Source organism: Aeromonas sp. R7-5 (genome assembly GCF_040908015.1).
Taxonomy (GTDB): domain Bacteria; phylum Pseudomonadota; class Gammaproteobacteria; order Enterobacterales; family Aeromonadaceae; genus Aeromonas; species Aeromonas caviae.
In genome coordinates this window covers 1-56217 of record NZ_JBFOCZ010000029.1, presented here as the reverse complement: position 1 = coordinate 56217, position 56217 = coordinate 1, and the positions used below count along the sequence as shown (strand labels likewise).

The 56217-nt window shown below is 61.5% G+C and carries 49 protein-coding genes and 1 pseudogene (1 of these 50 only partly in view); 25 read left to right on the top strand and 25 right to left on the bottom strand.

Going from position 1 to position 56217, the window contains the following annotated elements; genetic code table 11:
- Window positions 1–252, bottom strand: the 5' portion of a protein-coding gene (locus tag AB5Y53_RS12850) for a DUF2214 family protein (protein ID WP_039040139.1). Its footprint begins 189 nt before the window's first position; 252 of the gene's 441 nt are visible here — the first part of the coding sequence; its start codon is at window positions 250–252; the stop codon falls past the left edge of the window.
- A 110-nt stretch (window positions 253–362) separates the two neighbouring features.
- Between AB5Y53_RS12850 and AB5Y53_RS12845 the strand changes: the two genes are divergently transcribed.
- Entirely contained in the window at window positions 363–1967 is a 1605-nt protein-coding gene (locus AB5Y53_RS12845) for a diguanylate cyclase (protein ID WP_279982064.1), read from the top strand.
- A gap of 23 nt (window positions 1968–1990) precedes the next feature.
- On the opposite strand, the gene AB5Y53_RS12840 is transcribed toward AB5Y53_RS12845, so the two are convergent.
- From AB5Y53_RS12840 to AB5Y53_RS12815, 6 genes are all read right to left on the bottom strand, one after another.
- Complete coding sequence (locus AB5Y53_RS12840) at window positions 1991–2650, bottom strand: HAD family phosphatase (RefSeq protein WP_104452156.1); 660 nt, start codon at window positions 2648–2650, stop codon at window positions 1991–1993.
- Between the two features lie 65 nt (window positions 2651–2715).
- The gene (locus tag AB5Y53_RS12835) at window positions 2716–3723 is read right to left on the bottom strand and encodes an ABC transporter ATP-binding protein (RefSeq protein ID WP_368182221.1); all 1008 of its coding nucleotides are present in this window, start codon (window positions 3721–3723) and stop codon (window positions 2716–2718) included.
- A 6-nt stretch (window positions 3724–3729) separates the two neighbouring features.
- A complete protein-coding gene (locus AB5Y53_RS12830; protein WP_368182220.1) occupies window positions 3730–4506 on the bottom strand; it encodes an ABC transporter permease in 777 nt (258 codons plus the stop codon).
- Window positions 4499–5395, bottom strand: a complete 897-nt coding sequence (locus tag AB5Y53_RS12825) for an ABC transporter permease (protein ID WP_368182219.1) — start codon at window positions 5393–5395, stop codon at window positions 4499–4501. The genes AB5Y53_RS12830 and AB5Y53_RS12825 overlap by 8 nt, the downstream gene beginning before the upstream one ends.
- Window positions 5395–6228, bottom strand: a complete 834-nt coding sequence (locus AB5Y53_RS12820; protein WP_368182217.1) for an alkaline phosphatase family protein — start codon at window positions 6226–6228, stop codon at window positions 5395–5397. The genes AB5Y53_RS12825 and AB5Y53_RS12820 overlap by 1 nt, the downstream gene beginning before the upstream one ends.
- Window positions 6229–6238: 10 nt before the next feature.
- Window positions 6239–7285: an ABC transporter substrate-binding protein gene (locus AB5Y53_RS12815; protein WP_010675915.1), complete on the bottom strand. Its 1047-nt coding sequence runs from the start codon at window positions 7283–7285 to the stop codon at window positions 6239–6241.
- A 183-nt stretch (window positions 7286–7468) separates the two neighbouring features.
- Here AB5Y53_RS12815 and AB5Y53_RS12810 point away from each other — a divergent pair, with 183 nt between their 5' ends.
- A complete protein-coding gene (locus AB5Y53_RS12810) occupies window positions 7469–8281 on the top strand; it encodes a UTRA domain-containing protein (RefSeq protein WP_368182216.1) in 813 nt (270 codons plus the stop codon).
- A gap of 48 nt (window positions 8282–8329) precedes the next feature.
- On the opposite strand, the gene AB5Y53_RS12805 is transcribed toward AB5Y53_RS12810, so the two are convergent.
- The gene (locus AB5Y53_RS12805; protein ID WP_010675913.1) at window positions 8330–9094 is read right to left on the bottom strand and encodes a helix-turn-helix transcriptional regulator; all 765 of its coding nucleotides are present in this window, start codon (window positions 9092–9094) and stop codon (window positions 8330–8332) included.
- 443 nt (window positions 9095–9537) lie between these two features.
- Window positions 9538–10452, bottom strand: coding sequence for a LysR family transcriptional regulator (locus tag AB5Y53_RS12800; RefSeq protein WP_010675912.1), 915 nt, complete (start codon window positions 10450–10452; stop codon window positions 9538–9540).
- Window positions 10453–10709: 257 nt separating this feature from the next.
- Here AB5Y53_RS12800 and AB5Y53_RS12795 point away from each other — a divergent pair, with 257 nt between their 5' ends.
- From AB5Y53_RS12795 to AB5Y53_RS12760, 8 genes are all read left to right on the top strand, one after another.
- A complete protein-coding gene (locus AB5Y53_RS12795) occupies window positions 10710–11042 on the top strand; it encodes a hypothetical protein (protein ID WP_128272493.1) in 333 nt (110 codons plus the stop codon).
- A gap of 30 nt (window positions 11043–11072) precedes the next feature.
- Window positions 11073–11759: a pirin family protein gene (locus tag AB5Y53_RS12790; RefSeq protein WP_010675910.1), complete on the top strand. Its 687-nt coding sequence runs from the start codon at window positions 11073–11075 to the stop codon at window positions 11757–11759.
- Between the two features lie 83 nt (window positions 11760–11842).
- Window positions 11843–12235, top strand: a complete 393-nt coding sequence (locus AB5Y53_RS12785) for a DoxX family protein (RefSeq protein WP_010675909.1) — start codon at window positions 11843–11845, stop codon at window positions 12233–12235.
- 232 nt (window positions 12236–12467) lie between these two features.
- A complete protein-coding gene (gene recC, locus AB5Y53_RS12780) occupies window positions 12468–15824 on the top strand; it encodes an exodeoxyribonuclease V subunit gamma (RefSeq protein ID WP_368182215.1) in 3357 nt (1118 codons plus the stop codon).
- Window positions 15824–19438 carry an exodeoxyribonuclease V subunit beta gene (gene recB, locus AB5Y53_RS12775; protein ID WP_368182214.1) on the top strand — a complete coding sequence of 1205 codons (3615 nt, stop codon included), beginning with the start codon at window positions 15824–15826 and terminating at the stop codon, window positions 19436–19438. The genes recC and recB overlap by 1 nt, the downstream gene beginning before the upstream one ends.
- Window positions 19439–19446: 8 nt before the next feature.
- A complete protein-coding gene (gene recD / locus AB5Y53_RS12770) occupies window positions 19447–21498 on the top strand; it encodes an exodeoxyribonuclease V subunit alpha (protein WP_368182213.1) in 2052 nt (683 codons plus the stop codon).
- A gap of 36 nt (window positions 21499–21534) precedes the next feature.
- A complete protein-coding gene (gene dgt / locus AB5Y53_RS12765; RefSeq protein ID WP_368182212.1) occupies window positions 21535–23013 on the top strand; it encodes a dGTPase in 1479 nt (492 codons plus the stop codon).
- Window positions 23014–23183: 170 nt separating this feature from the next.
- A complete protein-coding gene (locus AB5Y53_RS12760) occupies window positions 23184–23639 on the top strand; it encodes a hypothetical protein (protein ID WP_134997310.1) in 456 nt (151 codons plus the stop codon).
- A 418-nt stretch (window positions 23640–24057) separates the two neighbouring features.
- Here the strand turns inward: AB5Y53_RS12760 and AB5Y53_RS12755 are convergent, their stop codons facing one another.
- Entirely contained in the window at window positions 24058–24456 is a 399-nt protein-coding gene (locus AB5Y53_RS12755) for a VOC family protein (protein ID WP_139736799.1), read from the bottom strand.
- 265 nt (window positions 24457–24721) lie between these two features.
- Window positions 24722–25687, bottom strand: a complete 966-nt coding sequence (locus tag AB5Y53_RS12750) for an alpha/beta fold hydrolase (RefSeq protein WP_368182211.1) — start codon at window positions 25685–25687, stop codon at window positions 24722–24724.
- A gap of 250 nt (window positions 25688–25937) precedes the next feature.
- On the opposite strand from AB5Y53_RS12750, the gene AB5Y53_RS12745 reads away from it, so the two are divergent.
- Window positions 25938–26507: a TetR/AcrR family transcriptional regulator gene (locus tag AB5Y53_RS12745; protein WP_368182209.1), complete on the top strand. Its 570-nt coding sequence runs from the start codon at window positions 25938–25940 to the stop codon at window positions 26505–26507.
- A gap of 29 nt (window positions 26508–26536) precedes the next feature.
- Entirely contained in the window at window positions 26537–27718 is a 1182-nt protein-coding gene (locus AB5Y53_RS12740) for an SGNH/GDSL hydrolase family protein (RefSeq protein ID WP_368182208.1), read from the top strand.
- Window positions 27719–27772: 54 nt separating this feature from the next.
- Here the strand turns inward: AB5Y53_RS12740 and AB5Y53_RS12735 are convergent.
- Window positions 27773–27859, bottom strand: a pseudogene (locus AB5Y53_RS12735) (VOC family protein); the annotation flags it as partial.
- A 75-nt stretch (window positions 27860–27934) separates the two neighbouring features.
- Here AB5Y53_RS12735 and AB5Y53_RS12730 point away from each other — a divergent pair.
- Window positions 27935–28849: an AraC family transcriptional regulator gene (locus tag AB5Y53_RS12730; RefSeq protein ID WP_368182206.1), complete on the top strand. Its 915-nt coding sequence runs from the start codon at window positions 27935–27937 to the stop codon at window positions 28847–28849.
- A 59-nt stretch (window positions 28850–28908) separates the two neighbouring features.
- Here the strand turns inward: AB5Y53_RS12730 and AB5Y53_RS12725 are convergent, their stop codons facing one another.
- Together AB5Y53_RS12725 and glnK are read right to left on the bottom strand one after the other, a co-directional pair.
- The gene (locus AB5Y53_RS12725; protein WP_042864817.1) at window positions 28909–30150 is read right to left on the bottom strand and encodes an ammonium transporter; all 1242 of its coding nucleotides are present in this window, start codon (window positions 30148–30150) and stop codon (window positions 28909–28911) included.
- Between the two features lie 25 nt (window positions 30151–30175).
- The gene (gene glnK / locus AB5Y53_RS12720; protein ID WP_039040122.1) at window positions 30176–30514 is read right to left on the bottom strand and encodes a P-II family nitrogen regulator; all 339 of its coding nucleotides are present in this window, start codon (window positions 30512–30514) and stop codon (window positions 30176–30178) included.
- A gap of 387 nt (window positions 30515–30901) precedes the next feature.
- Here glnK and AB5Y53_RS12715 point away from each other — a divergent pair, with 387 nt between their 5' ends.
- Window positions 30902–31903, top strand: coding sequence for a sensor domain-containing diguanylate cyclase (locus tag AB5Y53_RS12715; protein WP_048209682.1), 1002 nt, complete (start codon window positions 30902–30904; stop codon window positions 31901–31903).
- Between the two features lie 130 nt (window positions 31904–32033).
- Window positions 32034–32447 (top strand): hypothetical protein, encoded by a 414-nt coding sequence (locus tag AB5Y53_RS12710; protein ID WP_010675902.1) that lies wholly within the window; start codon window positions 32034–32036, stop codon window positions 32445–32447.
- A gap of 62 nt (window positions 32448–32509) precedes the next feature.
- Here AB5Y53_RS12710 and AB5Y53_RS12705 read toward each other — a convergent pair whose 3' ends face one another.
- Window positions 32510–34504, bottom strand: a complete 1995-nt coding sequence (locus tag AB5Y53_RS12705) for a methyl-accepting chemotaxis protein (protein ID WP_039040120.1) — start codon at window positions 34502–34504, stop codon at window positions 32510–32512.
- A 329-nt stretch (window positions 34505–34833) separates the two neighbouring features.
- The gene (locus AB5Y53_RS12700) at window positions 34834–35190 is read right to left on the bottom strand and encodes a hypothetical protein (RefSeq protein ID WP_010675900.1); all 357 of its coding nucleotides are present in this window, start codon (window positions 35188–35190) and stop codon (window positions 34834–34836) included.
- Between the two features lie 199 nt (window positions 35191–35389).
- On the opposite strand from AB5Y53_RS12700, the gene AB5Y53_RS12695 reads away from it, so the two are divergent.
- Both AB5Y53_RS12695 and AB5Y53_RS12690 read left to right on the top strand, forming a co-directional pair.
- Window positions 35390–36112, top strand: coding sequence for a response regulator (locus AB5Y53_RS12695; protein WP_113979195.1), 723 nt, complete (start codon window positions 35390–35392; stop codon window positions 36110–36112).
- Window positions 36113–36119: 7 nt separating this feature from the next.
- A complete protein-coding gene (locus AB5Y53_RS12690; RefSeq protein WP_052816044.1) occupies window positions 36120–37505 on the top strand; it encodes an ATP-binding protein in 1386 nt (461 codons plus the stop codon).
- A 177-nt stretch (window positions 37506–37682) separates the two neighbouring features.
- Here AB5Y53_RS12690 and AB5Y53_RS12685 read toward each other — a convergent pair whose 3' ends face one another.
- Both AB5Y53_RS12685 and yjbD read right to left on the bottom strand, forming a co-directional pair.
- Window positions 37683–37892 carry a cold shock domain-containing protein gene (locus AB5Y53_RS12685; protein WP_010675897.1) on the bottom strand — a complete coding sequence of 70 codons (210 nt, stop codon included), beginning with the start codon at window positions 37890–37892 and terminating at the stop codon, window positions 37683–37685.
- 392 nt (window positions 37893–38284) lie between these two features.
- On the bottom strand, window positions 38285–38569 hold the full coding sequence (yjbD, locus tag AB5Y53_RS12680; RefSeq protein WP_368182204.1) for a DUF3811 domain-containing protein: 285 nt from the start codon (window positions 38567–38569) through the stop codon (window positions 38285–38287).
- Window positions 38570–38865: 296 nt separating this feature from the next.
- Between yjbD and AB5Y53_RS12675 the strand changes: the two genes are divergently transcribed.
- Window positions 38866–38988, top strand: a complete 123-nt coding sequence (locus tag AB5Y53_RS12675; RefSeq protein ID WP_010675895.1) for a hypothetical protein — start codon at window positions 38866–38868, stop codon at window positions 38986–38988.
- Window positions 38989–39034: 46 nt separating this feature from the next.
- On the opposite strand, the gene AB5Y53_RS12670 is transcribed toward AB5Y53_RS12675, so the two are convergent.
- Both AB5Y53_RS12670 and AB5Y53_RS12665 read right to left on the bottom strand, forming a co-directional pair.
- Complete coding sequence (locus tag AB5Y53_RS12670) at window positions 39035–39805, bottom strand: ABC transporter substrate-binding protein (protein ID WP_041211877.1); 771 nt, start codon at window positions 39803–39805, stop codon at window positions 39035–39037.
- 161 nt (window positions 39806–39966) lie between these two features.
- The gene (locus AB5Y53_RS12665; protein WP_010674212.1) at window positions 39967–40536 is read right to left on the bottom strand and encodes a single-stranded DNA-binding protein; all 570 of its coding nucleotides are present in this window, start codon (window positions 40534–40536) and stop codon (window positions 39967–39969) included.
- A gap of 517 nt (window positions 40537–41053) precedes the next feature.
- On the opposite strand from AB5Y53_RS12665, the gene AB5Y53_RS12660 reads away from it, so the two are divergent.
- Together AB5Y53_RS12660 and uvrA are read left to right on the top strand one after the other, a co-directional pair.
- Window positions 41054–41692 (top strand): LuxR C-terminal-related transcriptional regulator, encoded by a 639-nt coding sequence (locus AB5Y53_RS12660; protein ID WP_010674213.1) that lies wholly within the window; start codon window positions 41054–41056, stop codon window positions 41690–41692.
- Window positions 41693–41784: 92 nt separating this feature from the next.
- Window positions 41785–44613, top strand: a complete 2829-nt coding sequence (gene uvrA / locus AB5Y53_RS12655; RefSeq protein ID WP_039040117.1) for an excinuclease ABC subunit UvrA — start codon at window positions 41785–41787, stop codon at window positions 44611–44613.
- 116 nt (window positions 44614–44729) lie between these two features.
- Here the strand turns inward: uvrA and AB5Y53_RS12650 are convergent, their stop codons facing one another.
- Complete coding sequence (locus AB5Y53_RS12650) at window positions 44730–44855, bottom strand: hypothetical protein (protein WP_010674215.1); 126 nt, start codon at window positions 44853–44855, stop codon at window positions 44730–44732.
- 325 nt (window positions 44856–45180) lie between these two features.
- Between AB5Y53_RS12650 and AB5Y53_RS12645 the strand changes: the two genes are divergently transcribed.
- The 3 genes from AB5Y53_RS12645 (at window position 45181) to AB5Y53_RS12635 (ending at window position 49440) form a co-directional block, all read left to right on the top strand.
- Window positions 45181–45792, top strand: coding sequence for an OmpW family outer membrane protein (locus AB5Y53_RS12645; protein WP_010674216.1), 612 nt, complete (start codon window positions 45181–45183; stop codon window positions 45790–45792).
- A 196-nt stretch (window positions 45793–45988) separates the two neighbouring features.
- Window positions 45989–47968, top strand: a complete 1980-nt coding sequence (locus AB5Y53_RS12640; RefSeq protein ID WP_039040116.1) for a methyl-accepting chemotaxis protein — start codon at window positions 45989–45991, stop codon at window positions 47966–47968.
- An 8-nt stretch (window positions 47969–47976) separates the two neighbouring features.
- The gene (locus AB5Y53_RS12635; RefSeq protein ID WP_368182203.1) at window positions 47977–49440 is read left to right on the top strand and encodes an extracellular solute-binding protein; all 1464 of its coding nucleotides are present in this window, start codon (window positions 47977–47979) and stop codon (window positions 49438–49440) included.
- A gap of 60 nt (window positions 49441–49500) precedes the next feature.
- On the opposite strand, the gene AB5Y53_RS12630 is transcribed toward AB5Y53_RS12635, so the two are convergent.
- Window positions 49501–50292 (bottom strand): GNAT family N-acetyltransferase, encoded by a 792-nt coding sequence (locus tag AB5Y53_RS12630; protein WP_069651523.1) that lies wholly within the window; start codon window positions 50290–50292, stop codon window positions 49501–49503.
- 327 nt (window positions 50293–50619) lie between these two features.
- Here AB5Y53_RS12630 and metF point away from each other — a divergent pair, with 327 nt between their 5' ends.
- Entirely contained in the window at window positions 50620–51516 is an 897-nt protein-coding gene (gene metF / locus AB5Y53_RS12625; RefSeq protein WP_010674220.1) for a methylenetetrahydrofolate reductase, read from the top strand.
- 63 nt (window positions 51517–51579) lie between these two features.
- On the opposite strand, the gene AB5Y53_RS12620 is transcribed toward metF, so the two are convergent.
- The gene (locus tag AB5Y53_RS12620; RefSeq protein ID WP_368182201.1) at window positions 51580–52644 is read right to left on the bottom strand and encodes a DUF3103 family protein; all 1065 of its coding nucleotides are present in this window, start codon (window positions 52642–52644) and stop codon (window positions 51580–51582) included.
- A gap of 147 nt (window positions 52645–52791) precedes the next feature.
- Complete coding sequence (locus AB5Y53_RS12615; RefSeq protein ID WP_048209697.1) at window positions 52792–53943, bottom strand: benzoate/H(+) symporter BenE family transporter; 1152 nt, start codon at window positions 53941–53943, stop codon at window positions 52792–52794.
- A gap of 113 nt (window positions 53944–54056) precedes the next feature.
- Here AB5Y53_RS12615 and AB5Y53_RS12610 point away from each other — a divergent pair, with 113 nt between their 5' ends.
- A complete protein-coding gene (locus AB5Y53_RS12610) occupies window positions 54057–54629 on the top strand; it encodes a helix-turn-helix domain-containing protein (RefSeq protein ID WP_010674223.1) in 573 nt (190 codons plus the stop codon).
- Here the strand turns inward: AB5Y53_RS12610 and AB5Y53_RS12605 are convergent, their stop codons facing one another.
- Window positions 54630–55826 (bottom strand): NnrS family protein, encoded by a 1197-nt coding sequence (locus AB5Y53_RS12605; RefSeq protein ID WP_368182200.1) that lies wholly within the window; start codon window positions 55824–55826, stop codon window positions 54630–54632.
- Window positions 55827–56217: the final 391 nt, after the last annotated feature.

The following is a 56217-nucleotide window of genomic DNA, read 5'->3' as shown; positions in this document are numbered from 1 at the left end:
CAGCAGCTTGGTGCGGTAACCCGGATTGGCAAGCAGGATGGCCGGTGGCTGGGGATGGGCGACCACCAGCAGCACGCCCGTGATGAAGATGAGCAGCAGGGCCAGGGCGGCCAGGCTGTCAGCCAGCAGCAGCTTGCGCACCTGCTCGATGGACATGCCGCGCCGGAACAGGAAATACTCCGAGGTGATGGCACCGGTCAGGGTGATCACGGCGCAGTAATGGAGGGCAGTCAGCAGTTCCGGTTTCAACATCCAGGCCAGTTCCTTCTCGTTGGCCACATGATGCGCTTCCCTTTGGACGCCATCAGGTGGGGCTGATATTCTGACACTACACGATGTCAGGGGATAGCATGGAGTCAGGGTTGGATAAGCGAGCAGTCTCCAAAAAGACCTGGTCCCTGGTGGCACGGATGCGCCTGGGCCTGCTTCTGCTCTTCATTCCCGTCCTGATGCTGGGCGCCATCTACTACCTGCACATGGAGCGCAGCCTGCAGCGAGAGCTGCAACAGCGCCTGCTCGCCACCAATCACCAGTTGCGCCACGTCTTCATCGAGCCCTACCTGAACGAGATGGAGCGTCAGTTCTCCCTCATCTACGACCAGGTCAAGGTGGAGGACATCAGCGGCCCCCGTCTGCGCAACACCGACTCCTATCTCAGGGAGTGGCGCCTCTACAAGGGGGTGATGGCGGATCTCATCTACATCTATGTGGGCACCGCCGAGCGCCAGATGCTGATCTACCCCGAATGGCAGGCGGATGCGGACTTCGATCCCAGGGTGCGCCCCTGGTATCAGCTGGCCAGCCAGCATGTGGGCAAGATGGTCTGGACCGAACCCTACTACGACTACACCAACGGCACGCTGGTGATCGCCCTGGCGCGGGCCATCACCGACAAGGAGGGCAAGGTGCGGGGGGTCTTCGCGGTGGATGCCATCCTGGCCCCCTTCTCCGCCCAGCTGAACCGGCAGTGGAACAGCGGCTACCAGATGATCGTCAACCAGTCGGGCAAGGTGCTGGCCCACCCCGATCCCTCACAACTGCTCAAGCCCATGACCCACCCGACCTGGCTCTCCCGCTTCAGCGGGGAGGACGGCATCTTCCTGGATCAGGCGTCTCGCCAGTTCGTGGCCTACAGCCGCCTGCCTGACCACAACTGGGTGCTGATCAGCGTGTTGCCGGCCTCCAGCATCCAGGCGGTGGTGGCGAGCGCCTCCCTCAACGTGCTCGGGATCATCGTGCTGGCCAGCGTGCTCTACATGGTGCTGGCACTGATCTGGTCCCGTTATTTCAGGCGGATGCTGGACGAGATCGCCACCGTGATCCGGGCCAGCCGGACCCAGCCTGACGAGGTGCACCAGGGAGGGATGCGGGAGCTCAGGCACGTCTATGCCGAGCTGGCGGAGGTGAGCAAGGATTATCACGAGGTGCGCCAGCAGGCGAACCTCGACAAGCTGACCGGCCTTTACAACCGGCGCTTCTTCGACGAGCGGTTGAATCGGCTGCTGCTCGATCAGGACCGCTTCTGCCTGGCCATGATCGATCTGGACGGTTTCAAGCGGATCAATGACACCTATGGTCACCAGACCGGGGATGTGGTGCTCAAGCGGGTGGCCAGCTTTGGCGCCAAGCTGCTGGGGGATCATGGCTGGGTATGCCGCTATGGCGGGGAAGAGCTGGTGGTGCTGTTCGCCAATCCCGATATCCACTTCTGCCAGATGCTGCTGGAGCAGTACAGGATTGGGGTGGCCTCCCTGCACTGGCGTGAACCCGGTCTTGGGATCACCTTCAGCGGCGGCCTGGTGGCGAGTGCCCCCGGGCTTGGGGCCAGGAGCCTGCTGACCATGGTCGATGCCGAGGTCTATCGCGCCAAGGGTGACGGCAAGAATCGCATCTACATGGTGGATCCCCTGGCTCCCCGGGACGACTCGCCCTCAGGGGATGGCATGTTGAGCAAAGAAGAGGCCTGAGGGCCTCTTCTTCATTGCGCGGATCAAGGGTGCAACTGCCAGGTCCAGAGGGGCCAGCCCAGCTCCTCGGCGCACTGGCGCAGGGCGGGGGCCGGATTGACCGCATGGGGATGGCTCACCGCCTGCAGCATGGGCAGATCGTTGTGGGAATCGCTGTAGCCAAAGCTCCCCTGCCAGAGGTGTTCCTTTCCGGCAAAGAGCTGGTTGATGCGGGCCACCTTGCCTTCGCGAAAACTCAGGGTGCCGCGGGTCTGGCCGGTCAGCATGCCGGCTTCCTCGTCGAGCAGGATGGCCACGCAGTGATCCATCCCCAGCATCTGCGCCATGGGGGCCACTAGATGCTCGCCGGAGGCGGAGATGAGCACCAGCTCGTCGCCACGCTGGCGGTGCCACTCGATGCGGGCCAGCCCCTCGGGGTAGAGGCGCTCCCGCAGCACCTGTTCGGCAAAGCGGGTGCAGAGGGAGTCGAGCCACTGGCGCGTCCTGCCTGCCAGCGGTTGCAGGGTGAAGGCCATGTACTGGTGCATGTCCATCTTGCCCTGATGGTAGAGGGACATCATGGCCTGCTCCTCGGCCACCATGCCCGCCGGGGCCAGCTCCTGGGCCACCATGTACTCCAGCCAGAGGCTGGCGGAATCCCCCGCTATCAGGGTCTCGTCCAGATCAAACAGTGCCAGGGCCATGGCTGCTCCTCGGGTTGGCTGCCAGCATCGGGGAACTGGCTGAAAAATGAATGGGATTCATGGCGTTATGCTACCTCACAGAGTTGATCCCGGGCCACCACCAGGGTCACGGCGCTGCCCACCGCCAGCAGATCGCCGGCACGGCGGTTGAGGTTATCCACCGTCAACAGCCCTGCCTCGCACTCCACCTGATAGCGGATGACGTTGCCGAGCAGCTGCTGCTGGCGAACGATGCCGGGCAGGCTGGGCTCGTGGCTGACCGCCCCGGCGGGCAGCAGGGTGATGGACTCCGGCCGCAGCGCCAGCTTGCCGCGAAAGCGCGGGCCGAACAGGGATTTGGCCTGCTCGCCACCCAGCAGGTTGTAGTTGCCGATAAAGCCCGCCACGAACTCGCTGGCGGGGCGGGTGTAGATCTGCTCCGGCGTGCCGCTCTGGACGATGGAGCCCTTGTTCATCAGGAAGATCCTGTCCGACAGGGTCAGCGCCTCCTCCTGATCGTGGGTCACGAAGATGGTGGTGAGCTCGAGGCGCTGCTGGATCTCGCGGATCTGCTGGCGCAGGCTGCGGCGGATGCGGGCATCCAGCGCCGAGAGCGGCTCATCCAGCAGCAGGATCCGCGGTTGCACCACCAGCGCCCGGGCCAGGGCCACTCGCTGGCGCTGGCCGCCGGAGAGTTCGCCCGGATAGCGGCGCTCGAAGCCGGTCAGCTCCACCAGCTCTAGCGCCTCCTGTACGCTGGCGGCGAGATCCCGCCCCGGCTGGGGCTTCATCTTGAGGCCGAAGGCGACGTTGTCCCACACCGTCATGTTGGGAAACAGCGCATAGCTCTGGAACACCATGCCGATGCCCCGCTTCTGGGGTGCCTGCCAGGTGATGTCCTCACCGGCCACCCGCACCTGACCGCCATCCACCGGGGTGAGCCCGGCCAGCGCCCGCAGCAGGGTGGATTTGCCGCAGCCGGAGGGGCCGAGCAGGGTCACCAGCTCCCCCTTGCGAATGCCGAATTCAATTCCCTCGAACACCTTGGTGTCGCCGTAGGATTTGTGCAGTTGATTCACTTCTAGATGGAACATGTTGATTCACCGATGAAATCTGTTAGCTGCCCAGGTGAGCAGCAGGGTCAGCAGGAAGTAGCTCATCACCAGGGCGCTGGTGAAGTGGCCCGAGGTGGCACGCATGTTGTAGAGGTAGACCTGCAGGGTCTCGTAACGGGTGCCCACCAGCATGTTGGCAAACACGAACTCGCCGAGCAGGAAGGAGAGCGACAGAAACAGCGCCGCCAGCAGCCCCTTGCGAAGGCAGGGGATCACCACCAGCAGGAAGGCGCGGGCGCTGCTCGCCCCCAGCAGGTGGGCGGCATCCATCAGATCTTTCAGCGGCACCCCTTGCAGGCTGTTGGCCAGCGCCCGGTACATAAAGGGGAGCACCACGGTGAACCAGGTGCCGATCAGGATCCACGGCGTGCCGATAATGGGCAGGACGCCGTCGGCGTAGATCTGCAGCAAGCCCACCGAGGAGACCACGGGTGGCACCGCGAAGGGGAGCAGGATCAAGAGGTTCATCCAGGGATCCAGCCTGGGGAAGTAGTAGGCCACCATCAGCACGGTGGGCACCAGTACCAGGGTCCCCAGCAGCAGGGTGGCGAAACAGACCAGGAGGCTGCGGCCAAAGGCCGCCAGAAAGCGCGGGTCACCCCAGAGTTTGAGATACCAGTCGAGGGTGAAGCCGTCCGGCAGCAGGGTCGCCCCCCAGCGGGTGGAGATGGAGTAGAGAAAGGTAGCCAGCAGCGGCAGCAGCAGGGTGGCGACCAGCGCCCCCAGCACCCATCTGGGCCAGCGCGGCGTCAAATCATGCATGGGATTGCCCCTTGTTCACATAGCTCTTTTTCAGCAGCCACTGGTTGGCGGCTGTCACCACCCCCAGCAGTACCATCAGGATCACCGCCAGCGCCGCCGCGAGATTCGGCTCGAGGAAGATGTCGCCGGAGACCAGACTGGCTACCCGGATGGTCACCAGGTTGAAGTTGCCGGTGGTGAGAGCGTAGGCAGAGGCATAGGCCCCCACTGCGTTGGCAAACAGGATGATCAGGGTGCCGAGCAGGGCAGGGGTGAGCACCGGCAGCGCCACGTGCCACACATACTGCCCCTTGCTGGCGCCAAGCAGGGCGGCGGCCTGGGGCCACTCATCCTCCAGGGCGTCGAACGCCGGGTAGAGCAGCAGCAACGCGAGCGGGATCTGGAAGTAGGTGTAAATCAGGATAAGGCCGCTGCCCGAATAGAGGTTGAAGCCATCGATGAGGCCCCAGGATTTGAGCAACAGGGTCACCGCGCCATTGATGCCGAGCACGATGATGAAGGCGAACGCCAGCGGCACGCCGCTGAAGTTGCCCGTCATGGTGACGAAAGCCAGCAGCACCCGCTTGACCCGCTCGCCGCTGTGGCGCAGCGCCGCCGCCCCGAGGGTGCCGATGGCGAGCCCCGCCAGGCTGGCGATGCCGGCGATGCGCAGCGAGTTGCCGAAGGATTGCAGATAGAAGGGGGAGCTCAAAATCTCCCGGTAGTGGTCGAGACCCCAGCCATCGGTTGTCTGGACGCTGCCCACCAGCACCCACATCATGGGGGCGAGCTGGAACAGGATCATCAAGAGGACAAAGGGCAGCAGCACCAGGGCCGGCAGCCAGTGGCGGCGCACCCGGCGTGGCTTCACCTGTTGATCCGCGAGGATCTCGGTGGTGGCAGGCATCATCAGTGCACCTCGCGCATAAAGGCCGCCTTGAGCAGCGGGGGGGCTGCCGGCTTGTCGTGGGGAACCCCCATCAGATCCGCCATCAGGGCGCAGAGCTGGGTCTGGTGGATCACGGCACCATCCGGCCAGCGTTCGACGAAGGCGTCGCCAAAGAGCCAGAGTGGCACGGTGCGCTCCTCGGCCAGGGTGCCGCCATGGCTGAGATCGTTGTTCATGCCGTGATCCGAGGTGATCACCACCTGATACCCCTCTGCCAACCACTGGGGCAGCAGGTCGGCCAAGAGGCTGTCCATGCGGCGAGCCTGATTGCGGTACTGGCGGGAATCGAGGCCGAACTGGTGGCCCGCATCGTCCACCCCCATGGGGTGGATCAGCAGAAAATCGGGGTCGTACTGGCTGCGCAGCCACTCGCCGTCCATCAGCAGGTGGCTGTCGGGGTAGCCGTCATCCCAGTAGAAGCAGCCGTGCTGGATGGGCAGTTGCTCATCGTGAGTGAAGCGATCGCGGGCCACCAGCCAGGGGCTCTGGTTGTAGAGCTCGCTCACCCAGTGGTAGGCCGCCGCTGCGGTGCGTTTGCCCGCGGCCCGGGCCAGATGGAAGATGGAGTCGTGTTGGCTCAGGCGCGTCACCCCGTTGTGGGTGATGCCGCTCGCCACCGGCGGCACGCCGGTCAGGATGCACTCGTAGAGAGGGCGGGAGAGGGAGGGCAGGGCGGCACTCAGGGTCGTATGCAGGCCGCGCTCTGCCTCCACCATGCCACAGAGGTAGCCCATGCAATGGGCTACCTCTGCTGCCAGGCCATCCACAAGTACCACTATCACCTTGTGTTGCACTGGCCGCTCCTTACTGCATGTTGATCATGACGGTTTCCTGCCACTGGCGCGGCAGGGCCTTGGAGCTCTGCTCCCAGGCGGCGTGATCCTGCACCGGCTTGGCATTGGCGTACTGCTCGGCCGGCAGCAGCTTGGCCTTGACGTCATCCGGCAGGGTCACGTTGCTGCGAATGGGGCGGGCGTAGCCACGGGCCAGGTTGATCTGGCCGGCATCGGAGAGGATGTATTCCCGCGCCAACTTGGCGGCGTTGGGGTTCTTGGCCCACTTGTTGATGATGGTGGTGTAGCCGGCGATGACGGAGCCGTCGCTCGGGATCACCACATCAAACTTCTTGGGGTCGATCTGGTCGCGGTAGTTGAGGGCGTTGAAGTCCCACAGCACCCCCACTTCCACTTCGCCTTTCTCGATGTTGGCGATGGTCGGGTCGTTCAGCGACAGACGGCCCTGCTTGGCCAGCTTGCCGAACAGATCCAGGGCGGGTTTCAGATTCTTCTCGCTGCCGCCGGTGGCATAGGCCGCCGCCAGCACGCCGTTGTTGGCCTGGGAGGCGACGCCCACGTCACCCAGGGTCACCTTGTAGTCGCCACCCAGCAGGGATTGCCAGCTGGTGGGGGCGGCCTTGACCAGATCCTTGTTGATCAGGAAGGCGATGGTGCCGGTATAGGCCAGCATCCAGTGGCCGTCCGCATCCTTGGCCCAGTTCGGAATGTCGGCCCAGGTGGAGGGCTTGTAGGGCTGGGTGACCCCCTGCTTGACCGCCACCGGGCCGAAGGCGCCGCCCACGTCGCCGATGTCGGCGGTGGCATTGGCCTTCTCGGCGGCGAACTTGGCGATCTCCTGGGCGGAGCTCATGTCGGTATCCTGATGCTTGATGCCGTAGATGCTGCCGAGCTGCTGCCAGGTATCCTTCCAGTTGGCCCAGCTGTCCGGCATGCCGACGCTCTGGAGCTGGCCTTCACCGCGGGCGGCTTTTTCGAGATCCGCGATGTTCTCGGCGGCAAACAGCGGTTGACTGATGGCCACCAGGGCCAGTGCACTTGCGATCACGCTTTTCATCATCCCATCCCTCTGGACTAGGTCAGTTAAGGTTCGAGAGGGATGCTAGAGGGGAAATATGACGGTGGCGGGGCGCTTTGATGGCAGTTTCGTGACAATCGCCCTGTCATGGCGCTGTCATCAGGGGCGGTTACAACTCGGGGTCGACAACCTCTGGTCTACTCCAGTGGTGTGCAAACCCGAATGACCGACAGGGATGTGACAGTGACAGAGCGATTGAGTGAACAGGGGATGGCCGATGGCCGCACACCCTCCAAGTGCGAACAGATTTGCCGGACCCTGAGCCGCTATATCGGCAGCGGACACCTGGCGGCGGGGCAGCAGCTGCCTGCCGAACGGGCGCTGAGCGAGCGCTTCGCCACCACCCGCATCACCATCAAGGAGGCACTCTCCTGCCTCGAGGCGGACGGCCTCATCTACCGGGCCGAGCGGCGCGGCTGGTTCGTGGCGCCGCCTCGCCTCACCTACGATCCCGCCATCCACACCCACTTTCACCAGTGGATTGGCGAACAGCAGCGCACCGCCGAGACCCGGGTGCTGGCCCATGGCAACCAGCTTGCCAGCAGCGAGTTGTGCCGCTGGATGGGTCTGGAACCCTTTACGCCGCTCTACGAGATCCACCGCCAGCGGCTGATCGACGGTCGCCCTGTGCTCCACGTCAGCCATCACCTGCTGGCGAGCCGCTTCCCCGGCATCGCCAGCGCTCCCCTGGCCAGCTCCCTCACCGAGCTTTACCGACAGCGCTATGGCATAGGCCAGGGCTGGGCGAGCCTTGAGATCACCCCGTCGGCGGCACGGGGAGAGATAGCCCGCGCTCTCAACCTGGCCCAGGGGAGTGCCGTGCTGCGGTTGGTGCGGGTCAATCATGACGAGGAGGGAAAGCTGGTGGATTGCGACATCGAGCACTGGCGACCGGACGCCATCCGCATCTGCCTGGATACCCGGGCACTGCAACCGCTCGCCACCGGCGCGCGGCAGGTGCAACTGGCAGAGTAGCGGCGTTCTGGCGACCTGACATGGCGGATCCCGCAGGATCCACCGGGATCAGTTGTCGATGTTGGGGATCAGATCGTCGAAGCTCTGGTAGCCGCAGTCCGCCAGTTGCAGCGACATGGTGTAGGTCTTGCTGCCCTCCCGCTGGCCGATGGCGGGGCGGTTGAGCTTGAGCTCCTGATGCCAGTACTCCTTCATGCGATCGATCAGCGCCATGGCCTCGCTCTCCCCCAGATGGAGCTGGCACAGCGCCATGTAGTTGTTGGGCCTGTGCATGTTCTCCACCAGATAGTCCCCCAGCACCGACATGGCCTGGCGCGCCTGCTGGCGGGCGAAACGGCTGTGCTGCTCGAAGCTGATGCGCTCGCTGATGAGGAAGTGGTAGCTGTTGTCGATGCCAAGCTGCAGGATGCCGAGCTTCTCCAGCTTGCGCAGATAGAGGTAGCAGGAGGCATCGGTCAGGCCGTACTCCCGCTTGAGATCGATAAGGGTCTTGTCGCGCCAGAAGATGTTGGCGAGAAAGGCGTAGAGGCCGGGCTCCTTGTGGAATGCCTCGTCCTGCTCCTGGGTGAAGACGGCCCGGCGGCTCTGGGCATCCTGGGTCCGGTCCAGCAGCTCTTCGAAGGAGAGTCCCACCAGATGGCAGATCTCCAGCAGGGTGTCGAACGGCAGGGAGGGCTTGTTCATCATGCGCTTCACGGTGGCGATGGAAACCCCCATGGCTTCTGCCAGGGTCTGATAGCGGATCCCCTTGTCGGTCAGGGTTTTCTTCAGGGTGTCGAGGATGTGATTGGCCAGTGTCTGGCTGTAGGTCATGCAACTATTCCTTTATCTGCATTTTTAGTCGTGTCAGAAATTGAGTGGTTTGTCTGTATCGGGCTCAAATTTTGACACCTAGAAAAACCAGAGGAGGGTAACCCGGTGATAATGGCGGAAATGGCCTGACCAGTTGTGGTGCAAGGTGGCAGAAAGTGACACTCGGTGGTGCATATCCTTCAACCTTTCAACATTTTGCTGGTGATGCATATTACATCGCACATAATTCAACACGAATCGGATTCAATACCTTCCTGGTTGAGAAAACGATTGTTTGCTTCCAATTTAAGGGTTTTTTTAACCGCAAGGTTTTATTCTTTCCTGGCATTGAGCGGAACTCGCAAGAGGTCCGCTTTTTTTCTTTTCTCCGAATCTGAGCCCGTCGTCAAGAATGGGGCGCAGTTTTGGTACTTCCTGCGCCACCGACCCCGGAAGGCAGTCCTTTATTCCCCCTGACCGGCAAACAGCTTGGGGATCTCCCGCACCAGCCAGCTCTTGGCCTTGCCCATGGTGTCTCGCCGCCAGGCCAGCACGACCTGGATCTGGTGGCGATATTCGGGACTGATCACCTTGAGTCTGCCTGCCTTGATGTCCTCTTCAATCCAGCGTTGCGGCATGGTGCCGATGCCGAGCCCCGCCAGCAGGGCGTCCCGCTTCTCCCCCATGGTGCTGACGGTCAGGCGCGGCTGCTTGTCGAGCAGGCGGTAGGTGAGCACCGGCTTGCGCAGTGCCGTGTCGGCTACCGCGATGGCGCGATAGCGGCGCAGGGTCTCGTCCGCCAGGGGCTCGGGTTCCTGATGCAGGGGGTGATCGGGGTGGGCGACGTAGAGCATCACCTCCTCCCTGAGCACCTGGTGCTTGATGCCGGTCATGGCGATATCGGCATTGAGAGAGGAGATGAGCAGGTCGGCGCGGCCATCCTCCAGGCACTCCCAACTGCCCGCCAGCACCTCGGCGCGAAACCTCAGCCGGGTATCGGTCTGTTCGGCCAGCCGATCCACCAGGGGGTAGAGAGCCTGTACCGGCATCAAGGCATCGACGGCGATGGTGATGTCGGTCTCCCAGCCACGGGAGAGGGCCCGGGTCTCCCCCACCAGGTGCTCGGCCGCCTCCAGCAGCACCCGGCCCCGCTCCAGCAGCATGCGGCCCGCCGGGGTGAATTTGGTCCTGTGGCCGCTGCGGTCGAACAGCATGGCGTCCAGCTCGTCTTCCAGCTTTTGTACCGTGTAGCTCAGCGCCGAAGGCACCTTGCCCAGCTCGTCGGCCGCTGCCGCGAAGCTGCCACGGCGGTCGATGGCGTCCAGCACCCGGATCGCCTCCAGGGTCAGCGCCCGCTCCTTGTTCGATTCCTTGGCCATATCCAACCTTCAATTTTTTTGAATGTGTTTACCAGATTATCTCGCTAACAACTTAGGGGAAGTCACTTTAATATTCAATCAACGCTTAGGCAGGAACGCCTGGCAGCCAAATAAAAGGTAGTTCCGGGCTGAGACATCCCCAAACACGATGTCTGATGTCAGCAAAAGAACAACATAGTATTTGAATGATCTCTTGCATGGATGCATTGATTCGGGCCCAAGGGGCCTTGGCAATGACATAAAACCCAAGAGAGTGAATGAACATGAAAAACGCAATCAAGATGCTGGCCGTTGCAGGCCTGATGACCGCAGGTGCCGCCCAGGCTTCCGTTCCCGCTGACTTCAATGCCGCCCCGGGCGTGCTGTTCGTCAACTGGAGCGCCACCGCTGCGATGGACGGCAAGGCCAACCCCATGCTGGAGGTGCGCGACGAGTCCGGTGATCTGCTGGCTTCCGTCCACGCCAACCTGATCGGCACCCAGCAGGTTGCCATCCCGAGCCGTACCCAGGGCAAGCTGACGGTGAGCCTGGGCAACGAAAGCAGCAGCTACCGCATCCCCTTCGGTCTGGGTGACGGTCGCCAGCGTTAATGAACCAACTTGGTCAGTGAGGAGCACACCATGATGAAATTGAGAGCCGCAGAAGCACGGGGCAAGGCCAACTTTGGCTGGCTGGATGCCCGTCACAGCTTCTCCTTCGGTCACTACTATGACCCGGAATGGATGGGACACTCTGCCCTGCGGGTCATCAATCAGGATCGGGTGGCGCCGGGTGGCGGTTTCGCGACCCACCCTCACGCCAACATGGAGATCCTCACCTGCGTGCTGCAAGGCACCATAGAGCACAAGGACAGCCTCGGCCACGCCGAGCAGATCCCGGCGGGGGATTTCCAGCTGATGAGCGCAGGGTCCGGCATCCGGCACAGCGAGTACAACCCCTCGCAGACCGAGCCGCTCTCCCTGCTGCAAATCTGGATCGAGCCGAATGAACACGGCACGACCCCGGGTTATCAGCAGAAGAAGATTGAAAACAAGCCCGGGATGACGCTGGTGGCGTCACCGGACGGCGAGGCGGGATCCTTCAGGATCCGCCAGCAGGCCCGCGTATGGCGGCTGCAGCTTGCCGAAGGGGAGACCCTGGAGTGGGCATTGCAAGGGCGTCATGGTTACCTGCACATGATTTCAGGGGAGCTGACCGGCAACGGTCTGGCTGCCCGACCCGGCGACGGGCTGCTCAGCCGCGACGAGTCGAGCTGGGTGCTCACCGCCTCCAGGGGGAGTGAAGCCCTGCTGTTTGACCTGCCTTGATAGAAAAATCTTGGCGAAATGAATGAGTTAACAATTAGCTTTTACACTGTAAATACCATGATGGTAAGCAAAGGAATATGACGATGGACAAGATGAAAGATGTGGCACTGCTGGTGGGTCGTGTACTGCTGGCGCTGATGTTCGTGATGGCTGGCTGGGGCAAGATCGGCGGTTACGCCGGTACCCAGGGTTACATGGAAGCCATGGGCGTGCCCGGGTTCATGCTGCCCCTGGTGATCCTGCTGGAGCTGGGTGGCGGTCTTGCCATCATGCTGGGCCTGTTTACCCGCAGCCTCTCCGTGCTGCTGGCCGGTTTCACCCTGATGGCCGCCTTCATCTTCCACTATCAGCCTGCCGAGCAGATGCAGATGCTGATGTTCATGAAGAACGTCTCCGTGGCCGGTGGTTTCCTGGCCCTGGCGGCGGCCGGTGCAGGGGCTTTCAGCCTGGATGCCCGCCTCGGCAAGCACTGGTAATACCCTGACGTTTCAAGTTTTCCAACGCCTTTTGGCCGGTGCCCTGCACCGGCTTTTTTGTGCCCGCTTCCCGGGGATGTCATCGGTGTGACGGCGCGCAGTCCGGACGCCACAAGTGCCTTTTGCATCTTATCCCCCGATCCCCGACAATCCCGATTCGCGTGCCGTGACGGGAATGCCAGAGAGTGTCCCCCCGCGCACCCCCTCTTCATGAAATTGGCGGGAGTCGTCCATGTTTACCCTCTACCACTCCAATCAGCTGGATCTGCTCAAGGAGCTGCTGGTGAGCCGCATCCGGCAGGCTCCGCTCTCCCACCCCTTCGATCGGGAGCAGATCCTGGTGCAGAGTCCCGGCATGGCCCAGTGGCTCAAGCTGGAGCTGGCCAAGGCGTTCGGCATCGCCGCCAACATCGACTTTCCCCTGCCCGCGAGTTTCATCTGGGAGATGTTCACCCGGGTGCTGGCGGACGTGCCCCGCCAGAGCCCCTACAACAAGGGGGCCATGAGCTGGCACCTGATGACCATTTTGCCCACTCTGCTCGGCAGACCCGCCTTTGCGCCCCTCGCGGCCTATCTGGGGGGCAGTGACGGGGCGGCGCCGGAGCAGGTGCGGCTCTGGCAGCTCTGCCAGAAGGTGGCGGATCTGTTCGACCAGTATCTGGTCTACCGGCCGGACTGGATCGCCCGCTGGGAAGAGGGGGAAGGATTGAGCCAGGAGCTGGCCGGGGTGAGCGGTCAGGATTGGCAGCCCGAGCTCTGGCGCGAGCTGGTGGCCCGCACCCTGGCCCTCAGCCCCAGCGGCTACCACCGCGCCAACCTCTACGAGGCCTTCATCCACGAGCTGGAGCGCACCCGGGATCTGCCGGGCAGGCTGCCGCAACGGGTCTTCGTGTTCGGCATCTCGGCCCTGCCGCCCCGCTATGTGGAGGCCCTGCTGGCCCTCGGCAGCCGCCCCGAGGTGGAGGTACACCTGTTTGTGACCAACCCCTGCCGCTACTACTGGGGGGACTTGCTCGATCGCAAGACCCTGGCGCGCCTCGAAAACAAGCTCAAGCCCGGCACGGATCTCGAGACCCTGCAGGGCCCTGCCAATCCGCTGCTCGCCTCCATGGGCAAGCTGGGGCGCGACTACCTGCACCAGCTGATGGAGCTGGAGGTGCCGCAGATCGAGGCCTTCGTCGACATCGAGGATCGCGACGATGAGGGCAAGGTCACCTTGCTGCGGGCCATCCAGAAAGACGTGCTGGAGCTGGCGGAACGGGGGGCCGGCGAGTTCAACCTCGATGCCAGCCACCACAAGAGCCCTGTCAGCCTGGATGACGGCACTTTGCAGATCCACGCCTGCCACGGCCCCATGCGGGAGCTCGAGGTGCTGCATGACCGGCTGCTGGCCCTGTTCGAGCAGGATCCCACCCTCACCCCCAAAGACGTGGTGGTGATGATGCCGGACGTCAACAGCTACGGCCCCTACATCCAGGCCGTCTTTGGCAAGGAGGGCGGCAAGGGGCGGGGCGGGGCCCGCGGCCAGATCCCCTTTGCGATCTCCGATCGGGCGGCGAGCCAGGAGAGCCCGCTGCTGCAAAGTTTCCTCGCCCTGCTCAGGCTGCCGAACGCCCGCTTCGGGGCGGGGGAGCTGCTCGCCATCCTGGAGGTGCCCGCCGTGCTGCGCCGCTTCGAGCTGGACGACGACGAGTTCAACGTGCTGCGGCGCTGGGTGCAGGAGACCGGCATCCGCTGGGGGCTGGATGACGACTATCCCGAGCGCTTCGCGCTGCCGCGTCTGTCCGGCAACAGTTGGCTGTTCGGCCTGCGGCGCATGCTGCTGGGCTTTGCCATGGGGGACGGGGAGCCGGTGGCGGGGATCCTGCCCTATGCGGACATCGAGGGGCAGCAGGGGCTGATCCTCGGCAAGCTCGCCTGGTTCGTCGACTCCCTGGCGGAGTTTCTGCCCCGGCTGCAACAGGCGCAGCCGCTGGCCGAGTGGCACGCCTGCCTGCTGGCGCTGCTGGAGCGTTTCTACCTCGCCGACGAGGATGAAGAGCGCCAGCTCCAGCTCATTCGCAGCCAGCTCACCGACTGGCAGGCCCAGCTCGGCGAGGCCCGCTTCGAGCAGGCCATCAGTGCCGACCTGTTGCAGGACTACCTCGGCAGCGTGCTGGGGGAGTCCCGCTCCAGCCAGCGCTTCCTCGCCGGTCAGGTCAACTTCTGCACCCTGATGCCGATGCGCTCCATTCCCTTCCGCCAGGTCTGCCTGCTCGGCATGAACGACGGCGTCTACCCGCGCACCCTGCCCCCCATGGGCTTCGATCTGATGGCGGTGGCCTCGCGGCGCGGGGACCGATCCCGCCGGGATGACGACCGCTACCTCTTCCTCGAGGCGCTCCTCAGTGCCCAGCAGGGGCTCTACATCAGCTATCAGGGGTTCAGCCCCCAGGACAACAGCGAGAAGGTGCCCTCCGTGCTGCTGGCGGAGCTCATCGACTACGTGCGCCAGGGCTTCGTGCTGGCGGGGGATGAAGATCTCGACGATGACACCTCGGGCCAGCGGCTGCTCGAACACCTGATCGTGGCGCACCCCCTCACCCCCTACAGCCCGGCCTACTTTTACCCCGAACCCGGCTCCGGTCTCTTCACCTATGCCGCCGACTGGCTGCCGGCCCTGAGCCCCGAGCGGGGTGCCGCCAACTTCCAGAGCGGCGATCTGCCCCTGCCCGCGGAGTGGGGCAGGGAGCAGGGGCTGGAGCTGGCGGAGCTGCTGCGCTTCTATCGCCAGCCCGCCAGGTACTTCCTCAACCGCCGCCTCAAGGTGTGGTTCGAGCTGGAGGAGGCGACCATCGAAGACAGCGAGCCCTTCGAGCTGGACGGCCTGCAGCACTATCAGCTCAAGGCGCTGCTGCTGGATGCCCATCTGACTGAAGGGGAGAGCGAGGCCCGTCGCCACCGGCTGCAACTCTCCGGCCTGCTGCCGCAAGGGTGGTTTGGCAGCCTGCTGCTGGAGGAGATCGACGGCGAGATGGGCAAGCTGGCGGCGCGGCTGCGCCCCTGGACGGGGGACAAACAGGCGGTGGAGATCGACATCGCCCTGGCCCAGGGGCAGCTTCAGGGCTGGATAGACACCCAGAAGGGACGAGCGCTGGTGGTCAAACCCGGCGGCTTCAACGGCAAGGATCTGCTGCTGGCCTGGATCCAGCACCTTTGCCTCTCATTGAGCAGCGCCCCCGGCGACACCCTGCTGTTCGATGCCAAACAGAGTCTGCGGCTGCCAAGGCTTGCGGCGGACGAGGCGCGGCCCAGGTTGGCGGCCCTGGTGGCCCTCTGGACCCAGGGGATGAAGCGGCCGCTGCCCTTCTTCCCGAGCACTGCCTGGGAGTGGCTCAGGGCGATCGAGAAGGATCCGGCAAAGCCGGAGGAGGCCGACAAGGCGGCACTTGCCCGCTTCAACGGCGGCTACATGGTGACGGGAGAGGGGCAGGACGTCTATGTCGCCCGCTGCTTCCCGGAACTCGATGACGAGGTGCTGGCCCAGTTGCAGGGGCTGGCCCGTGAACACCTGACCCCGCTCCATCAGGCGCTGGAGGAGTTGCAATAATGGCTAACCCGCTCAATCCCCTGCGTTTTCCCCTCTATGGCGAGCGGCTGATCGAGGCCTCCGCCGGGACCGGCAAGACTTATACCATCGCGGGCCTCTATCTGCGCCTCTTGCTGGGCCACGGCCCGGTTATCGAACAAGCAGGCGAGGAGGGGGGAGACGCCGGTCAGCCCTGTGCCCACGAGCGGCCCCTGTCGGTGACAGAGATCCTGGTGGTGACCTTTACCGAGGCGGCCACCGCCGAACTGAGGGGGCGGATCCGCGCCCGCATCCACGAGGCGCGCCTCGCCTTTATGCGCGGCCACAGCACGGATACCCTGCTGGCCCAACTGCTGGCGGAGGTGGAGGATCACGACCTGGCGGCCCGTCGCCTGCTGGCCGCCGAGCGGCAGATGGACGAGGCGGCGGTCTTCACCATCCACGGCTTCTGCCAGCGGATGCTCAGGCAGAACGCCTTCGAGTCGGGCGCCCTCTTTGAAACCGAATTTTTGACCGACGACAGCCGGCTCCGGCTGCAGGCGGTGAGTGACTACTGGCGCGCCGAGTTCTATCCGGTGGATCAGCCCCTGGCCCGGGCGGTGCGAAGGCTCTGGCCGAGCCCCACGGCCTTGCTGCGGGAGATGGGGAGCTGGCTCGACAACGACGAGCTGGAGATCCGCCCGGTGGCGGGGGACGAGACCCTGGCGGCGCGGCACAGCGTCGCCATGGCCCGCATCGGGGCGGTGAAAGCCGGGTGGCTGGCGCAGACGGACGAGATCCGCCGCCAGACCGAGGGGCAGATCAGCCGCTACACCGGCAAGAACTACGAAGGGTGGCTTGCCAAGATTGGCGACTGGGCGCAGGACGAGACCAGTGGCTACGTCCTGCCCAAGGAGCTGGAGCGCTTCGGCCAGCAGGTGCTGGAGGAGAACCTCAAGAAGGGGGGAGCGGTGCCCACCCTGCCGCTCTTTGGCGAGATAGACGCCCTGCTGGCGAGCCGACCCGGCATCCGGGATCTCGTCTTGCAGCGGGCGGCCAGGGTGGTGCGCAGCCGGATGCAGGAGAGCAAGCGCCAGGCCCATCAGCTCTCCTTCGACGATCTTCTGCGGGATCTCGACGGGGCGCTCGGCTCGGGCCTGGGGGAGCGGCTGTGCGAGCGTATCCGCGCCACCTACCGGGTCGCCATGATCGATGAATTCCAGGATACCGACCCCCAGCAGTACCGCATCTTCCATCGCCTTTACGGTGGTCACCAGGACACGGCGCTCCTGATGATCGGCGACCCCAAGCAGGCCATCTACGGCTTTCGTGGCGCCGATATCTTCACCTACATCCAGGCGCGGCGAAATGTGAGCGCCCACTACACCCTGGGGCGCAACTGGCGCTCAAGCCGCGCCCTGGTGGCGGCGGTCAACGGCCTGTTCGAGCGGGCGAAGGATCCCTTCATCTACGAGGCGGACATCCCCTTCCTGCCGGTGGAGGCGCAGGGCAAGAGCCGGGCACTGCTGATCGAGGGGCAGACCGCCCCCGTGCTGCACTGCTGGCAGCTCACCGGTCAGCCCACCTTCAACAAGGGGGAGTACCAGAGCAGGATGGCCCGCGCCACGGCGGCGGAGATCCATCGCCTGCTCACGCTGGCCCGGGAGGGCAAGGCGATGCTCGGCAGCGAGCCGGTCAGGGCCGGGGATATCGCCGTGCTGGTGCGCACCGGCGCCGAGGGCAAGCTGGTGCAGCAGGAGCTGGCGCGCCTTGCCATCGCCTCCGTCTATCTGTCGAACCGCGAGAGCGTGCTGGCCCAGGTGGAGGCGCGGGAGATCCTGCTGATCCTGCACGCCTGCCAGAACCCGAGCGATGAGCGAAGCCTTAGGGCGGCGCTCGCCACCGGCCTGTTCGATCTCGATGCCAGGGCCCTGGACGCGCTGGCCTCTGACGAGCGGGCCTGGGAGAGCGCGGTGCAGGAGTTCATGGGATACCGCGCGGTCTGGCATCGCCACGGGGTGCTGGCCATGCTGCGGGCCCTGATGCACGGGCGCAACCTCGCCGCCTCCCTGCTGGCGAGCCCCTACGGGGAGCGGCGGCTGACCAACTTCCTCCATCTCGGCGAGCTGCTGCAACAGGCGAGCGGCGAGCTGGACGGGGAGTACGCCCTGCTGCGCTGGCTCGGGGAGGCGGTGAGCCAGCCCAACGGCCAGGACGGGGAGCAGATACTTCGCCTGGAGTCCGAGCGCAAGCTGGTGCAGATCGTCACCATCCACAAATCCAAAGGGCTGGAGTACCCGCTGGTCTTCCTGCCGTTCATTTGCAGCCACCGCGCCGCCGACACCCCCCTGTTCCACGAAACGGGGGAGGCGGGCAATCGCACCGTGCTCGATCTCACCGGTGCCGAGGCGTCCCTGGCCGAGGCCGACAAGGAGCGCCTCGCCGAAGACTTGCGCCTGCTCTACGTGGCCCTGACCCGGGGGGTCTATGCCACCTGGCTCGGGCTGGCGCCGGTGCGCTCCGGGGCGGGCAAGTCGGAGAAGACCGACCTGCACCGCACCGCCATCGGCTACCTGCTGCAAAAGGGGGAGGAGGGGGACGCCGGGACACTGGCGACCGCCCTCACCGACCTGGCCCAGGCCCTGCCGGGGGTGGCTGTCGGTGAGCCCTCGCTCACCCGCCCGGCCCCGCTGCCCGCCGAAGCGGACACGCCGGGGGAGCCCACCGTGCGCGCGTTCCAGGGGCAGCTTGAGCGGGACTGGTGGATCAGCTCCTACTCCGGGCTCGCGGCCCAGGGCAACGGCCACGGCAAGGGGGTGCTGGCCAACCCCGGCTTCGACGACGAGGTGGCCACCGAGGCTGCCGTCACCGTGCAGGATGAGGAGACCCCCGCCCCTTCCATCTTCACCTTCCCCAAGGGGTCGCGTCCCGGCACCCTGCTCCACAGCCTGTTCGAGACCATCGACTTCGAGCACGCGGGGGGTGAGTCGCTGGCACAACACATCGCCGCCCTGCTGACCCAGGAGGGGTTCGACGAAGGCTGGGCTACCGTGCTGCAACAGCAGGTGGAGGCGGTGCTGGATACTCCCCTTGAGACCGGCCTTGAGGATCCGGTGCGGCTGCGGGATCTGGCCCCCGAGCGCAAACAGGTGGAGCTGGAGTTCTTCCTGCCCATGGGGCGGGTGACGGCACCGGCGCTGACCGCACTCTGCCAGCAGCACGACCCCCTGTCGCGGGGGGGCAAGCCGCTCGGTTTTGCCACCGTGCAGGGGATGCTCAAGGGCTTTATCGACCTGGTGTTCGAGTGGCAGGGGCGCTGGTATCTGCTCGACTACAAATCGAACCACCTTGGCATGAGCCCCGCCGATTACGGCCGCCCGGCCCTGGAGCGGGCCATGCGCGAGCATCGCTACGATCTGCAATACCAGCTCTATTCGCTGGCGCTGCACCGGCTGCTCGCCTTGCGGCTGCCGGGCTACGATTTCGACCGGCATTTTGGCGGGGTCTTCTATCTCTTCCTGCGCGGCATGCCCCAAGGGGGCGTTTTCCATGCCCGGCCCAGCCGGGAACTGGTGCTGGGGCTGGACGAGTTGTTTAGTAAAGGCGTGACGTCTGACGATCATCGTTTAGAGAAATCGAACAAGGCAGAGGCATGAGGGGCGAGATGAAGGGCGAAACCATGATAGAGCGGCTGAAAGCCTTGGCGCTGGCGGGGCGCATCCGCCAGCTTGACCTGCAATTTGCCTGGCTGGTGGCCGACCTTGGCGGCAGCCCCGAGCTGGTGCTGGGGGCCGCACTCGCCTGCCATGAGCTGGGGCGCGGCCATGTCTGCCTGCCGCTGGCGATGCTCGCTCAGGGCGGTGACGGGCAGGGATCCTCGCGCCCCTTCGGGCTGGATCCGGATCAGAGCCGGGATCTGCTGGCGGATCTCGCGGATCCTGCGAGCTGGCCCGCCCTCTTTGCGGCCAGCCCCCTGGTGGGGAGCGAACAGGAGGAGGGAGAGGCCCCCCGCTGGCCCCTGCGACTCTGGGGGGATCGCCTCTACCTCACCCGCTACCACGACTTTGAGCTGGGGGTGGCCCGCCACCTTAGCGCCTTGAGTGAACGGGCCGAATGGCCGGAGATTGCCCCGGCCCTGTCACGCCTCTTTGCCCGCGACTACGGCCTGGTGTTCGGGGCCCTGCTCAAGGCCCGCCTCGCGCCGGATTTCTCCGTCCGCCACTTTGTGGAGAAGTACCTGGATCTGGTCTTCCCCCATGAGGTGGAGTGGCCCGCCGTGGAGACCCTGCTAAAAAGCGCCCAGGCGGCCAGCGAGCTGGAGCGGCTGGATACCCTGGTGCCCGAGGCGCTCTGCTGCAACGGCCAGAAGCTGGCGGCGGCCACGGCGGCGGCGCGCCCCTTCGCGGTCATCTCCGGCGGCCCCGGCACCGGCAAGACCACCACGGTGGCCAAGCTCCTCGCCATCCTGGTGGAGACCGGCCTGCAAGGGGGCAAGGCCCCGGCGATCCGGCTGGTGGCGCCCACCGGCAAGGCGGCGGCGCGTCTGACCGAGAGTATCGGCGCTGCCCTGCAGGCCCTGGATCTGCCCCCCGAGTGGGTACAGGCCATCCCCACCGAGGCGGGCACCCTGCACCGGCTGCTCGGGGTGATCCCCGGGCGCAGCCAGTTCCGCCATCACAGAGACAACCCGCTGCACCTCGACCTGCTGGTGGTGGACGAGGCCTCCATGGTGGACCTGCCCATGATGGCGCGCCTGCTGGATGCGCTGCCCCGCCACGCCCGCCTCATCCTGCTCGGCGACAAGGATCAGCTCGCCTCGGTGGAGGCAGGGGCCGTGCTCGGGGATATCTGCAGCTTTATCGAACAGGGCATCAGCCCCGCGCAGGCACATTGGCTCTCCCGCCAGACCGGCTATCGCCTGCAAGGCACGCCGGCGGGGGCCAACGTGCGCGACAGCCTCTGTTTGCTCTCCAAGAGCTGGCGCTTTGACCAGCATTCGGGCATCGGCCAGTTGGCGCGAGCCTGCAACAGCGGCGACGGGGCGGCGGTGGAGGCAGTCTGGGGCGCAGGATTTGGCGACATCCGCCTGCACCCCTGGGCGGGGGAGGCTTACAACGCCCTGATTGCCGAGGGGGTGGCCGGTTATGGCAGCTACCTCAAGGCGGCCCGGGCAGGCGAGGATCCGGCGGCGGTGTTCAAGGCGTTCAACGGCTTCCAGATCCTCTGCGCCCTGCGGGACGGCCCCTTCGGGGTGACGGGGCTCAACGAGCGGCTCGAACTGGCCCTCGCCAAGGCAGGGCTGATCCAGCGTGACGGCGACTGGTATGTGGGCCGCCCGGTGATGGTGGTGCGCAACGACCACGGGGTCGGCCTCTATAACGGCGATATGGGGCTCTGCCTGCCCGATGACACCGGCCGCCTCAAGGTATGGTTTGAGCAGCCGGACGGCACCTTGCGGGCCCTGCTGCCCAGCCGTCTGCCGCCCCATGAGACGGTCTACGCCATGACCATCCACAAATCCCAGGGCTCGGAGTTTGCCCATACCGTGCTGGTGCTGCCCGACAGCCCCAGCCCCCTGTTGACCCGCGAGCTGGTCTACACCGGCATCACCCGCGCCAAGGCCCGGCTCGATCTCTACGGCGATCGCGCCCTGCTGGCACAGGCCGTGCGGAAAAAGACCGAGCGGTATTCGGGATTGGCACAGAGGTTGGATTAAATAGTTATTATTGATAAATAACATGGAGATTTTAATATGAAAGTATTATCAAAAATGAGGCTTAGACCATCTGAGAAAAAATATGATGACTTTCCCTCTATTTCATTAAGTGATCATGCTAGATATATTTACTCTGCATCATTTAGACGGCTGCAGATGAAAGCTCAAGTATTTTCTTTGGAAAATAATGCAGCTGTAAGGAGCCGACTCACACATTCAATGGAAGTCGCTCATATAGGTGTATTCTTAGTACAAAAAATAGTCGAGTTGATAAGTGAGGAACTCAGCAAGGGAAAGGCTATAAATCCATATCTAAAATTTATATTAGATGAGGATGTTGCGATAAGAAAAACTGTTGAAACAGCATGTTTAATACATGATGTTGGTAATCCTCCCTTTGGTCATTTTGGAGAGTCCGCTATTTCAACATGGTTTGGAGAGAACAAGGCAATACTGGAGGGTAAAAAGAAAGTAAATTTATCTGAAAGTGATTATAACTATAATGATTTTATTCATTTTGATGGCAACCCACAAGGGCTGAGAATTATATCAAAGCTTCAGGGGACTGATGCATTTGGTTTAAACTTGACGACATCTCAACTGGCAGCATGCATAAAATATGTAGCCTCTAATGATACAGTTGGAAGTAACAAGTTACATCATAAAAAAATGGGGTATTTCTCAACGGAAGAGAAAGTTGTTAGCGCAATAAAGACTGATCTGGGGGTATCTGGTAGGCATATATTGGCATACCTCATGGAAGCTGCAGATGACATATCCTACTGTATTAGTGATATTGAAGATGGATTTGAAAAGGGGATCGTCTCTTACGAACTATTCTTCAAATACATTAAGAAATCCATATATGATTTCTGTGAACGAGATCGTGATGTAGGGGCTGTCTATTCTGAATTGCCAAAGTTGAGGTCCCATATAGAGGATGCCGAATACATAATCAGCAAATATAATGAAAACTTTAATGACTGTACTGAAGAACTTGAATATAAGTTTCTACTATTCAAAACAACATTAACTAACTTGAGTGTGAAGCTAGTAGCTTTTGATTTCTTTGTTAAATTTGATGATTACTTGAATGGGAATGTAGATGCTCTAATTAGAGAGCACACATTGGTGTATGATTTACAGGAAATTCTAAAAGACTTTACCAGAAAGTATATATTTACCTCTGCTGAGGCAGAAAGAATGGAGTTAGGTGGGTACGCTATAATATATGGACTGCTTGATAAATTTTCTCCTTTACTTGAATTAAGTCGGGATGATTTTATCAAAATTGTGGAAAAAAAAGCCGACAAAAAAATGGCTATTTGCACTCGCCTTTTTAACCTCTTATCTGATAAACATGTTCGTGCATATGTTCGCTCCTTGCATGAAGGTGTGTGCGATAAGGTTGAGTTTAATTTAAGATGCCATTTGATTACTGATTATATAGCAGGGATGACAGACGCATTCTCTTTGGAGACCTATCAACTTTTGAACGGGATAAAGGTGGGCTAAACGTGGCAGTTAATAAAATAAACGTTAATCGACATCCCGCATCTATATACATAGAGCATCTTAGAAACTATTGTCAGCACTTCTCATCTGATTTAACTCTTCTATCAATGAAGACATATACATATATACCCTCATCCTTGTCTGATCCGCACAAGGAATTCAGAGTTGTTTTGTCTGAAGTCAACACGGATTGGTTAGATAATAAAATTAAATGCATGAGGCCATCAGAAGAGCTTGCTATAAATTCAAAAGTGTATTTTGATCATGATATATCACGTTACATACCTATGGTAGATTTGGGTATAAGTAAGTTTACGAGTGATATATTTGGTGTAATTAATGACTTTATGAGTCAATGGAATATGGATTTTTTTGTCTTTGATAGTGGCCGCTCCATGCATTTATATGGAAAGGAGCTTCTTGATAGTCATGATGTCTGGGTGAAATTTATGGGGAGTCTGCTTTTATTAAATCAACGAGGAGGTAGGAATATTATTGACACTCGTTGGGTTGGTCATCGTCTGCTTGGTGGGCAATCATCACTCAGGTGGTCAAATAATACCATGCAATACAAAAGGTATCCTGTATATATAGGTATGTTATCTGAACTTATCCATATTAAATGATATTGTAGATTGATTGTTTAACGTACCTCCCCCTGTTAAGGGGGAGGAAATTAAACATAAAATAGACCTTGGCAAAATCACAAGGCGTAATTAAAGTTCTTTTAATTCTGTTTTGTATATTGGGCTTCGCAGGCTCAGCGCCAACCTACCACTGTGTCGGTTGTGGTTGAGCGAAGCCCAACGTTTACCGCGAACTCTCTTTTTCCTGCTCCTTATCCCCAGCCCTTCTCCTCCTTTTTTAATAAACGGGAGAAGGGAGCAATGCTGTTACCGCTGTCCGATTACGCTTCGCTAATCGAACCTACGTGGCTGACTATTTTTACGTCAATTGAATCGCCATGGCTGGCGATTATATCCCCGGTGCCGCTTTATCCCCTCTCCCGTTGGGAGAGGGCAGGGTGAGGGGATCATTTAGCCATTAGATGGTCAGCTCCAGCCGGTTGCCTTCGGGATCCAGGAAAGTGCTCTCGTAATAGCCGTCACCGGTCCAGCGGGGGCCGTCCAGGTGTTTCACCTCGGCGCCCTTGAGCAGCTTGAGGCGGGCGGTCATCTGGTCCACCGCATCCACGCTGCCGAGGGAGAAGGCGAGATGGGCCAGCCCCTGCAACGGGTGCGGCAGATGGAGATCTGCCGGGAACAGGATGGGGGTGTGCATCAGCTCCAGGCTGGCGCCCCCTTCGAAACGCACGAAGTAGGAGCTGAACTGCTTGCTCGGGTTGTGGTAGCGCTCATTGGCCTGCCCGCCAAACAGGGAGCAGTAGAATGCCTTGAGTGCCTCCAGATCCTGCGCCCAGATGGCGACGTGATGTATGTGCATGGCTGGTCTCCTGTGACTCGATGCCCACAATGCTATGCCGGGGCCTTCCCCTTCGACATGGCTGAGCCCGTCTTGATGATGTCTGAAACTGCCAACCATGCTCAGTCGATGGGGGCGCAGCAGAGAGCGGGTGAGTGCCGAGTGTCGACTGTGCCACGCTGAGCCGCTGTGACACGAACATTCACGGGCTGCTGATGTCGGCCATAAAGAAGCAGGCCCCCGAGTCGGAGGCCTGCTTTGATAGCACCTGAAGATCAGCGCCGTATTATTTTCTCAAGAATGGCAGCAATACCGTCATCAGCTGCTCCGGGCACTCCTCCGTGACGAAGTGACCGCATTCACCGAGCATGGCGCCCTGCAAATTCACCGCTCGTCCCTGCATGGTCTGCTGGGGGGCATCACGGGTGGCATGATCCGCACCTATTGCCAGCACCGGCATCAGCAGTTTTTTCTCTGCCCGCAGTTTATTTTGCGCGATGGTTTGCGGGATCGCCCGGTAATAGGCGAAGCCTGCCCGCAGTCCGCCAGGGGAAGAATAAGCATCGATATAGGTTTGTGCGGCGACGCGATCACGACGATAAGACCAGTGGTCAAAAATAAAAGTCAGATATTCCCGCTCTTTGCCGGCCGTCAGTGTTTCCGGCAAGTCCTGTAGCTGATTGAACATGAAGTGCCAGAGGAAAATATTGTCCTGCGGGTCGACGAAGATGGAGGGGGCCGGCGCCAGGCCCGGAATAACCGCTTCGGTCAATGCGATTTTCTTGATGTCCGCAGGATAGTCACTGGCCAGGGCATAACCGACCCACATGCCGATGTCGTGACCGACAACCGAATATTGCTTATGACCGAGCTGATTCATCAGCTTATGCAATGTGGTCGCCACGGCCCCGGTATCATAACCCCCGTTCGGCCGATCGGAATAACCGGTTCCCGGCGGATCAACCGCGATCGCCATATAGCCTTCGGCGGCGAGTCCGGTCATCACATGACGCCAGGCATACCAGGTCTGCGGCCAGCCCGGGATCAGCAACACAGGCTCTCCCTTTCCCGCCGTCACATAATGGATCTTCTGCCCCGCAACCTTGACATAGTGATGCTGAAAATCGGCCTCGTTGACCTGCGTGGTTGCCGATGCCACTGCCGGGCGTTGTGCATCTGCCGCGACGGCAGTGCCCTGCAATGTGAACAGCATGGCTGCCGCCAGACATGCCCTGATGAAGAATGTATTCATACTCTTTCCATCTGAATTATCTATAAAAAATCCCCGCAGAAGGCCATAGGCAAGGCGCATGTCAGCTGCGATGGCGTCTATTGTTTGTCGATCAACAGCGAATAGGGTAAGAGGGCGCTGCAATCTTTGTCAATCACCAAAAAATAATTCTTTGTTAGTCGACAATGAACTGGTAGCCTTTGTCTGAAATGACTGATGGGCAGAGGATGATATGGCCGGTAGACCAAGAGAATTTGATCGTGAAGAGGCATTGCACATAGCAAAACAGGTGTTCTGGCAGCGTGGCTACCAAGGGACTTCCCTGTCTGATCTGGTGGCTGCACTGGGGATTGCGTCTGCCCGTATTTATGCCGCATTCGGCTCAAAGGAAAATCTTTTCCGTGAGGCGATCGCGCTTTATCTGGCCGAAGAGGGGGCCTTTGCTGACGCCGCCCTGTCACAGCCGGATACCCGCCAGGCTGTCAGGCAACTGCTGGTGAACGCGGTCGACGCCTACACCCGTGACGATCGGCCTCAGGGCTGCATGGTGGTGTTGTCGCTGACCAACTATGGCCGGGAAAACGAAGAGATCATGGCATGGCTGGCCGGTTACCGCCGGGAGCGGGTTGACGGCATCGTAGAGCGCATCCGGCAAGGCGTTCAGTGCGGCGATCTGCCGGAAAGCACCGATGTACAGGCGCTCGGGGATTATGTGGCGACCGTGTTTCACGGGATCTCCATCCAGGCCCGGGATGGCGTCAGCCGGGCGCGTCTGATGGCAGTGACGGATATCGCCATGCAGGGTTTCGATGTCATGACGGCCCCGCCGGCCGCGCATTGAATATGTAGCTTCTTTCAGGAGAATTTCTGATGTCCTATTCAGTGCCTTCAGCCTCGCCGATGCGCGAGGAGTGGATATGCACCTGGCTTTCCACCTCTCAGCCTGCGTCGGGAGAGGCGTTTCCGTTTCCATCGGATATACCGGTTATCGATGGTGATCAGACACTCAGGCAGACACTGCGTATCAGCCTGGGCGGCCAAAAGCTGCGGCTGATCTTTTCCAACCGCTATGGTACGCAGCCGCTGGTAATAGGCGAGAGCTATATTTCCGTGTCTGATCTGTGCGGTGCCCTGCCTGTTACCTTCAACGGGCAAAGCGGCGCGATAATTCCAGCGGGGGGCACGCTGTGCAGTGATGAAATACCACTGGATATTCCCTCGTTGTCGCTGATCACTCTGCGGACCTATCTGCCGGAACAGATCCCGCTCAATACCTTCCATTGGGATGCCCGTCATTTTTCGTTGCTTGAACCGGGTAATCAGGCCATCAGGGAAGCGGCCTTTGATGGTCAGAAAATCAGTTCCCGCCTTCTGGTTGAAAGTGTCCAGGTTCAGCCCAAAGCCGCGTGCCGCACTCTGGTCGTCATCGGCGACTCCATGGTGGATGGGAACGGCGTGGAGATGGACAGCTATGGCCGTTGGACCGACTTTTTGGCAGAGCGCCTTGTTGCCGACAATATTGCGGTGGTGAATGCCGGGCAGTCGGGTTCCCGGTTGCTGAAAGACGGCGTCGGCATCGCCACCTTGTCGCGTTTCGAGCGTGATGTGCTTGAGCAGCCCGGTGTCACTGGCTGTATCGTGCAGGTCGGGCTGAACGATATCGGGTTGGCGGGCACGGCACTGGATCCGGACCACCCGGTGCCGGCGGCAGCCGTGTTGATCAACGGCTATCGGCAATTACTGCAGATGGCGCGGCAATACCATATCCGTATGACAGGCGTCACCCTGGTGCCGCTGCGGGGAACCGGTGAGTATGGTATTGAGCACTTTTATGAGCCTGAAAAAGAGGCTGTCCGGCAGGCGGTGAATCACTGGATGCGTACCAGCGGGGAATTTGATGCCGTGATTGACAGCGACCTGCTGGTGCGGGATCCAGAATGCAGTTGGCAGCTCAGCGCGCAATATGATGTCGGTGATCACCTTCATCTCAATCTTGCAGGGCATCTGCGGGTCGCGCAGTCAGTGCCGCTGACCGTCATCCGGGCGGATTGACCGTTTTTTCCCGGTGGCATCAAGCGCCCCGCCATTTTGGCGGGGCGTCGCAACATTTCTCTGCCCGCCAAACAGGGAGCAGTAGAATGCCTTGAGTGCCTCCAGATCCTGCGCCTAGATGGCGACGTGATGGATATGCATGGCTGGTCTCCTGTGACTTGATGCCCTTGATGCTATGCTGGGGCCTGTCCCTTCGACATGGCTGAGCCCGTCCTGATGATGTCTGAAACTGCCAATCTTGAAGTCATTGACGTCTCCCCCGACTGCCGCGAGCAGATCTGCTGTGACAGCCTGCTGCCGGCCCTCGCACAGGAGCAGGTGTGGCTGGCGGGCTACTCCCGCCTCAAGAGCCGCTATCGCATCGCGCGCCGCCTCACAGACGTGCACTGCTTCCTGCTCACCCTGGGGGGCGAGGGGGAGGTGCAGGTGGGGGATCGCCGCGAGCGGTTGCAGGTCGGGGAGTGGGCGCTGATCCCGGCCGGGGAGCCGCTCTGCTACCAGCTTAGTGAGCAGTTGAGTGAGCAGCTTAATGAGACGTTGAACCAGCAGGTGAATAAGGGTGGTGAGTGGGAGCTGGTGTGGCTGCTGTTGCACAAGGATTCCCCCTGGGATGCCTTCGCCAGCCACCCCCGGCTCGGCTGCACCTCCCAGCAGGCCACCCTGCTGCGCACGATCGAGAACCTCTATGCGGAGCAGGAGCGCCATCAGGACCCGCTGCTCAGCGCTCTGCTGGTGGAGCAGCTCGGTTTCTACCTGCGCCGCCTGCTGCAAAAGGGAGAGGGACAGAGCCGCGGCGAGCGGCTGGCGCTGCGCCTCGAATTACTGCTCAAAGAGGCGCTGACCGAGCCTTGGGACATAGCCCGCATGGCCGGCGCCCTGCACTTCTCCGAGCGTCAGCTCCATCGACTCTGTCAGCAGCATTTCGCGCTGGCGCCCATGGCGCTGCTGCAACGGTTGCGGTTGCAGCGGGCGGCGCTCTTGCTGGCGAGCCGGGCCGACCCGGTGAAGCAGTTGGCCGAGCAGTGCGGCTTCAAGAACGAATACCACTTCTCCACCGCCTTCAAGCGCCAGCATGGGCTGGCGCCCAGTCACTATCGCCGGTTGCATCACCCCGCCTTCAAGGGGCGCTGAGGGCACCCAAAAAAACGGGGCCCGAGGTGTCCCCCGGGCCCCGCAAGCAGATGGCGTGCTTAGATGCTGGATTTGACGCTGACGAACTCGGGGTAGGCATCGATGCCGCACTCGTGGACATCCACACCCATCATCTCTTCCTCTTCGCTGACCCGCAGGCCCATGGTGGCCTTGAGCAGGCTCCAGACCACGAGGGAGACGACAAAGACCCAGCCGAAGATGGTGGCAGCACCCAGCAACTGGGCACCGAAGGTGGCGCTCGTGTTGGAGAAGGGCACCACCATCAGGCCGAACAGGCCGCAGACGCCGTGTACCGAGATGGCACCGACCGGATCATCGATCTTCAGGCGATCGAAGGCGACGATGGCGTAGACCACCAGGGCACCGGCCAGGGCGCCGATCAGGCTGGCGAACAGCGGGCTGGGGGAGGCCGGGTCGGCGGTGATGGCGACCAGACCGCCGAGGGCGCCGTTGAGGATCATGGTGAGATCCGCCTTGCCCCAGGTGAGCTTGCTGACCAGCAGGGCGCCGACCACACCGGCGGCCGCGGCGGCGTTGGTGTTGACGAACACGGTGCCGATGGCGGTGGCGTCAGCGGCGCTGGAGAGCGCCAGTTGGGAGCCACCGTTGAAGCCGAACCAGCCCATCCAGAGGATCAGGGTGCCCAGGGTCGCGAGCGGCAGGTTGGAGCCGGGGATGGGGTAGATCTCCCCTTGCTTGCCATATTTGCCGCGACGGGGGCCGAGCAGCAGCACGGCGGCCAGGGCAGCGGCAGCGCCCGCCATGTGGACGATGCCGGAGCCTGCGAAGTCGGAGAAGCCCGCCTCTTTCAGGAAGCCACCACCCCAGCTCCAGTAGCCTTCCACGGGGTAGATGAAGCCGGTCATCACCACGCAGAACAGCAGGAAGGACCAGAGCTTCATCCGCTCTGCCACCGCACCTGAGATGATGGAGGTGGCGGTGGCGACGAACACCACCTGGAAGAAGAAGTCGGAGTGCAGGGAGTGGCCCGCGTCGTCCGCCTGGCTGCCCATCAGGCTGCCAAAGCTCGGCAGCCAGCCGCCGGCGCTGTTATCCACGTACATGATGTTGTAGCCGACCAGCAGGAACATGATGCAGGCGATGGCATAGAGCAGGATGTTCTTGGTCAGGATCTCGGTGGTGTTCTTCGCGCGGACCAGGCCGGCTTCGAGCATGGCGAACCCGGCGGCCATCCACATGACCAGCACGCCGGAGATCAGCAGGTAGAAGGTGTCGAGTGCATAGCGCAGCTCGCTGACGGATGTGATCAACTCTTCCATGTCGTATTCCTCAGTTCCAGTCGTATCAAAGGGCGTCTGCGTCGGTCTCGCCGGTGCGGATGCGCACGGCGGCCTGCAGGTCATAAACGAAGATCTTGCCGTCACCTATCTTGCCGGTGTGGGCGGCCTTGCTGATGGCTTCGATGATCTGCTCGACGTTGTCGGCCAGGGTGGCGATCTCCAGCTTTACCTTGGGCAGGAAATCCACCTGGTATTCGGCACCCCGGTACAGCTCGGTGTGCCCCTTCTGGCGGCCAAACCCCTTGACCTCGGAAACCGTCAGCCCCTCGACGCCGAGGCTGGCGATGGCTTCGCGCACGTCGTCGAGTTTGAACGGCTTGATGATGGCGGTGATTAATTTCATGCAATATCCCCAATCCTTGTGGTTCACCCAGATAAAGGCAAATATTGCGCCAGAAAAGTATTTTTCTTTTTATTCATAGACTTACTTATTAATCGCAACCCTGGTCAGCGAGGCTTGCCCAATATGGGCAGGGCTGCGCCAAAGGTGTGCACCGCCGTGGTGCAATCTTGGCCGGCAGAAGAACGAAAGGGAGCGTGACGGCGCGCAAGACTCAAAAGTGTGCGGGCTGCTACTGTTGTTCAACAAGAGGGCTACCTGGCCGATAACCCGTCATGACGGGGTGTCGAGGCCAGTCGCCCCCTTGAAGGCTCGACCGGCAGGCCCGGTTTTCCCGCCAGGTCAACAAGCGGATCCGTGGCACCGAGTAGCAGAACAAGGAAGGTTTTCATGCTGCATGACAATGAGATGACAAGGCAACCGGCCCTCGACGAGGCCGTGATGAGCGGCATGCTGGAGGTGGTGAGCGACGGTCTCTGGGACTGGAATGCCAACACCGGCTATGTCCATCGCTATCCCGGCTGGTATCAGATGCTGGGGTATGAACCCCACTCCCTCGACAACACCGTCTTCACCTGGGAGAACCTGATCCACCCGGACGATCTGGCGCAGGTCATGGAGAGCTTCGATGCCTGCCTGAGCGGGCGGGCGGCGGACTACCGGGCCGAGTACCGCTGCCGTTGCCGTAACGGTGACTACCTCTGGGTGGCGGATTGCGGCCGCATCGTCGCACGCAACCCCGACGGCAGTGTCGCCAGGATGGTGGGGGCACACCGCAACATCCACGCCCAGCGGGAACTCTACGCCCGGCTGGAGCTGCAAAACCGCACCCTGGAGCAGCAGGTGGCACAGCGTACCGCCGAACTGGAGCGGCTCAACCAGGCATTGCAGTTCCAGGTGGAGGAGAACCGCCGCCTGGCGGAGACGGATTCCCTGACCGGCGCGGCCAGCCGCTATCGGCTGGAGCAGGCGGTGCGGCTGGAGCATGAGCGCGCCAAGCGCTTCAAGGAGCCCTTTGCCGTGATCGCCATGGACGTGGACGACTTCAAGCAGATCAACGATCGCCATGGCCACGGGGTGGGGGACCAGACCCTGATCGATATCGTGCAGCTGACCCGGGGCTGCATCCGCGAGATCGATCTGCTGGCCCGCTGGGGGGGTGACGAGTTCATGCTGGTGCTTCCCAATACCCGGTTGCCCGACGCCCGGGTGGTGGCCGAAAAGCTGAGGCAGCGCCTGAGCCATGCCAGGGTCAAGGGGATCGAGCCCGTGACCTTGAGTTTCGGGTTGGTGGAGTCCGACCCCGACGAGCAGGTGTCCCACCTGATGGCGCGGGTCGACAGGGCGCTCTACCGGGCCAAGCTGGCGGGCAAGGACCAGCTCAGCGGCTGACAAGGGCACTGGTCGGAGCCGCTACGGGGCTTTTCCCCCCCGAATACGGCTTGACCAAGGGATTTTCTTGACTCCAATTCATCCCGCTGGTTTCATGCGCGCTCTTTTCATTCTTGCGAGATGTATCTTCATGAAAAAGTCCTTGCTGATTGCCCTGACCGCCCTGCCTCTGGTTGCCCACGCCGGCCTGATGGATTCCCTGACCGACACCGTGACCAGCAGCGTCACCAGTACCGCCAAAGAGATGGCTGGCAACGCCATGGACACCGCTTCCAACGAAGCGATCAAGAAGGCCCTGGACATCAAGGAAGGCGGCTCCAACAAGCAGGCCATCAAGGACAAGCTGGGCGCCCCGGCCAGCACCAAGACCGACGCCGGTCTGGAAGTGTGGACCTATGACCTGGACGCTCTGAACAAGGCCTCCCCGCTGCTGGCCGAGACCACCAAGTCCCTGCTGAAAGACTCCGAAGTGGCCCAGAAGAACGTGGTCATCAAGTTCGAAGGCGAGACCGTGAAGACCCTGAACCTGGCCAACAAGGCCTGAGTCCTGGCAAAGTGAATGAAAAAGGGGCCCGCGGGCCCCTTTTTGCTGTCTGGTGTTCAGGCTCACACCTTGAAGCGGTGCACCAGGGCCAGCAACTGGCGGTTGGACCCCAGCAGGGTGGCGGCGCTCTGCTCCGTGTTGCCGCCGTTCTCCACCAGGAGGTTCAGCATGTCGCGAATGCTCACCATGTTGCGGTTGATCTCCTCGGTCACCCGGCTCTGCTCCTCGGCAGCGGTGGCGATCTGGCTGCTGAGATCGTGGATCTGCACCACGGCGTCGGCCATGGTGTCGAGGCCGCCGGTGACCTGCCCCGTGGTGTCGGCCGCCGCCTGGCAACTGCGCTTGGTCTGCTCCATGGCGACCACGGCCTCGGCGACCCCCTGGGTGAGCCGTGACAACATGCTGCCCACTTCGGCGGTGCTGTTCTGGGTGCGTGCCGCGAGGGCACGCACCTCGTCGGCCACCACCGCGAAGCCCCGGCCCTGTTCACCGGCCCGGGCCGCCTCGATGGCGGCGTTGAGCGCCAGCAGGTTGGTCTGGGCGGCGATGCCGCCGATCACCCCGAGCACGCTGCCGATCTGCTGGGCATCTTCCTGCATCTCCAGCACCTTGGCGGCGGCGAGATCCACCTCGTCGATGAGGGCCACCACGCTGGCGGAGGCTGATCCCACCACCTTGCGGGAGCTGGCCGCCTGACCGTTGGCGGCCTCGGTGAAGCTGGCGGAGTCGTTGGCGTGGCGGGCAACGCTGTCGGCGGTGGAGCTGAGTTCGTTGAGGGCGGTGACGACCTGATCGGTTTCGCTGGCGTGTTCTCCCAGGATCCGCCTGGCCTGCCCGGTCTGCTGATCGAGCTGGGCCAGCTCGCGGGTGATGAGGTCGGTGGCGGCGGTCACCTGCACCATCATTTGTTGCAGGAAGGCGATGAAGCGGTTGACCGACAGGGCGATGTTGTCCAGCTCGTCATGCCCCTTGACCTGGATGCGGGCGGTCAGATCGGCGTCGCCGGCGCTGAGGGCGTCGATGTTGAGCTTGAGGGTCTGCAGGCGGCTGCCAAGCTGGCTGATGGCCAGCACCATGAGCACGAACAGCAGCCCCGCCAGGGGGAGCTGGATGCTCGCCAGGGTGGCGAGCACATCCCGGCTGTCCTGGGTCAGGGTGCGGGTCGGCAGGGCGGCGGCCAGCAGCCAGGGGGTCCCTTCGATGGCCTCCATCAGCAGGGTCTGTTCCTCACCCTGATCCTGGAAGGTGGTGCGCAGCTGCCCCTTGCTCGCATCCTGGCCCAGCAGGCCGCTGATGGCGAGGGCGAAGGGATAGTCGGCGTGGGCGGAGAGGTTGCCGAGCACCACATCCCCGGTCAGACGGGCATTGCGACTCAGGATCTTGCCGTCAGCCTCGATGATCATCACCTGACCGCCGATCTCCTGCTCTTTCTTGGCCACCAGGTCGTTGAAGAAGCCCAGGGTGACGTCTATGGTCGACACCCCGTAGAGGGCGCCATCCTGGTAGATCCCCATGGCGCAGTTGGTTCTCGGCTGCTGGCTAGCGCCATCCTTGTAGGCGGCGGCCCAGGCACAGACGCCACGGGGCGCCTGCTGACCGGCCTTGTGCCAGGGCTGATCGAAATAGTTGGGCGCCTCTGCCGAGTTCCAGTAGGTATTGGGAATGAGGGCGTTGGACGCATCCCTGTGGAAGAAGGTGCTGAACTTGGCGCGCCCCGCCTCCCGCTTGTCCGGCAGGGGCCAGATGCCGCCACCGAAGACCATGCCGTTGCCGTATTGGTCGATGAGGGCCGGGAGCTGGGCATCTATCTGCTCGCTCGGCAGTTGTGCCACCAGCTGGGTGATGCTGCGCGACTGGGTCTGCACCCCGTTGAGCTGGTCACGGATGTCGGTCGCTATCTCGCCGACTCGCAGCGCCACGTTCTCCTCCCCCGCCTTTTGCAGGGCGGGGGTGATCCAGATCTGGATGCCGATCACCGTCAGGGCGCACACCAGCGCCATGAAGCCCAGAAAAACGGCGGTATAGCGCCCCTTGATTGTGCCCAGATTCCATCCCATAACGACTCCTGTCCACTGTGCCCGGGATCGTGCCCGCGTCTGTTGTGTGAGGGACCATTATGATTTATTTCGAAAGTGAAACGTTTGTTATCGCTCACATAACATGATGCGGCCAGGCAGGAAAAGGTGAAAAAACTGGGGGGTGGAGACAAAAAAGGGTGGCTTGCGCCACCCTGTCGTTTTCGCCGGTGTCGGGGCAGGGCCCCGCCGGATCACGGGTCTGCTTCGGCAAACCGCTTCATTACGTCGACTTACTGGTTTGCTTCTGCGAACTGCTTGATCATCTCGACTTACTGGTCTGCTTCAGCAAACGGCTTCATTACTTCGATTTACTGGTTTGCTTCTGCGAACTGCTTCATCACCTCGGCATGCTTGATCATGCCGTCGGCACGCAGACCAAGGTTCTTCACGAACTCCGCCTTCTTGGCCGGATCTTCAATCTTGTCGTAGCGCTGTTGCAGATGGGCCTGGATCTGCTCCGGGGTCATGTTCTTCATGCGGGCCATCTTGTCGTGGCGGCCGCCATGATGCTTGCCGCCCATCATGCCGGTACCGTCCATGGGGCAACCGGTCGCCGTGGCCTGGGTCGGTTGCGCGGTGGAGACCGCCTCGCTGGCGGCATAGGCGCCCAGCGGCAGGCCGAGGATCAGGGTGGCGGTCAGCAGGGTCTTGGTCAGCTTTTTCATGGGTAACTCCTGTCGGATGTGTACGGGTAGAGGCTCTTTCGCCTTGGTATCCAGTAAACACCGTGGAAGTGTCTGAAATTTGCCAGTAGAGGCCTATTTTGTAGCAGAGTGTGGCACAGGGGCGTGCTGGCACACTTTGACACAACCCGCCCGGTTGATTTTCGTATAATCGCCCCAGCCCGATAACGGAGAGATGAAGATGAACCAAGGCAGCCCTCATATTCTGGTGGTCGATGACCACAGCGAGATCCGCGATCTGCTCAAGCGCTTTCTGGAGCAGCATGGCATGCGCGTCAGTTGCGCCCGCGATGGCAAGGAGATGAAGCGGCTGCTGGATGAGCGGGAGTTCGACCTGCTGGTGCTGGATCTGATGATGCCGGGGGAGGATGGCCTCACCCTGTGCCGCGAGCTCAGGGCCAAATCCCGCCTGCCGATCATCATGCTGACCGCCATGGGGGAGGAGACGGACCGCATCATCGGCCTGGAGATGGGGGCGGACGACTACCTCTCCAAGCCGTTCAACCCGCGGGAGCTGCTGGCCCGCATCAAGGCGGTGATGCGCCGTACCCAGGCGGAGAGCCTGCCCGTGCCGGAGACCCTGACCCGGGATCTGCGCTTCGATCGCTGGCTGCTCGACGTCAATCGCCGTGAGCTGGTGGACGAGGAGGGGGTAGGGATGAGCCTCTCCACCGCCGAGTTCGATCTGCTCAAGGTATTTCTGGAGCGGCCCCAGCGGGTGCTGAGCCGGGATCAGTTGCTGGATCTGGCCCGTGGCCGGGAGGCGGTGGCCTTCGATCGCGCCATCGATACCCTGGTGAGCCGACTGCGGCGCAAGCTGGAGCGGGATCCCAAGAATCCCGAGCTCATCAAGACCATCTGGGGTGGCGGTTACCTGTTCGCCGCCGACGTGACCCAGGAGTGAGGACGACATGATCAAGCGCGTCTTCGCCAGGCTGCTGCCCAAGGGGTTGACCGGCCAGATAGTGCTGGTGGCCTTGGCGGGGCTGGTGCTGATCCAGCTGCTCAGTATCCAGATCTACCGTTCGGACAGGGAGGAGGCCCTCGGTTACGTCAACAGCCGCAACGCCATGCAGCGGATCATCTCAGTGGTGCGCCTGCTCTCCCTCTCCCCTCCTTCCCTCTATCACGAGATCCTCAAGGCGAGCCGCAGCGAGACCCTGCTGCTGCGTCTGGCCGACGAGCCGTTGCAGCCGGACAACCGCAGCCCCCGCTTCGAGAAGCTGGTGCGGGCCAAGCTCGGCTATCCATCCTCCCTGGCGGTGGAGATCAGCGCCGAGCTGAAGCAGGACATCCAGCGCAGCCGGGCCTGGCAGCACCACAACCGCATGATGAAGGATCGCAACGGCATGCCGCCGCCCCAGGACATGCGGCTCTACGGCTCCATCGAACTGCCCAACGGCGGCTGGCTTCAGTTCAGCTCCCTGGTGGACAAGGAGACGGCGAGCTGGTCCTGGCAGACCACCCTCAACCTGCTGCTGGTGGCGAGCCTGGTGATCGGCCTGATGATCTGGCTGTTCCGCCGGGCGACCCGTCCCCTCAAGCAACTGGCGGCCAACGCCGACAGGCTGGGGCGTGGTGAGGACATCGAGCCCCTGCGTGAGGAGGGGCCCACCGAGATCCGCGAGTCCATTCAGGCCTTCAACCGGATGCACACCCGGCTCGATCGCTTCGTGCAGGACAGAACCCGGATGCTGGCCGCCATCTCCCACGACCTGCGCACCCCCATCACCAGCCTGCGGCTGCGCAGCGAGTTTCTGGCGGACGGGGAAGACAAGGATCGCTTCCAGCAGACCCTGCAGCAGATGGAGCAGATGCTGGCGGCGACCCTGAGCTTTGCCCGGGAGGAGGGGCAGCAGGAGGCGACCCGGGAGCTGGATCTGGTCAGCCTGCTGGAGAGCCTGTGTGACGACTATGCCGACATGGGCCAGCCCGTCACCTGCCTGGCCGAGGGCAAGCAGGTTTACGCCTGCCGCGCCAACACCCTGCGCCGGGTGCTGCAAAACCTCATCGGCAACGCCATCAAGTACGCAGGGGGGGCCGAGGTCTCTCTGGTGCGCGGTGACGGCGAGTTGCTGATCCTGGTTCGCGATCAGGGGCCGGGGATTGCGGAGAGTCAGCTGGAGGAGGTGTTCAAGCCCTTCGTGCGCCTGGATGAAGCCCGCAACACCGAGTCTGGCAGTGTGGGACTGGGGCTCGCCATCGCCCGCACCCTGGTGCACCAGCACGGCGGTGAGCTCAGCCTCCACAATCGCGAGGAGGGGGGGCTGGAGGCGCGGATCAGCCTGCCCCTGTAAGGAACCTGACCAGGAAATGGGGCACCACCAGGGTGCCCTTTTTGCTCCCCGTGGTGGGAGGGAAGCAGGGCAACAGGTCGGCCACCCGGAAACGGGCAACAAAAAACCCGCCGAAGCGGGTTTTTTCAATTCTTGCTGAGGCCCTTGCCCAAAGAGGGGAAGGTGCTCCGGCTTGAATTACTGCGGAACGACGTTCGCAGCAGCCGGGCCTTTCTGGCCTTGCTCGATGGTGAACTCAACGCGCTGACCTTCTTCCAGGGTTTTGAAACCGTTGGACTGGATGGCGGAGAAGTGAACGAACACGTCTTTGCTGCCGTCAGCCGGGGAGATGAAACCGAAGCCTTTCTCGGCGTTGAAGAATTTTACGGTACCAGTCATTTTGGACATGATAATTTCCTTGAGTAGTGATTAGTGAAACGCCACCGGAGCGGCAATCCATGATTTTTCGTCAGAAATACGTATGGGGAGCACTAAAGAAGGAGAATTATCTGGCAAGAATTATCGGGGATAACTGCCTGCACAAATCACTGCTTTAAGATGACTGCCTAACATAATCAGGTCTGAACTACCGAACCATCGAAAACGATTAGAACACGCACATCCCGTCATGGCAATCTTTATCTTGGGATTCATTTCTGCCGGTGATGGCTGGATCGGCGTTTTATCCGGGTGTGCGTCTGCTGCCAGGCGCCTCCTGCTGCCCTTTTCAGCGTAATGACATCACACTCTGCCAGCCGCTTTTTTTTTAGCAGAGTCTTCTGCGTGCATTCATGCTGCCGTTATCGTCTGCCACGGTATTTGTTGCTGACGGAATCGGACCAGCTGAAGGTGTCGGGCAGTACTTGGGCACTGGCTTGCTCCTTGGCTTTCTCCCGCGCCAGTGCGGAAGCCGCCTTGGCGGCCTGGGCGCGATCGGCGGCGATCTTCTGGCGTCCTGCTTCGCGGATCTTGTTACGCTCCCCGTTGGTCAGGGTGTGATCGGCATTGGCCTGGGCCTTTTGCACCAGCAGGGCAATCTCGGCTTTCTCGGCCTCGGTCAGATCCTTCATTTCCAGCTTCTTCATGACGCGCTCCTGCGATCGTTGAATGCCCACCCTAACACACATCCATCGGAGACAGGCTGACCATCCGTCCCCGGATGCCAAAAGTGTCGCCCGGTCGTCATTTCCCGGGGGAGCACGCTACGGGAACGCCTGGCTGACAGGCGCTGCCGGGAGGCTGGATCCCGGCGGAAGATTGGGAGTATGCTGAGGCCAGTGCGATCCCCGATCGTCACTGTTGGCGTACTGAAATCCACGATTCGGCTGACATGCTGGAACACCCGTTCCAACTGTCCAGGTAACCTTTTTGGAGTCTGATGATGAGCAACAAAGAACAGCATCACGGCAAAGATGCCAAGAAAAAACCGCAGATGTCACTGAAAGAGAAACGCGAAGCCAAACGGCAGAAAGCAGAGCTGAAAAACGGCAGCGCGATGAAGTAACGCTCCATCCACTGCGGCTCCCCGGAGCCGGTATCAAGCCAGTCCATCATGGGCTGGCTTTTTTGTCTCCGGCAGTAGAGGTGGTGCCATAGGCGGCAAAAATCCGCTCATAGCGCCCGTCCGCCTTCATCTTGGCGAGCTGTCTGTCGAACCATTGCCGGTGGCCCGCCTCGCGAAAGGCGAAGTGGTAGTGAGTCGGGGGGAAGAGGTCGTGCTGTCTGACCTTGTCCTTGGGATAGCGGTCGCCCTCTTGGTCATCCCCGAGCAACTGCGCCAGATAGTAGTAGAACACCCGTTGTTCCAGGATCACGGCATCGGTGCGCCCGAGCAGGAGCCGCTGTACCTGTCCCTCCTGCCTCGCCACCTCTTCATAACGGGGATTCTGGTCGACGATGTCGGAGAAGGTCGTTCCCAGGATCTGCCGTGCACGCTGGAAGGCACTGACTCGCAGGGTCTGCAAATCCTTCATGGTGTGGACTGCCGTCGGCGCCAGGGTAAAGACCCGGTTGTGGAAGGTGATCACCGGCTGTGAGAGGTAGGCGCTTTCCAGCATGCCGGGTTTGACGTTGATGATGGCGTCCAGCTTGCCTTCCTCCAGCATCCTGAAGGTGCGCTCCAGGGGAAGATAGACGACCTGCAGCTCATGGGGGCTGCCTGCGAAGGCCTCTCGCATGAGATCGAGTTCAATGCCCCTGTCTTCGTGGCTGATGACATAGGGAGGAATGGCAAAGCTGACGCCCACCCGCAGCGGCTCCGCAGCAAGGTGGCCGCCGAACATCAGCAGGGCGAAGCACAGCAGACGGCTCAAGTGGTTCATGCAGGTTCCCGAAGGGAGAAATCGTTTCGATGATAGCCACAAGCCTGGACGAAGGGGACGTAAAGCGGGGGAAAGTGGCAGCAACATGGTCGTCGGGGGAGGTGAATGCGTCAGAAACAGGTAAAAAAAGGCCCTGATGAATCAGGGCCTGCCGCAGGGGATCAGAACGGAATATCGTCGTCGAAATCCATCGGCGGTTCGTTGTAGACCGGCGGGGCGGATTGCGGCTGCTGGGCCGGACGGCCGTAACCGCCTTGCGGTTGCATGTTCTGCTGCGGGGCAGCAGGACGTTGCATGTTCTGTTGCGGAGCAGCCTGTTGCGGCTGGCCCCAGTTGCCCTGGGATGACTGGCCGCCCATGCCCTGGCCACCGCCCTGCGGACGGCCACCCAGCATCTGCATCACACCGGTGAAGCTGTCGACCAGCACCTCGGTGGTGTAGCGCTCCTGGCCGCTCTGATCCTGCCATTTACGGGTCTGGAGTTTGCCTTCCACATAGACCTGGGAGCCCTTCTTCAGGTACTCGCCGGCCACTTCGGCCAGCTTGCCCATGAAGACGACACGGTGCCATTCGGTGCGCTCTTTCTGCTCACCGGTCTGCTTGTCGCGCCAGGTATCGGAGGTGGCCAGGGTGATGTTCGTCACGGCACCGCCGCTCGGCATGTAGCGCACTTCCGGGTCTTGCCCCAGGTTACCGATCAGAATGACTTTGTTGATGCCTCGACTGGCCATAATCTCTCTTCCACCCTTATGTATACCGGCCAGGCCAGATGCCTGGGCCCATTCAATAATGCGTTTGTTTGCAACGAGATGCGCGCCCTGGACGGGTGTCATCTCTCTTCAGTGTCCTGGCTGCGCCGGAGCTTGCCGGCAGAGGCGTCATGGATCGGCCACAGCGTTTGGCCGCCATAGTACCAGTTGACGGGCATGAGCGCACATCTTCCCTGCCACTGTGGCGTCAATGGATCGCCACAGCCTGAGTAACTTACCCGAGGTAAGGTGTCACCAGCAAGGGGAGGCGGCTGGGGCAGGCTGCGTGAAGAGGGCGGAGCTGTTATGGTGCGCACCGGCACTACTTGACCCCCCAAATGGGGGGGGCGTGCTAGCCAATTGTATTGGCTGGAAAATTGCTGGGCTTCAAAGGAGCCACCGATGCGTCTAATACTTTTTTAATGCTGCAGCCAGGAGGGGGATTGGTACTCTTCCTTGCCAAAAAGCCCCGACTCGAATGTGCAAGGAAGTTCTCTTGATGACGCCCGACTCCCTCCTGGTGCTGATCACCGAAAATAACGCACAAGCCTCCCGTTTCCAGCGTCACCTCAGTGAAGAGCTTGGTCTGCCCATCTTGCTGGTGGGGGAGCTGAATGACCTGCCAGACGTTGCAGAGGGCGCACCCAAAACCTTGCTGCTGATCGATTTGGACTACCTCAAGTCGACCCAGCAGGAGCTGTGGAGCAATGCCATCTGCCAGCGCTTTGGCGAGGCCAGTGCCGTGTTGCTCAATGCCCCGACCAGCACCAACAAAGAGCTGCTGCTGATGTGGCCCCATACCAGCGGGCTCTTCTTTCGTCAGGACACGCTGGACAGGCTGGTCTTCGGCATCCGCAAGGTGTTGCAGGGGGAGTACTGGATCCCGCGCCACCTGCTGTGCGACCTGGTGGACTACTACCGCAAGGGGAGCGGGCAACCTCAGCGTCAGCAGACGCTGCTGACCGCCCGCGAGCAGGAGATCGTGCGTCACCTGATGACGGGGGCCTCCAACACCGAGATCGCCGACAGCCTGTTCGTGAGCGAACACACCGTCAAATCCCATCTCTACAACGTCTTCAAGAAGCTGAACGTCAAGAACCGGCTGCAGGCGGTGAGCTGGGCCAAGGAGTATCTCTGAGGAAGGGGCACGGAAGGAAAGACTGTCTATTCATCCAGTAGTCTCTATGCCATACTGGCCCGCTCTGGTTCCCGTATCGAGCGCGCAACAAGATGGAAAAAATCGTGATCCGGGGTGCCCGCACCCACAACCTCAAGAACATCAACCTGATCCTGCCACGTGACAAGCTGATCGTGGTCACCGGCCTGTCCGGTTCGGGCAAATCCTCCCTGGCGTTCGATACCCTCTATGCCGAGGGGCAGCGCCGCTATGTGGAATCGCTCTCCGCCTATGCCCGCCAGTTCCTCTCCCTGATGGAGAAGCCGGACGTGGACCACATCGAGGGGCTGTCGCCTGCCATCTCCATCGAGCAGAAGTCCACCTCCCACAACCCGCGCTCGACCGTCGGCACCATCACCGAGATTTACGACTACCTGCGGCTGCTGTTCGCCCGGGTCGGGGAGCCACGCTGCCCGACCCACGCCATTCCGCTCGCGGCCCAGACCATCAGCCAGATGGTGGATCAGGTGCTGGCCCAGCCCGAAGGCGCCAAGCTGATGCTGCTGGCCCCCGTGGTGCGCAACCGCAAGGGGGAGCACACCAAGCTGCTGGAGAACCTGGCGGCCCAGGGTTACATCCGCGCCCGCATCGACGGCGAAGTGTGCGATTTGTCGGATCCTCCCGCGCTGGAGCTGCACAAGAAGCACACTATTGAGGTGGTGGTGGATCGCTTCAAGGTGCGCGATGACCTGGCCCTGCGCCTGGCCGAATCGTTCGAAACGGCGCTGACTCTCTCCGGCGGCATCGTGCTGGTGGTGCCGATGGACGGGGAGGATGGGGTTGCCCCCATGACCTTCTCCGCCAACTTCGCCTGCCCCGAGTGCGGTTACTCCATGTCGGAGCTGGAGCCCCGGATCTTCTCCTTCAACAACCCGGCGGGGGCCTGTCCCACCTGTGATGGTCTCGGGGTGCAGCAGTATTTCGATCCCGCCAAGCTCATCCATGATCCGGGCCAGAGCCTGGCTGGCGGCGCCATCCGTGGTTGGGACAAGCGCAGCTTCTACTACTTCCAGATGCTCAAATCCCTGGCCGATCACTACAAGTTCGACCTGGAGACCCCCTGGGAGGATCTGCCGCTCAAGACCCAGGAGGTGATCCTGCGCGGTTCCGGGCGCACCGAGATCGAGTTCCGCTACATGAATGACCGCGGCGACGTGGTGGTGCGCAAGCACCCGTTCGAGGGGATTCTGCACAACATGGAGCGCCGCTACCGGGAGACCGAATCCAACGCGGTGCGGGAAGAGCTGGCCAAATACATCGCCAACAAGTCCTGTACCAGTTGCGGTGGCAGCCGACTGCGGGAAGAAGCCCGCCACGTCTTCGTGGACAATCGCAACCTGCCTGCCATCGCCGAGCAGTCCATCGGCGATGCCCTGGCCTTCTTCGAAGGGTTGAACCTGTCCGGTCAGCGTGCCCAGATAGCGGACAAGATCCTCAAGGAGATCGTCGAGCGGCTCGGCTTCCTGGTGAACGTCGGCCTCAACTATCTGAGCCTGTCCCGCAGTGCAGAGACCCTCTCCGGTGGCGAGGCGCAGCGGATCCGGCTGGCCAGCCAGATCGGTGCCGGTCTGGTAGGTGTCATGTATGTGCTGGACGAGCCCTCCATCGGCCTGCATCAGCGGGACAACGAGCGGCTGCTCAAGACCCTCACTCACCTGCGCGATCTCGGCAACACCGTGATCGTGGTGGAGCACGATGAGGATGCCATTCGCCTCGCCGACCATGTGCTCGACATCGGCCCGGGGGCTGGCGTGCACGGCGGTGCCATCGTCGCCCAGGGGACGCCGGAGGAGATCATCGCGAACCCCGAGTCCCTGACCGGTGACTACCTCTCCGGGCGCAAGCAGATCGCCATCCCGGCCGAGCGCACCCCGCTCACCGGCAAGTGGCTGAAATTGAAAGGGGCGAGCGGCAACAACCTGCGCAACGTCAACCTGGATCTGCCCATCGGCGTGATGACCTGCGTCACCGGCGTCTCCGGTTCCGGCAAGTCGACCCTGATCAACGACACCCTGTTCCGCATCGCCCACCGCGAGCTGAACAAGGCCACCGAGTCCACCCCGGCTCCCTATCGCAGCGTCGAGGGGCTGGAGCATCTGGACAAGGTGGTGGATATCGACCAGAGCCCCATCGGCCGCACCCCGCGCTCCAACCCGGCCACCTACACCGGCCTGTTCACCCCGATCCGCGAGCTGCTCTCCGGCACCCAGGAGGCGCGTTCCCGTGGCTACCAGCCGGGCCGCTTCTCCTTCAACGTGAAGGGTGGGCGCTGCGAGGCGTGCCAGGGGGACGGGGTCATCAAGGTGGAGATGCACTTCCTGCCGGACGTCTACGTGCCGTGCGACGTCTGCAAGGGCAAGCGCTACAACCGCGAGACCCTGGAGGTGAAGTACAAGGGCAAGAACATCCACGAAATCCTCGAGATGACGGTGGAAGATGCCCGTGCCTTCTTCGATCCGGTGCCGGCGGTGGCGCGCAAGCTGCAGACCTTGATGGACGTGGGCCTCTCCTACATCCGGCTCGGTCAGTCCGCCACCACGCTCTCTGGCGGCGAGGCGCAGCGGGTCAAGCTGGCGCGGGAGCTCTCCAAGCGGGACACCGGCCAGACCCTCTATATTCTGGATGAGCCGACCACGGGGCTGCACTTCCACGATATCCAGCAGTTGCTCAAGGTACTGCACCAGCTGCGGGATCGGGGCAACACCATCGTCATCATCGAGCACAACCTGGACGTCATCAAAACCGCGGACTGGATCGTCGATCTGGGCCCGGAAGGGGGCGCTGGTGGTGGCCGTATTCTGGTGACGGGTACGCCTGAGGAGATGAGCCGTTGCAAGGAGTCCCACACGGCGCGCTTCCTCGCTCCTCTACTGGAGAAATAAGCGTCACTCGAGAAAAAGGGGCCAAGGCCCCTTTTTTGTTGGCCGGTGGGCGAGGTGCGCCGGTCTGGCGCCCGGCCAGGGATGAGAGGGAGAAAAGAGGGACTCGTCCGGCAGACTCAGTGTGTCAGCATCAGGAAGGCGAGAGCGAACAGGAAACCCAGCAGAATGAAGAGGAAGGAACCTATCCCCCAGATGGCGGCAAGAATGCCGAGAATTTTGTCTTTGCGTGTCTGTGGTTTCATAAAATTCAAATTACAGCGTGGTTACATCACATTAATAAAATACGCCCCGGGGCATAATTAAACAACAATTGAAAGGTGATATGAAGATGTTTAAGGTGTATTTAATTGGTATTTTACATTTCATGCTGATGCAGTAATTTAAGGCATCATCATGTATTTGAATGACTTTTTATTTTCATCTGCGGTTTGATTGCCCAATCAAAGCTGCCGTGTACATCTATCTATTTCTTGATAACTATTGAGCTAAATCAATAACCGGCCATTCACATCCTTTTATAGTTTTCGGGCTTGCAACATAGAAAGAAAACAAAAAAGGAATAATGTGATGAAAAAGATCCTTCCTCTGTTAATCGCAGCCGCTTTTGCTTCCCCCGTCGCCATGGCACATCAGGCCGGTGACATCCTGGTCCGTGGTGGCCTGGCGTTCGTCTCTCCCCAGACCAGCAGTGACAACGTGCTGGGGACGGGCGAGCTGGAGATCGACAGCAACATGCAGCTTGGCCTGACCCTCTCCTACATGTTGACGGACAACTGGGGTGTCGAGCTGCTGGCCGCGACCCCCTTCTCCCACTCGGTGTCGACTGCCGGCCTGGGTGAGGTCGCCAAGGTCAAACACCTGCCGCCGACCCTGATGGCGCAGTACTACTTCGGTGATGCCAACAGCAAGGTGCGCCCCTATGTGGGGGCCGGTATCAACTACACCACCTTCTTCGACGAGGAAGGGCGCGGTGCCCTGGCCGGGACGGATGTGAGCGTGGACTCCTCCTGGGGGATGGCGGGTCAGGTGGGCCTGGACATGGCGATCAATGACCGCTGGTTCGTCAACGCCTCCGCCTGGCTCATCGACATCGATACCGATGTGCATACCGCCGTGGGCACCATCAACACCTCCATCGATCCGGTGGCCTTCATGTTCGGCGTCGGTTACCGCTTCTGATGACAAACGTGGCCGGTGCACGGCCATGACAACAAGCATGTCTCTTTGGCCCGGCTCTGTTCGGGCCCTTTTCTGCCTGCCATGTCACGCCAACTGTGATCTGGCCCGCCATCGCGTCACGAACCGCTATTCCATTGCACCCCGCTGCCGATAACCTCGGCATTCACCCCTTTCCCCAACGAGTGAGGATGCCTCCATGGGTTTATCTATTGTGCAGCGGATCATCGCCGGCTTCGTGCTGATGCTGTTGTTGCTGGTTCTGCTCGGCTTCATCAGTATCTTGAAGATCCGGGGGATCAACGAGGGGCTCTCCCAGGTTTCTGATCGTGCCACCCCCCTGGTGATCGCGGTCGCCGGGCTCAAGGGCGCTCTGCAGGACAGCAACCGCTGGGTGCTCACCTACAGAACCAGCGAGGAGGCGGCCCAGTTGCCGCAACTGGCCAGCCAGTTCAAGGCGCAGCAGGAGCGTTTCCTGGCCCAGAGCAAGGAGATGGCCCGGTTTGACGGGGTGGCCGAGGCGAGCGAGCGGTTCCGCCAGGTCGACGGGGCGACCCGTGAGTTCTACGGGTTGGCGGATCAGGTGCTGACCCAGCACGGTCAGTGGGTGGCCGCACTCGATCGGCGCCATGAACTGGAGCTGGCGTTCATCCGGCTGGAAGATACCTACCAGTGGGCCGCCGACCTGTTGTTGCAGCAGACCGCGAGCAAACGCTCCATGCGCAACAAGGCCGAACTCATCACCTCCGGCATTGCCCGGGATCTGAAAAACATCCGCCGGGCCGATGCCAAGACCGATCTCAATGAATTGGAGAAGGTGCTCGGCAAGGATATCGAGATGGCACGCAAACGGCTCGAACGGGTGCAGGTGCCCGATGACGTGAGGCAGCGTTTCATCGTCAACCTCGATCGGATGCAGGAGCTGGCCCTCGGCCCGAAAGGGTTGCTGGCGACCATGCGCAATGGCCAGCAACTGGCGGCCTCGCTGCAGTCCCTGAACCAGCAGCTCGACACCAGTCTGGTCAACAGCCTGGCGCTGCTGGACGAGATGGCCAAATCGGCGGGCAGCATTGCCAGCGCGAGCCGGGTCGGGGCGGATGACGCCGTCAGCAGCGCCAGCGCCTGGATCCTGATCGTGTCTGCCATCTCCGCGGCCGCCGCGCTCCTCATCGGTTACACCACGGCTCGCAGCATCCAGCGTCCGCTGCAACTCATCGATCGGGAGCTGGATCGCATGGCCACGGGTGACATGACCCGGCGCATCGACTACCAGAGCCGCTGCGAGTTCGGCAGCCTGACCCGCTCCATCAATACCCTGGCAGACAAGACTGGCGAACTGCTCGCCCAGATCAATGCCGGCTCGCGCCATCTGGTGGACGAGGCGAGCCGCGCCGCCGAGATAAGCGAGCGGGCCATGTCACGGGTGCAGGATCAGAAGAGCCAGACCGATCAGGTGGCCGCCGCCATCACCGAGCTGGAGGTGAGTGCGACCGAGGTGGCGCGCTCCACTGACGGCACCAAGCGTGAGGTGGACCTGGCGGACGAAGAGGCCCGCGCCGGACGCAAACAAGTGGCGACTACGCGCCAGATCACCGAACAACTGGCGGGTGCCATGGAAGAGGCGGTCGGCATCACCCACAAGCTGGGGGAATTCAGCGACAACATCGGCAGCATCCTCGACGTGATCCGCAGCATCGCCGAGCAGACCAACCTGCTGGCGCTGAACGCGGCCATCGAGGCGGCCCGGGCGGGGGACGCCGGTCGCGGCTTCGCGGTGGTGGCGGACGAGGTGCGGGCACTGGCGAACCGGACCCAGACCTCGACCGAGGAGATCCAGGCCATGATCGAGAACCTGCAAAGTTCCAGCAAGCACGTGGTGGCCGTGATGGCACGCAGCCAGGAGCAGACCCAGGATTGCGTGGCCCAGACCCGGGTGATGGACGAGGCGCTGCAATCCATTGCCGAGCGAATGAGCGCCATCAAGGCGATGGCGGATCAGGTGGCTCATGCCGCCCAGGAACAGATCTCCGTGAGTCAGGGGGTTGCCCGTCATGTCGCCGGCATTGCGGATGTGGCTTACGAGACCGAGCGGGAGGCGCGGGAATCGGCCAGCAGCAGTGAGGTGCTGGCGGATCTGGTCGCCAAGCAGCAGCAATTGATCGCCCATTTCAAGGTGTAGGAGGACTTATGGCTAACAAGTGGATCGGGGCCCTGAGTCTCCTGTTGTGTGGCCAGCTGATGGCCAGCGAGCTGGTGATAGAGAGCTGGCGCATTGATGACAAGGCTTTGTGGGAACAGAAGATCATTCCTGCTTTCGAGGCCGCCCACCCGGGTATTCAGGTGAAATTCAACGGGGTGCAGAACGTCGAGTACATGCCGACCCTCTGGGCCAGCCTCAAGGCGGGCAAGGCGGGGGATCTCATCACCTGCCGCCCGTTTGACGACTCCCTGGCCCTGTTCAAGGCGGGTCATCTGGTGGAGCTGAGCGAGATGGCGGGGATGGAGAACTTCCCGAGCTTTGCCCAATCCCCCTGGCAGACCGACAGCGGCGCCCAGACTTTCTGCGTACCCATGGCATCTGTGATTCACGGCTTCTTCTACAACAAGAAGATATTCAGTGAGCTGGGGCTGACGGTACCCCAGACCCGCGAGGCATTCTTCGCGGCCCTGGACAAGGTGAAGGCGGATGGTCGCTATGTTCCCCTCGCCGTGAGCGGCTCGGAGAGCTGGGTTGCCTCCGAGCTCGGTTTCCAGAACATAGGCCCCAACTACTGGAAGGGGGAGGATGGTCGATTGGCGCTGATCGGGGGCCAGGAGCGCTTCAACAACCCGCAATACGTCAAGGTGTTCGAGGAGCTGGCCCGCTGGCGTGACTACCTGGGGGAGGGGGGCGAGAGCCGCGACTACGCCACCACCAACGAGCTGTTCACCTCGGGCAAGGCTGCCTTCTATGCGGCGGGATCCTGGGAGATCGCCCCCTTCACCGGCAAGGTGGACTTCGGTGTCATGCGCCCGCCCGTGGCAAAGCAGGGGGATGGCTGTTTCTTCACCGATCACACCGATATCGGTATGGGGATGAATCCGGCCAGCAAGAACAAGGAGGCCGCCATGACCTTCCTGCAGTGGCTGACCACTCCCCAGTTTGCCGAGCTCTATACCAACTCGCTGCCCGGCTTCTTCTCGCTCTCCAACCACTTCTTTGAAGCCACCAATCCGGCGGCCAGAGAGATGATGGAGTGGCGGGATCAGTGCGATTCCACCATCCGGGTTGCCACCCAGATCCTCTCCCGCGGCACTCCCAAGCTCGGGGATGAGCTGGCCGAGGTGAGCCAGCAGGTATTGCTGGGAACCGTGGCACCCAAGGCGGCGGCCGATCGCCTGGAACAGGGGTTGAAAGGGTGGTATGCCCCCCATCAGGGCAACCAGGGCAAGGGACAGGAGTGTCAGTGTGAGGCGAGCGTGCCTGCCGTCCCTGTGTCGGGTGCCATCGGGACCGAACCTGCTGTACCTGTGGTGCCGGATGGACAAGCGCCTTCCGGAGCAAGCGCGACCCAGCCTCCGTCAGAACCGGTGTCCGGAGCCGTCGCTCCAGCGCCTCCTGCCGAAGTGGAGGAGGCGCTCGCCAGCGAACTGGAGGGGGCACAGCCCTGATGGTTCACCATGCAAAACGGGAGGCTTTGGCCTCCCGTTTTGCATCTGCGTGATGACTTGTCATTCCCGTGGCCAGCGGCACAGGCTGCCGATACGGGCCACCGGCACGAAACCCAGAGTGCGATAGACCCGCTGGGCGTGATAGTGCTCGTCTGCCACTATGATGAGCGAACTGGCCCGTGCTAGTCCCTGGCGTGCGACCTGGCTCAGCAACAGACGACAGAGCCCCCGGTTTCGCCACTCTGCGTGCGTGCGCACCAGTTGAAAGCGTCCCAGGGTGCCGGTGAAGAAGAGTCCGCAGCTGGCAACCAGTTGATCCTGGTGCCATAACCCCCACCACTGTCCGAGCCCGTCATCGATCATGGCCTGATAGAGCTGGCGGCGTGACAAGAGATAGGGAAGATAGCGCTCCTCCGAATGGGCTGGATCCCGCTCTGCCAGCTCGAAGGCGAGCCACTGATCCCAGTCCGCCGCGGTGAACGGGCGAGCCGGGGCCATGTCGCTGCCGGTGGGGGCTTGCCACTCCATTGCACCCAGCGCCAGTACCACGCACTCCATGTATTGGTACCCCGCCGCCACGAACCCGGCGACCCGGCTGTTCTGGCCTGCGGCGAGGGGCCACTGGAAGGTGCGGTGGCGGATACGGGGATCCCAGCCAATCAGCCTGTCGAAACTGGCCTCGAGCCAGCCCTTGTCACGATCGCTTGGGGGGGTGGGCAGCAACAGGTAGTTGCCGAAGTAGTAGTCTGGAGAGCCCGGGGTGCGCACGGTCCAGAACGCATCATGATCCGTCACCTCGCCCTGATAGCGATCGAACAGCAGATCGGTGGCAAAACCGGGGTGATCTTCCATGATGGGGCTCCTGCAAACGCTTGAATTGCTTATCGGCAGGCGGGGAAAGAAGTTAAAAAAAGGCCGGGAAACCCGGCCAAACAATCACACGCAGATTCAGAACGTCCAGGACGATCCGCCCGCATCATAGCGTGCCTGACAGCATTTTGGGATGGGGTCGCTCATTACTTAGGTTGAATTGCAAAATAAAAAAATCGGCAATCCCCCTTGTCGCTGACAAATCGGTATTGACTTTGATCCGTTTTCTCATAAAGATAGAAAGACGTTTAGACGTCCAAACATCCGTTTTGGCGTGAAGGAATGGGTTGCAGGACAGGGAGAGAGCAGATGGGATTTCACAGCGCGCGTCAGGTTGAGGCACTCAACCAGAGTTTGGCGGATCTGGGTGGCGACATATCGGTCAGTTTCGAGTTTTTCCCGCCCAACAGCGAAGGGATGGAGAACACCCTCTGGCAGTCCATCGAGCGCCTGCAGGTGCTGGAGCCCAAATTCGTCTCTGTGACCTATGGCGCCAACTCGGGCACCCGGGACCGCACTCACAAGGTGATCAAGGACATCAAGGAGCGCACCGGTCTCATCGCCGCCCCGCACCTGACCTGTATCGACGCCAGCCGTGACGAGCTGCGCACCATTGCCCGTGATTACTGGAACAGCGGCATTCGCCATATCGTGGCCCTGCGCGGGGATTTGCCCCCCGGCCTCGACAAGCCTGACATGTATGCCACCGACCTGGTTGCCCTGCTGAAATCCGAAGCCGATTTCGACATCTCGGTCGCTGCCTATCCGGAAGGCCACCCTGAGGCTCGCAGTGCGCAATCCGACCTGCTCAACCTCAAGCGCAAGATAGATGCCGGTGCCAACCGGGCCATTACCCAGTTCTTCTTCGATGTGGAGACCTATCTGCGTTTTCGGGATCGCTGCGCCGCCATCGGTATCGATGCGGAGATCGTGCCGGGGATACTGCCGGTCTCCAACTACCAGACCCTGGCCAAGTTTGCCGGTTTCACCAACGTGAAGATCCCGCGCTGGATGCACCAGCGTTTCGAAGGGCTGGAAAACGATCAGATGACGCGCAACATGGTGGGAGCCAGCATTGCCATCGACCAGGTGCGTGTGCTGAGTCAGGAGGGGGTGAAGGATTTCCACTTCTATACCCTGAACCGCTCAGAGCTGACCTACGCCATCTGTCACACACTGGGCGTGAGGCCGAAAGGTCAGGCCTGATCCGTGGCTCTGATACAGAAAAGCCAATGAGTCTTCTCATTGGCTTTTTGTTTTGAGCGACAGTCAGGGCCGGGTTGGCTGGATCTCTCTGGGCTCCAGATCGATGACTGCATTGCCGGCGGCACCAGGATACTGGTGATAGCTCTGGTCCTGCTCCAGGGTATAGAAGGTGTCGAGGTAGTCGTCGTTGTTGGTCATCCAGGAGTCCGGGAGTGCCTTGACGATACGACCGCCGAGGTCGAGGAAGGGCAGGGCCTCGGGTACGCCGCCCGCAGTGAAGCCGAGTTTGAGTGCGTCAATCAGGAGGGCGCTCAGCTCCTTGTAATTGACGTTGTCATCCTGCTCCATCATGACCACATCGACGGCTCCCCAGCGGTAGCGATCCCAATAGACCAGGATCTGGTTGGGGGTGTAGTCGGTGTTGTCGTAGTCGAGATAGGGCATGTCGACGATATCCACCACGGGCTCATCCCTGCCAGGATTGACCCCGGCCACGACGGCATAGACCTCGGCGGCGCCCAGCAGCCAGGGCTCCTGATCATCGTTGAGCCTGATCTTCTTGAGAATGCTGGTCTTGAGGGGCGTGGTGTTGCTGGTGGCACGGGGCGTCACCTGCATGTCGGCGGCAGCCAGCGCCTTTCGCATCACCTTCAGGCCGGCATTCTTGGCTTTGACCGGATTGGCCTCCACCACCAGTACCGGCCGCGCCGGCGGCTGGTTCACATCGAGATAGATCGGGCTGCCGGCGCTGTCGAACGCCTCGATGGCGCTCCAGCTCTTTTCGTCACCACTTGGTATGTAGGCAACCAGTGGCTCAACCCCTTGTTGCAGTGCATCCGCCTGATCCGGATTGGCCAGCCGCAGTTGCATCAGTTCCCTGACCTCCCCATCCAGCCCTTGCCGACGGATGGCCGCCTGGTTGGCATCCCGAGCCTGGCGCTTCAGGCGCGGGCTGGCCTTTTGCAGCAGGTTGGGCAGTGGACTCTGGTATTCCTGATTGTTCAGGAGCGGCAGCAGGTTCTTCTGCTGCAGCGCGAGCTGGCGTGCCAGCTCCCGATCGGTGTCGGCAGCCTGGGTCGTGGTGGCGCCCAGCAGTGCCAGTAACAAAATGACAGCCTGATTCCTCATCTTCGTTCTCCAGTATTGAGTCTGACAACGGCGCTTGTCGGGAAGGATCTGCGCCGTTTTGTCACTAGAAAGGAATAAGGTTCATATGTGAACGCTCTTCTCAGGATTATGTGCTGCGTCTCACTGGAGTCTCCCCAGATGGTCAGGTCAGGCGCGGAGCCGGTTGACTTGATGCAATGTCACTCCGATCAGCAATCCCCAGCAGGCAGACCCGACCCCGAGCAGGGTGATCCCCGAGGCAGTCACGAGGAAAGTCAGTAGCGCGGCTTCCCGCTCCTCGTCCTGCTGCAAGGCGCTGTGCAAGCTGCTGCCTATGGTGCCGAGCAGCGCCAGCCCGGCCACGCAGGTGACCAGCACCGCAGGGAATGCGCTGAACAGGGCAACCACGGTGGCACCGAAGCAGCCTGTGAGCAGGTAGAAACAACCAGCCCACACGGCAGCAGGCCAGCGTCGAGTGACATCGTGATCCACTTCCTTGCCCATGCAGATGGCGGCAGTGATGGCGGCCAGGTTGAAGGCATAGCCGCCAAACGGTGCCAGCAGCACGCCGATGAATCCGGTCCAGCCAATCAAGGAAGAAGTGGCCGGTTGATAGCCGTGGGCGCGCAGGATGGCAATGCCCGGCATGTTTTGCGAGGTCATGGTAACGAGAAAGAGCGGGAGTGCGATGCCGAGCAGGGCGTCGATGGAAAAGGCTGGCGAGATCCAGACCGGGGTGGAAAGTTGCCAGTGAACCTCGTTGAGTTGCAGCTCGCCCCTCAGGGTGCAGAGCAGCATGCCGGCCGCCAGGACCAGCACCATGGTGTAGCGGGGCCAGAGGTGGCGACCCAGCAAGAAAGCCAGTAGCAAGGTGCCAAGCAGCAGAGGATCTTGCGGTGCCACCTTGAAGAGATCCAGCCCGAACCTGAGCAAGACTCCGGCCAGCATGGCGGCCGCCAGTGGGGCGGGAATGTGACGCATCAGCCTGTCGAACCAGCCGCTGATACCGCAGAGGGTGATCAGCAGTGAAGAGATGATGAAGGCGCCGATGGCTTCAGCCAGACTGAAGTTCCCCAGGCTGGTGATGAGCAGGGCGGCACCCGGGGTGGACCAGGCCGTCAAGACAGGCACCCGGTAATAAAGGGAGAGGCCGATGCAGCTGACCCCCATGCCGATACCCAGTGTCCATAGCCAGGAAGAGACCTGGGCTGCATCGGCACCGGCGGCCGTGGCGGCCTGGATGATCAAGACGACAGAACTCGTGTAACCCACCAATACGGCGATGAGTCCCGCGACCATGTGGGGGAGGGCTAGGGGCATGGGAAACTTCCTTGTGGATGCTGATAGCTTGTGCGCTATTGCGTACAATGTGGTTTGGACTATAACGCTGTGCGTTATGGCGTACAATATGGCTCGAAGAAATCGGAGAACAGATGCAGGAGATGAGTCGCTATCTGGCCCAGCGATTGAAAGGGCTGCGCACTGAAAGAGGATGGAGCCTGGATATGGCCGCCCGTGAAACGGGGGTGAGCAAGGCCATGCTGGGACAGATCGAGCGAGGTGAATCCAGTCCGACGGTGGCAACATTGTGGAAGATTGCCACCGGTTTTCGGGTCTCTTTCTCCAGTTTCATTGAGCCGACACCAGCGGCACAGGGAGAGACGGTATACCGTATTGCCGATGATATTCGACAGCAGCCGGCGGGAGAGGGGATGCAGGTTGCCCCGCTTTTCCCCTATGAGGCCCGCTTTGGTTTCGAGTTGTTCGAACTGACCCTGCTACCTGGCTACCAGCGGGAGTCAGAACCCCATGAACCCGGAGTGACCGAACATGTCATCGTCATCAGCGGTGTGATGGAGGTACTGGTTGACGGGGCGTGGCGTTCCCTCGATCAGGGTGAGGCCGTCCGGTTTGCAGCGGACCGTACCCATGGCTATCGCAATCTTGGGGTCGCTCCCGCCATCTTCCACAATCTGATCCACTATCCGGCCATGGCCACGCGATGATTAGCCGGGGCGGCCATCCGCCCTGGGACTGGTCAGTATGGGGGTATAAACCCAGATGAACAGACCGTAGGCGGCAACCCAGCTCCATCCGCTGAGGTTCCATCCCGTGAGGGTGAGATTTGGCCAAAAGAGAGGGAGCAAGACCCGCAACAGCGCGGACAGGATCACCAGTGCAAATGCCGCCGTGATCCTGCGTCCTATCTGCAGGGTTCTGCCACTGTGTCCGAGGGATACACGGGCTATCATCGCGAGGATCATGGCCCCCATGCTGCCCGCGCTGAACAGATGGCTGGCCAGTGACAAGGCAATCGGCCAGCCAGCCGTGCGTGCCGCCAGGGCGGTCAGCCCCAGTGGGATAAAGAGGTAGGCCAGGTGAAGCGACCACAGCAGGGGCTGGGCCAACGTGGTTCCGGGTCGCCAGCGCAGCTGCCTGTAGAGGTGAGCCCCTGCCGCCACTATATATAGAGGGAACATCTGGATTCCGAGGACCCACTGGGTCGGGAGCACCAACCAGAGCAGCAGGATGAGCCACAGAGATGCGAGGGCAATGCGCTCCAGCCACGGTAGTGGGAGTGCTTTTTCGGCCCCAGTGGCTCTGGCGGTGAAGAAAGGAATGACACGTCCTCCCATGACGGCAATCAGGGTCGTGAAGAGGAGCACGGTTGCAAGCAGGATATGTTCTACCAATGGCCATTCGGCATGCCACCGCCAGCAAGCGGTATTGAGCAGGGTCAACACGAGAAGCAGGGGAACAAAAAAGAGATTGCGCCACTGGCGCGTCACTATGATGGGTCTGGCGAGGAACCACGTACAGAGGGGCAACCAGGCCAGGTCCATGACCATCAGAGTGACATTGCTTTCTCCAAACCAGGGGAGCAGGCCTCTCGGGATGGCCCACAATCCCACGACCAGTGCCAGCGGCCAACCGCGTACACCTGGGTGAGCGGTCCAGTTCTGGACGGCGGTAAGCAGAAAACCCGCCACTATGGCGGCACCAAAGCCGAACAGCATTTCATGTGCATGCCACCAGATGGGGTTGGCAATCCGGGGCAGAGCAAACCAGCCGTTGAGCTGCCCCAGCCAGCCCAGCATCGCCAAAGCCGAGAACAAGGCGCCGAACAGGAAGAAAGGCCGAAACCCGAGGCGGAACAGAGGAACGATTCTCTCCTCTTTGCGGCTATCCAGGATCTGGTGCATGAATGAAACCTTAATTGAGTATTTGAAAAGCCAATTATAAAATGGCTTTTCAAATACTCAATTCAAATCCGTGAATAGCACCCAGGAAACGATGTGTGAGTGAAAAATGCCCTATCCGCTGCATGTTTGAGCGAACGAACCGCCAGTGAGAAAAAGCCCTTGTCATCACGGCGCGGCTCCCTATAATGCGCCCCTACCAGCACGGCGGACCACGCCAACCTGATGAGCCAGCTTCCTTAGGAAGTGGGCGCCGAAAGAAAAGCGAAAACAACCGCTTGACTTTCGAAGTGAGGAGCGTAAGATGCGCCTCCTCAACGCGATAAGCGTGACGCTCTTTAACAATTTGAATCAAGCAATCTGTGTGGGCACTCACAGCATCGAGCATCAAAAA

What these genes read in the sequence shown, in the direction of transcription:
- AB5Y53_RS12635 (WP_368182203.1), top strand. Translation starts at nt 47,977, where the DNA reads ATGGCTAACAAGTGGATCGGGGCCCTGAGTCTCCTGTTGTGTGGCCAG.
- AB5Y53_RS12630 (WP_069651523.1), bottom strand. Translation starts at nt 50,292, where the DNA reads ATGGAAGATCACCCCGGTTTTGCCACCGATCTGCTGTTCGATCGCTAT.
- uvrA (WP_039040117.1), top strand. Translation starts at nt 41,785, where the DNA reads ATGGAAAAAATCGTGATCCGGGGTGCCCGCACCCACAACCTCAAGAAC.
- recC (WP_368182215.1), top strand. Translation starts at nt 12,468, where the DNA reads ATGTTTACCCTCTACCACTCCAATCAGCTGGATCTGCTCAAGGAGCTG.
- AB5Y53_RS12665 (WP_010674212.1), bottom strand. Translation starts at nt 40,536, where the DNA reads ATGGCCAGTCGAGGCATCAACAAAGTCATTCTGATCGGTAACCTGGGG.
- AB5Y53_RS12715 (WP_048209682.1), top strand. Translation starts at nt 30,902, where the DNA reads ATGCTGCATGACAATGAGATGACAAGGCAACCGGCCCTCGACGAGGCC.
- AB5Y53_RS12650 (WP_010674215.1), bottom strand. Translation starts at nt 44,855, where the DNA reads ATGAAACCACAGACACGCAAAGACAAAATTCTCGGCATTCTTGCCGCC.
- AB5Y53_RS12645 (WP_010674216.1), top strand. Translation starts at nt 45,181, where the DNA reads ATGAAAAAGATCCTTCCTCTGTTAATCGCAGCCGCTTTTGCTTCCCCC.
- AB5Y53_RS12795 (WP_128272493.1), top strand. Translation starts at nt 10,710, where the DNA reads ATGAACATGAAAAACGCAATCAAGATGCTGGCCGTTGCAGGCCTGATG.
- AB5Y53_RS12620 (WP_368182201.1), bottom strand. Translation starts at nt 52,644, where the DNA reads ATGAGGAATCAGGCTGTCATTTTGTTACTGGCACTGCTGGGCGCCACC.
- AB5Y53_RS12750 (WP_368182211.1), bottom strand. Translation starts at nt 25,687, where the DNA reads ATGAATACATTCTTCATCAGGGCATGTCTGGCGGCAGCCATGCTGTTC.
- AB5Y53_RS12670 (WP_041211877.1), bottom strand. Translation starts at nt 39,805, where the DNA reads ATGAACCACTTGAGCCGTCTGCTGTGCTTCGCCCTGCTGATGTTCGGC.
- AB5Y53_RS12710 (WP_010675902.1), top strand. Translation starts at nt 32,034, where the DNA reads ATGAAAAAGTCCTTGCTGATTGCCCTGACCGCCCTGCCTCTGGTTGCC.
- AB5Y53_RS12740 (WP_368182208.1), top strand. Translation starts at nt 26,537, where the DNA reads ATGTCCTATTCAGTGCCTTCAGCCTCGCCGATGCGCGAGGAGTGGATA.
- metF (WP_010674220.1), top strand. Translation starts at nt 50,620, where the DNA reads ATGGGATTTCACAGCGCGCGTCAGGTTGAGGCACTCAACCAGAGTTTG.
- AB5Y53_RS12605 (WP_368182200.1), bottom strand. Translation starts at nt 55,826, where the DNA reads ATGCACCAGATCCTGGATAGCCGCAAAGAGGAGAGAATCGTTCCTCTG.
- AB5Y53_RS12790 (WP_010675910.1), top strand. Translation starts at nt 11,073, where the DNA reads ATGATGAAATTGAGAGCCGCAGAAGCACGGGGCAAGGCCAACTTTGGC.
- AB5Y53_RS12690 (WP_052816044.1), top strand. Translation starts at nt 36,120, where the DNA reads ATGATCAAGCGCGTCTTCGCCAGGCTGCTGCCCAAGGGGTTGACCGGC.
- AB5Y53_RS12835 (WP_368182221.1), bottom strand. Translation starts at nt 3,723, where the DNA reads ATGTTCCATCTAGAAGTGAATCAACTGCACAAATCCTACGGCGACACC.
- AB5Y53_RS12675 (WP_010675895.1), top strand. Translation starts at nt 38,866, where the DNA reads ATGAGCAACAAAGAACAGCATCACGGCAAAGATGCCAAGAAAAAACCG.
- glnK (WP_039040122.1), bottom strand. Translation starts at nt 30,514, where the DNA reads ATGAAATTAATCACCGCCATCATCAAGCCGTTCAAACTCGACGACGTG.
- AB5Y53_RS12705 (WP_039040120.1), bottom strand. Translation starts at nt 34,504, where the DNA reads ATGGGATGGAATCTGGGCACAATCAAGGGGCGCTATACCGCCGTTTTT.
- AB5Y53_RS12695 (WP_113979195.1), top strand. Translation starts at nt 35,390, where the DNA reads ATGAACCAAGGCAGCCCTCATATTCTGGTGGTCGATGACCACAGCGAG.
- AB5Y53_RS12640 (WP_039040116.1), top strand. Translation starts at nt 45,989, where the DNA reads ATGGGTTTATCTATTGTGCAGCGGATCATCGCCGGCTTCGTGCTGATG.
- recD (WP_368182213.1), top strand. Translation starts at nt 19,447, where the DNA reads ATGAAGGGCGAAACCATGATAGAGCGGCTGAAAGCCTTGGCGCTGGCG.
- AB5Y53_RS12615 (WP_048209697.1), bottom strand. Translation starts at nt 53,943, where the DNA reads ATGCCCCTAGCCCTCCCCCACATGGTCGCGGGACTCATCGCCGTATTG.
- recB (WP_368182214.1), top strand. Translation starts at nt 15,824, where the DNA reads ATGGCTAACCCGCTCAATCCCCTGCGTTTTCCCCTCTATGGCGAGCGG.
- AB5Y53_RS12685 (WP_010675897.1), bottom strand. Translation starts at nt 37,892, where the DNA reads ATGTCCAAAATGACTGGTACCGTAAAATTCTTCAACGCCGAGAAAGGC.
- AB5Y53_RS12810 (WP_368182216.1), top strand. Translation starts at nt 7,469, where the DNA reads ATGACCGACAGGGATGTGACAGTGACAGAGCGATTGAGTGAACAGGGG.
- AB5Y53_RS12840 (WP_104452156.1), bottom strand. Translation starts at nt 2,650, where the DNA reads ATGGCCCTGGCACTGTTTGATCTGGACGAGACCCTGATAGCGGGGGAT.
- AB5Y53_RS12815 (WP_010675915.1), bottom strand. Translation starts at nt 7,285, where the DNA reads ATGAAAAGCGTGATCGCAAGTGCACTGGCCCTGGTGGCCATCAGTCAA.
- AB5Y53_RS12785 (WP_010675909.1), top strand. Translation starts at nt 11,843, where the DNA reads ATGGACAAGATGAAAGATGTGGCACTGCTGGTGGGTCGTGTACTGCTG.
- AB5Y53_RS12800 (WP_010675912.1), bottom strand. Translation starts at nt 10,452, where the DNA reads ATGGCCAAGGAATCGAACAAGGAGCGGGCGCTGACCCTGGAGGCGATC.
- AB5Y53_RS12700 (WP_010675900.1), bottom strand. Translation starts at nt 35,190, where the DNA reads ATGAAAAAGCTGACCAAGACCCTGCTGACCGCCACCCTGATCCTCGGC.
- yjbD (WP_368182204.1), bottom strand. Translation starts at nt 38,569, where the DNA reads ATGAAGAAGCTGGAAATGAAGGATCTGACCGAGGCCGAGAAAGCCGAG.
- dgt (WP_368182212.1), top strand. Translation starts at nt 21,535, where the DNA reads ATGAAAGTATTATCAAAAATGAGGCTTAGACCATCTGAGAAAAAATAT.
- AB5Y53_RS12660 (WP_010674213.1), top strand. Translation starts at nt 41,054, where the DNA reads ATGACGCCCGACTCCCTCCTGGTGCTGATCACCGAAAATAACGCACAA.
- AB5Y53_RS12830 (WP_368182220.1), bottom strand. Translation starts at nt 4,506, where the DNA reads ATGCATGATTTGACGCCGCGCTGGCCCAGATGGGTGCTGGGGGCGCTG.
- AB5Y53_RS12755 (WP_139736799.1), bottom strand. Translation starts at nt 24,456, where the DNA reads ATGCACATACATCACGTCGCCATCTGGGCGCAGGATCTGGAGGCACTC.
- AB5Y53_RS12825 (WP_368182219.1), bottom strand. Translation starts at nt 5,395, where the DNA reads ATGATGCCTGCCACCACCGAGATCCTCGCGGATCAACAGGTGAAGCCA.
- AB5Y53_RS12730 (WP_368182206.1), top strand. Translation starts at nt 27,935, where the DNA reads ATGATGTCTGAAACTGCCAATCTTGAAGTCATTGACGTCTCCCCCGAC.
- AB5Y53_RS12805 (WP_010675913.1), bottom strand. Translation starts at nt 9,094, where the DNA reads ATGACCTACAGCCAGACACTGGCCAATCACATCCTCGACACCCTGAAG.
- AB5Y53_RS12725 (WP_042864817.1), bottom strand. Translation starts at nt 30,150, where the DNA reads ATGGAAGAGTTGATCACATCCGTCAGCGAGCTGCGCTATGCACTCGAC.
- AB5Y53_RS12610 (WP_010674223.1), top strand. Translation starts at nt 54,057, where the DNA reads ATGCAGGAGATGAGTCGCTATCTGGCCCAGCGATTGAAAGGGCTGCGC.